This window comes from Hymenobacter sp., from assembly GCF_036387835.1.
GTDB lineage: Bacteria > Bacteroidota > Bacteroidia > Cytophagales > Hymenobacteraceae > Hymenobacter.
Genome location: NZ_DASVSY010000067.1, coordinates 1 through 57671 on the forward strand (window position 1 = coordinate 1; position 57671 = coordinate 57671).

At 56.4% G+C, this 57671-nt stretch carries 47 protein-coding genes (1 of these 47 running past the window's edge); 28 read left to right on the forward strand and 19 right to left on the reverse strand.

Annotation, left to right across the window (positions count from 1 at the left end; genetic code table 11):
- Positions 1-172 precede the first annotated feature (172 nt).
- Positions 173-379 (forward strand): hypothetical protein, encoded by a 207-nt coding sequence (locus tag VF639_RS12480; RefSeq protein ID WP_331146240.1) that lies wholly within the window; start codon positions 173-175, stop codon positions 377-379.
- A gap of 151 nt (positions 380-530) precedes the next feature.
- Here the strand turns inward: VF639_RS12480 and VF639_RS12485 are convergent, their stop codons facing one another.
- Entirely contained in the window at positions 531-1883 is a 1353-nt protein-coding gene (locus VF639_RS12485; protein WP_331146241.1) for a site-specific integrase, read from the reverse strand.
- Positions 1884-2024: 141 nt separating this feature from the next.
- A complete protein-coding gene (murI, locus tag VF639_RS12490; RefSeq protein WP_331146242.1) occupies positions 2025-2840 on the reverse strand; it encodes a glutamate racemase in 816 nt (271 codons plus the stop codon).
- A 171-nt stretch (positions 2841-3011) separates the two neighbouring features.
- Between murI and VF639_RS12495 the strand changes: the two genes are divergently transcribed.
- The 3 genes from VF639_RS12495 (at position 3012) to VF639_RS12505 (ending at position 9293) form a co-directional block, all read left to right on the forward strand.
- Positions 3012-3245 carry a hypothetical protein gene (locus VF639_RS12495; RefSeq protein WP_331146243.1) on the forward strand — a complete coding sequence of 78 codons (234 nt, stop codon included), beginning with the start codon at positions 3012-3014 and terminating at the stop codon, positions 3243-3245.
- A 403-nt stretch (positions 3246-3648) separates the two neighbouring features.
- The gene (locus tag VF639_RS12500) at positions 3649-7080 is read left to right on the forward strand and encodes a PAS domain S-box protein (protein WP_331146244.1); all 3432 of its coding nucleotides are present in this window, start codon (positions 3649-3651) and stop codon (positions 7078-7080) included.
- A gap of 314 nt (positions 7081-7394) precedes the next feature.
- Positions 7395-9293: an ABC-F family ATP-binding cassette domain-containing protein gene (locus tag VF639_RS12505; protein WP_331146245.1), complete on the forward strand. Its 1899-nt coding sequence runs from the start codon at positions 7395-7397 to the stop codon at positions 9291-9293.
- Between the two features lie 205 nt (positions 9294-9498).
- Here VF639_RS12505 and VF639_RS12510 read toward each other — a convergent pair whose 3' ends face one another.
- From VF639_RS12510 to VF639_RS12525, 4 genes are all read right to left on the reverse strand, one after another.
- Positions 9499-10299, reverse strand: coding sequence for a hypothetical protein (locus VF639_RS12510; protein ID WP_331146246.1), 801 nt, complete (start codon positions 10297-10299; stop codon positions 9499-9501).
- Between the two features lie 135 nt (positions 10300-10434).
- The gene (locus VF639_RS12515; protein ID WP_331146247.1) at positions 10435-11145 is read right to left on the reverse strand and encodes a hypothetical protein; all 711 of its coding nucleotides are present in this window, start codon (positions 11143-11145) and stop codon (positions 10435-10437) included.
- 141 nt (positions 11146-11286) lie between these two features.
- Positions 11287-11631, reverse strand: a complete 345-nt coding sequence (locus VF639_RS12520) for a DUF952 domain-containing protein (RefSeq protein ID WP_331146248.1) — start codon at positions 11629-11631, stop codon at positions 11287-11289.
- Positions 11632-11741: 110 nt separating this feature from the next.
- Positions 11742-12131 carry a hypothetical protein gene (locus VF639_RS12525; RefSeq protein WP_331146249.1) on the reverse strand — a complete coding sequence of 130 codons (390 nt, stop codon included), beginning with the start codon at positions 12129-12131 and terminating at the stop codon, positions 11742-11744.
- Between the two features lie 243 nt (positions 12132-12374).
- Here VF639_RS12525 and hppD point away from each other — a divergent pair, with 243 nt between their 5' ends.
- The 11 genes from hppD to VF639_RS12580 all read left to right on the forward strand — a co-directional run bounded on the left by hppD (position 12375) and on the right by VF639_RS12580 (position 31523).
- Complete coding sequence (gene hppD / locus VF639_RS12530; protein WP_331146250.1) at positions 12375-13508, forward strand: 4-hydroxyphenylpyruvate dioxygenase; 1134 nt, start codon at positions 12375-12377, stop codon at positions 13506-13508.
- Positions 13509-13947: 439 nt separating this feature from the next.
- On the forward strand, positions 13948-15684 hold the full coding sequence (locus tag VF639_RS12535; protein WP_331146251.1) for a phospho-sugar mutase: 1737 nt from the start codon (positions 13948-13950) through the stop codon (positions 15682-15684).
- Between the two features lie 868 nt (positions 15685-16552).
- Positions 16553-18409, forward strand: coding sequence for a cellulase family glycosylhydrolase (locus VF639_RS12540; RefSeq protein WP_331146252.1), 1857 nt, complete (start codon positions 16553-16555; stop codon positions 18407-18409).
- 119 nt (positions 18410-18528) lie between these two features.
- A complete protein-coding gene (locus tag VF639_RS12545) occupies positions 18529-20547 on the forward strand; it encodes a 7TM diverse intracellular signaling domain-containing protein (RefSeq protein WP_331146253.1) in 2019 nt (672 codons plus the stop codon).
- A gap of 700 nt (positions 20548-21247) precedes the next feature.
- Complete coding sequence (locus VF639_RS12550; RefSeq protein WP_331146254.1) at positions 21248-24382, forward strand: SusC/RagA family TonB-linked outer membrane protein; 3135 nt, start codon at positions 21248-21250, stop codon at positions 24380-24382.
- Positions 24383-24407: 25 nt separating this feature from the next.
- Positions 24408-25901 carry a RagB/SusD family nutrient uptake outer membrane protein gene (locus VF639_RS12555; protein ID WP_331146255.1) on the forward strand — a complete coding sequence of 498 codons (1494 nt, stop codon included), beginning with the start codon at positions 24408-24410 and terminating at the stop codon, positions 25899-25901.
- A 79-nt stretch (positions 25902-25980) separates the two neighbouring features.
- Positions 25981-27237, forward strand: a complete 1257-nt coding sequence (locus VF639_RS12560; RefSeq protein WP_331146256.1) for a PKD domain-containing protein — start codon at positions 25981-25983, stop codon at positions 27235-27237.
- A gap of 149 nt (positions 27238-27386) precedes the next feature.
- Positions 27387-28262, forward strand: coding sequence for a glycoside hydrolase family 16 protein (locus VF639_RS12565; protein ID WP_331146257.1), 876 nt, complete (start codon positions 27387-27389; stop codon positions 28260-28262).
- A 201-nt stretch (positions 28263-28463) separates the two neighbouring features.
- The gene (locus tag VF639_RS12570) at positions 28464-29327 is read left to right on the forward strand and encodes a glycoside hydrolase family 16 protein (protein WP_331146258.1); all 864 of its coding nucleotides are present in this window, start codon (positions 28464-28466) and stop codon (positions 29325-29327) included.
- A gap of 182 nt (positions 29328-29509) precedes the next feature.
- Positions 29510-30010, forward strand: a complete 501-nt coding sequence (locus VF639_RS12575) for a helix-turn-helix domain-containing protein (protein ID WP_331146259.1) — start codon at positions 29510-29512, stop codon at positions 30008-30010.
- 40 nt (positions 30011-30050) lie between these two features.
- Entirely contained in the window at positions 30051-31523 is a 1473-nt protein-coding gene (locus VF639_RS12580) for a glycoside hydrolase family 30 protein (protein ID WP_331146260.1), read from the forward strand.
- Positions 31524-31633: 110 nt separating this feature from the next.
- Here the strand turns inward: VF639_RS12580 and VF639_RS12585 are convergent, their stop codons facing one another.
- From VF639_RS12585 to VF639_RS12600, 4 genes are all read right to left on the reverse strand, one after another.
- Positions 31634-33322, reverse strand: a complete 1689-nt coding sequence (locus tag VF639_RS12585; protein ID WP_331146261.1) for an ABC1 kinase family protein — start codon at positions 33320-33322, stop codon at positions 31634-31636.
- A 31-nt stretch (positions 33323-33353) separates the two neighbouring features.
- Entirely contained in the window at positions 33354-33632 is a 279-nt protein-coding gene (locus tag VF639_RS12590; RefSeq protein WP_331146262.1) for a hypothetical protein, read from the reverse strand.
- Between the two features lie 72 nt (positions 33633-33704).
- Positions 33705-34253, reverse strand: a complete 549-nt coding sequence (locus VF639_RS12595; protein ID WP_331146263.1) for a phasin family protein — start codon at positions 34251-34253, stop codon at positions 33705-33707.
- A gap of 255 nt (positions 34254-34508) precedes the next feature.
- Positions 34509-35432 (reverse strand): alpha/beta hydrolase, encoded by a 924-nt coding sequence (locus tag VF639_RS12600; protein WP_331146264.1) that lies wholly within the window; start codon positions 35430-35432, stop codon positions 34509-34511.
- A 529-nt stretch (positions 35433-35961) separates the two neighbouring features.
- On the opposite strand from VF639_RS12600, the gene VF639_RS12605 reads away from it, so the two are divergent.
- Positions 35962-37659 (forward strand): glycoside hydrolase family 26 protein, encoded by a 1698-nt coding sequence (locus VF639_RS12605; RefSeq protein ID WP_331146265.1) that lies wholly within the window; start codon positions 35962-35964, stop codon positions 37657-37659.
- A gap of 64 nt (positions 37660-37723) precedes the next feature.
- On the opposite strand, the gene VF639_RS12610 is transcribed toward VF639_RS12605, so the two are convergent.
- The 4 genes from VF639_RS12610 to VF639_RS12625 form a co-directional block, all read right to left on the reverse strand.
- Entirely contained in the window at positions 37724-38878 is a 1155-nt protein-coding gene (locus tag VF639_RS12610) for a hypothetical protein (RefSeq protein ID WP_331146266.1), read from the reverse strand.
- A gap of 188 nt (positions 38879-39066) precedes the next feature.
- The gene (locus VF639_RS12615) at positions 39067-40380 is read right to left on the reverse strand and encodes an aspartyl protease family protein (protein WP_331146267.1); all 1314 of its coding nucleotides are present in this window, start codon (positions 40378-40380) and stop codon (positions 39067-39069) included.
- A gap of 124 nt (positions 40381-40504) precedes the next feature.
- Positions 40505-41587: an o-succinylbenzoate synthase gene (locus VF639_RS12620; RefSeq protein ID WP_331146268.1), complete on the reverse strand. Its 1083-nt coding sequence runs from the start codon at positions 41585-41587 to the stop codon at positions 40505-40507.
- Between the two features lie 187 nt (positions 41588-41774).
- Entirely contained in the window at positions 41775-42029 is a 255-nt protein-coding gene (locus VF639_RS12625; RefSeq protein WP_331146269.1) for a KGG domain-containing protein, read from the reverse strand.
- A 291-nt stretch (positions 42030-42320) separates the two neighbouring features.
- Between VF639_RS12625 and egtB the strand changes: the two genes are divergently transcribed.
- The 6 genes from egtB (at position 42321) to VF639_RS12655 (ending at position 48803) form a co-directional block, all read left to right on the forward strand.
- Positions 42321-43739 carry an ergothioneine biosynthesis protein EgtB gene (egtB, locus tag VF639_RS12630; RefSeq protein WP_331146270.1) on the forward strand — a complete coding sequence of 473 codons (1419 nt, stop codon included), beginning with the start codon at positions 42321-42323 and terminating at the stop codon, positions 43737-43739.
- Between the two features lie 80 nt (positions 43740-43819).
- Positions 43820-44866, forward strand: coding sequence for an L-histidine N(alpha)-methyltransferase (egtD, locus tag VF639_RS12635; protein ID WP_331146271.1), 1047 nt, complete (start codon positions 43820-43822; stop codon positions 44864-44866).
- Positions 44867-45101: 235 nt separating this feature from the next.
- A complete protein-coding gene (locus tag VF639_RS12640) occupies positions 45102-46214 on the forward strand; it encodes a pyridoxal phosphate-dependent aminotransferase (RefSeq protein WP_331146272.1) in 1113 nt (370 codons plus the stop codon).
- Positions 46215-46393: 179 nt separating this feature from the next.
- The gene (locus VF639_RS12645) at positions 46394-47761 is read left to right on the forward strand and encodes an MATE family efflux transporter (protein WP_331146273.1); all 1368 of its coding nucleotides are present in this window, start codon (positions 46394-46396) and stop codon (positions 47759-47761) included.
- A 111-nt stretch (positions 47762-47872) separates the two neighbouring features.
- The gene (locus tag VF639_RS12650; protein WP_331146307.1) at positions 47873-48430 is read left to right on the forward strand and encodes a DUF922 domain-containing protein; all 558 of its coding nucleotides are present in this window, start codon (positions 47873-47875) and stop codon (positions 48428-48430) included.
- Positions 48431-48461: 31 nt separating this feature from the next.
- A complete protein-coding gene (locus VF639_RS12655; RefSeq protein WP_331146274.1) occupies positions 48462-48803 on the forward strand; it encodes a tRNA-binding protein in 342 nt (113 codons plus the stop codon).
- 60 nt (positions 48804-48863) lie between these two features.
- Here the strand turns inward: VF639_RS12655 and VF639_RS12660 are convergent, their stop codons facing one another.
- Positions 48864-49130 (reverse strand): DUF4296 domain-containing protein, encoded by a 267-nt coding sequence (locus VF639_RS12660; protein ID WP_331146275.1) that lies wholly within the window; start codon positions 49128-49130, stop codon positions 48864-48866.
- A gap of 229 nt (positions 49131-49359) precedes the next feature.
- On the opposite strand from VF639_RS12660, the gene VF639_RS12665 reads away from it, so the two are divergent.
- The 5 genes from VF639_RS12665 to VF639_RS12685 all read left to right on the forward strand — a co-directional run bounded on the left by VF639_RS12665 (position 49360) and on the right by VF639_RS12685 (position 53695).
- Positions 49360-50262: a DUF58 domain-containing protein gene (locus VF639_RS12665; protein WP_331146276.1), complete on the forward strand. Its 903-nt coding sequence runs from the start codon at positions 49360-49362 to the stop codon at positions 50260-50262.
- A complete protein-coding gene (locus tag VF639_RS12670) occupies positions 50195-51265 on the forward strand; it encodes a hypothetical protein (RefSeq protein WP_331146277.1) in 1071 nt (356 codons plus the stop codon). The genes VF639_RS12665 and VF639_RS12670 overlap by 68 nt, the downstream gene beginning before the upstream one ends.
- 53 nt (positions 51266-51318) lie before the next feature.
- Positions 51319-52365: a vWA domain-containing protein gene (locus VF639_RS12675; RefSeq protein ID WP_331146278.1), complete on the forward strand. Its 1047-nt coding sequence runs from the start codon at positions 51319-51321 to the stop codon at positions 52363-52365.
- 183 nt (positions 52366-52548) lie between these two features.
- Positions 52549-53211, forward strand: a complete 663-nt coding sequence (locus tag VF639_RS12680; RefSeq protein WP_331146279.1) for a YggS family pyridoxal phosphate-dependent enzyme — start codon at positions 52549-52551, stop codon at positions 53209-53211.
- Between the two features lie 106 nt (positions 53212-53317).
- Complete coding sequence (locus tag VF639_RS12685; protein WP_331146280.1) at positions 53318-53695, forward strand: DUF423 domain-containing protein; 378 nt, start codon at positions 53318-53320, stop codon at positions 53693-53695.
- An 86-nt stretch (positions 53696-53781) separates the two neighbouring features.
- On the opposite strand, the gene VF639_RS12690 is transcribed toward VF639_RS12685, so the two are convergent.
- The 4 genes from VF639_RS12690 to VF639_RS12705 all read right to left on the reverse strand — a co-directional run bounded on the left by VF639_RS12690 (position 53782) and on the right by VF639_RS12705 (position 57000).
- Positions 53782-54303, reverse strand: a complete 522-nt coding sequence (locus VF639_RS12690; protein ID WP_331146281.1) for a DUF1573 domain-containing protein — start codon at positions 54301-54303, stop codon at positions 53782-53784.
- A gap of 228 nt (positions 54304-54531) precedes the next feature.
- Positions 54532-55956 (reverse strand): ATP-dependent DNA helicase, encoded by a 1425-nt coding sequence (locus VF639_RS12695; RefSeq protein ID WP_331146282.1) that lies wholly within the window; start codon positions 55954-55956, stop codon positions 54532-54534.
- Between the two features lie 33 nt (positions 55957-55989).
- A complete protein-coding gene (locus tag VF639_RS12700) occupies positions 55990-56406 on the reverse strand; it encodes a hypothetical protein (RefSeq protein WP_331146283.1) in 417 nt (138 codons plus the stop codon).
- Between the two features lie 156 nt (positions 56407-56562).
- Positions 56563-57000 (reverse strand): PaaI family thioesterase, encoded by a 438-nt coding sequence (locus VF639_RS12705; protein WP_331146284.1) that lies wholly within the window; start codon positions 56998-57000, stop codon positions 56563-56565.
- 103 nt (positions 57001-57103) lie between these two features.
- Here VF639_RS12705 and VF639_RS12710 point away from each other — a divergent pair, with 103 nt between their 5' ends.
- On the forward strand, positions 57104-57671 hold the 5' portion of the coding sequence (locus VF639_RS12710) for a DUF4126 domain-containing protein (RefSeq protein WP_331146285.1). Its footprint extends 17 nt past the window's final position; 568 of the gene's 585 nt are visible here — the first part of the coding sequence; its start codon is at positions 57104-57106; its stop codon lies off the right edge, out of view.

A 57671-nucleotide genomic window follows, 5' to 3' on the forward strand; every position in this document is an offset into this window, starting at 1 on the left:
GGACACCGGCACGTCCACCTCTCCCAGACTGATACAGCCGGACAAAAAGCAACCGAAAACCAAGAGCAGCAGAGTAGGACGGAAAAGCAGAGTAAATAGCATAGGCCAAACCTACGCGGTACCCGTAATTGTATTATCTTGCCTTACCATAACTAACCATATCTAGCCCAAAATGCCCCAGGTGTGCATCTATCCCAAGGAGGCGGCCCAGCTAACTGGCACGAAATACAGCACCGCCAAGGTGCTCTTGCAGCGCATCCGTGCCGAGTTCGGTAAGCCCCCGCGGGCCTACGTGTCGGTGCGCGAATTTTGCCAGTACACCCACCTCTCCGAAGACGAGGTCAGCAAGGCCCTCAACAAAAGCTATAGCATAGCTTGAGTATGGCTTAGGTATGGCTTTCCCGTGTCAGGGGTATGAGCCGCTGCCCCTCGCGGGCGGCGGCAACGCCCAAAATAGTAGTCACGGCCGTTCCCAGCGCCACACTAATACGACCCGCGCTTACCAGAACTTCTACGACAAAGGGCAGGATTCAGGCGGCTTCTGTCTCCACCGCACAAATAATACCCGATAAGGCCGCCGCATTAGCCGTTGCCCGCTGAGCTGGTATGGCCGGACCGTCCCAGGCCGCCCGCATCACGTCGTGCTGCATTTCTTCCACCACATGGGCGTAACGCATGGTCGTTTGAATATGGGCGTGGCCTAGCACCTTCTGCAGTACCACCACCGGCACCCCGCGCATCAGGCTTTGCACCGCGAAGGTGTGCCGGGCCGTGTGCATGGATAGCAGCTCGTACAATGGCACCGCCTGCTTTTCTACCCGCCCGCCCGGCGTGCTCACCACTTCTACCAGCCGGTTGAGCCCTGCCAGCTCCCCTACCCGTTTCAGTGCCCGGTTCATAGCCGTATTCACGCGCACCGGCATCAGTTTGGCGCCAGCCCCTGACCGGGTAGGCCCCGCGTACTTATCGAGCAGCGCCGAAGCCGCCGAGGTCAGGTAAATGCTAATGGCCGTGCGCGTCTTAGTCTGCGTCAACCGCAGCACCCGGCCCCCACGCCCGTCCGCGCCCAGCGCGTGCAGATTACCCCCATGCAGCGCCGCTACGTCCGAGTACCGCAAGCCGGTGTAGCAGCAGAACAGAAACACGTCCCGCACCGGCACCATCCAGGCCGGCAGCATCGCCGAGGCCAGCACCGCCAGGTCGTCAGCGCTCAGATAGATTTTAACCGGGTCCGAGTAGCGCAGCTGTATTTTCGACAAGTCCAGACCCAGCTTTTCGCCCTGCTCACTTTCCAGATGCCGGAAAAACGCCTTCATGTCTTTAATGGTTGAAAACACCGCGTTATTCGCCAGCCCTTGTACTTCCCGCAGGTAGCCCACGAACTGCTGATGATAGGCCATATCCCACTCCGATACCGGCAGCTTCGGCTTTCCTACCGAGTCCAGAAACCGGCTCAGGGTGTTGCGCACTGTGCCATAGTGGTTGAGCGTGTTGGGCGCGTACCCCATTCCCCGCATCGTCACCATGAACTCCTCAAACCGCCCCACCATCGGCGGCTCCGCTTTGGGCGCTGGCTGCTCCGCCGCCACCACCGGCTGCACCACCGCCAACAGCGCTTCTTTGGTCACCGGCACCCCGTCACCACGCAGCTTCCGGTCCAGCTGATTCAGCCGCTCCGACAGTTTTTTCAGGTATTCGTTGGCCTCACTTTTGCCCTCGAACTGACCGCAAAACTTCTGGCTTTTCTGGTTCCAGTTCGCCGGCTTGCACTTCTCCCCGATACCGGCTTTCAGCCGCTTGCCATCGTAATGAATAACTACATGAACCGGCGCAAGTCCGGCAGCGCTCATCTTATCAGCGCGAAGAATGTATGAAACTTTCATGGTTTAGTGGGGCAGCCAGTGGGGCGAAAACGACCCGGTAATTGCAAATACAAAGCAAAAATAAAGTACAGCGTCAGAAGCAAAAAAGGCCTTTATACTGCGTGAGAAGTGTGTTTATTAGCTTGAACATAGTATATAACGTTACTCCCACAGCGGATAATGCTCTAAGTGCACTTCCCGCTCGAAGAAGATGCGGGTGCTTTCCTCGAACGAGCGAGTGAAGTCGGAAACGTAGAAATGATGAGCGGGTGGCGTAGCACCAGGCAAGGCCGCCAACTGGTGTTCCTCTAAGTACTTTTTCACATGGGCCGCCACAACGTCGGAAGCGTCCAGTACTTCCACCCCGCCCTGGTAATAATCAGCAATCTGCCGCTTGATGAGTGGATAGTGAGTGCAAGCCAGCACCAACGCCTCGATATCAGCCAGCGCAGGATTGGTCAGGTACGATCGAATGATGCTGTCGGAAATGGTATTGGCGAAGAACCCTTCCTCTATCATGGGAGCCAGCAACGGCGTAGCCAGGCTTTGGAGCTGCACCCCCGCATCCAGATCGTCGATCTTCTTGCGGTACACATTGCTGTTCACGGTTTGCTTGGTGCCGATGAGGCCTACCGTGCGCCCGGCGTAGGCAGCGCCTACGTGCGCCACAATGGGGTCGATAACATTCAGCACCCGCGCCTTCGAGCCGACGTACTCGCGCACCAACTCGTAGGCCGCTGCTGAAGCCGAGTTGCAAGCAATCAGAATGACTTTGCACTGCTGCTTGAGCAGCAAGTCACAGATTTTAACTGAGTAAGCCTGAATAGCGGCCGTCGACTTATCGCCGTAGGGCAGGTGGGCTGTGTCACCGAAATATACGAGCCGCTCGTGCGGCAGCTCCCGGGCCACGGCGCGCGCCACCGTAAGCCCGCCGATACCGCTGTCGAATACGCCGATGGGCCGAGTGGAAAGGTTCATGGTAAAGGTGACGAGTGAAGGATTAGTAGAGAGCAGCCAATTACGGCGCTACCGTTAAGCTTAGAGAACGATCAACTCTACAAAGTTGTCGTTTTCTAATAACTCATGTTGAATTCACCCTTGTTGCTTGAATATTAATTGTTAATTGCCCACTGAAAAGTCATCGATTCTATGAGCACTATTCTGGCCGAAATCAACCAAGCCTTGGCTGCCTTCGATTCCACCCAGGGCCGCCCGATTGCCATCGAGCTAGGCGAGCGAAAGTACACCCAGCTCATCCTCGACGTGGCACACTTGCACGCCGCCGGCGGTGAGCTAACCCATAACACGGGCCGTCCCTTAGCCTATAAAGGCCTGGAAATCTTGCGCGATGATATACACGTCGATCGGGTGCGCGTGATCTAGGGTTGGCCCCACTGTTTGGTAGAGTATTTAGTGCTAAGCTGCTTGAGAGCTACGGCTTTATTACAAGCAATTGAATTAATACTAACTACAGCAGGTGCAATAATCAAACGCAATCAAACAAAGTTGTTAGAGGATTTACGTTACCGGAAATTTAAATTTCCTTAGCTTAGAGTATAGTATACGTCTCGATTGAACAGTAAATAGTTAAACTTGCACTCTATTCTAAATATGTATAAAGTTGGCTAGCCAGCTTTATACAAAAGAGAAATGTGCAATTCTGCATATGGAACAAGCCGGTGTTCATACATCTTCATCGAATCCGCCGGCGTGGCCGGAGGAACAGGCTGAAGTTTCTTCACCAATCAGTTCTTTACCTAGCCAATTAGAACAGGCGTTATTACTTGTGCAGCACGCCTTCGCAGCGGTAGCAATTCTTGACGCGCAGGGCCGGCTTACTTGGGTGAATGAAGGATTTACCAGGCTACTTGGCCTCAACCCGAGCGATGTAATAGGGCAGGCACTTTGGACGGTGCTACCTCCCGAATCAAGTGTTGGAGGCCGGCCCTTTGCGCCGCCCGCAAGTTTGGCTTCTCGGTCTTCCTGGCAATATGAAGGGCTGGCAAGAGCTGGCGAAAGCCGGGCCCGTTGGGCCCGCGTAAAGCTGCAACCTGCTACCCAACCTACTCCCGAGCATCCGGCGCTGTTTTTCGCGCTGCTAGAAGATATTACCCGTGAAAAAGCTGCCAGGGCTGCTGATATAGCGCTGGAGGCTCAATTGCGGTATCTCAACGAGCAGGTACCAGGTGTGCTGTTTCAATGGCGCGCCAACCACGATGGCACCTCGCGCCTAACGTTTATCAGCACTACTTCGCAGGAAATCTTCGGCTTCTTGCCAACGCATCTAGACGACCTACAGCAGGTTATTCACCCCGATGACCGCAAGGAGTGGGATGAATTTTTGTGTCCCTCCGACGACGCAAAAGACACTTTTCAGTTTGAAGGACGTCTGCTTGTGCCAGGGCAGCCGCAACGCTGGTGCAGCGCCAAATACCAACTATCGGCCTGCGACGCCGACGGCATCTTGTACAGTGGCATCCTCATGGACGATACGCCGCTGAAGACAGCCGAAGAAGCCATTCAAGACAACGAGCAGCGCTGGCTGTTGGCCATCGAGCGTTTCGGCGATGGCGGCTGGGAGTTTAATTATCAAACCGGCGACGATTATTTTTCCAATGCTTATCGGGCAATGCTGGGGTACCCGGACGGAGACTTGCCGGATGGCTTTCAAGCCTGGTACAACCACGTCCATCCCGATGACCAAGCACCTAGCCTCGAAGCCGCCAACGCGTATTTGCGGGGCGATGTACCCATCTATTCGGTGGAGCGCCGCTTGTTGTGCCGCAACGGCGAGTACAAGTGGGTGCTGGCCCGCGGCCTCATAACTAAGTACGATGCCGACGGCAACCCGTTGATTATGACGGGAGTACATACCGATATTTCCGAAATAAAACAGGCCAACCTAGCCATCGAAGCCTCCACTCGGCGCTTGTCAACAACCATCGCCAATTTCCAGGAAGGTATCTTGCTCGAAGACGAAAACCGCCGGGTGGTGCTGGTAAACGAGGCCTTCTGCCGCATGCTCAACCTGGCGGCTACCCCCGATCAGTTAGTTGGAGTTGAGACGATAGGGCTGCTGGCTGCTACCAAGCAAGGCACGAAAACCGAGCCCAACTGGCTGGCTGGCAGCAACGGTCGAACCCTGAAGCAGCAAGCCGTAATCGGCGAGTTACTACCGCGCAAAAACGGCCAAGTGTTTCAGCGCGACTTTATCCCCATCTTCAGCAATGAGTCTTCTTTGGGCTACCTCTGGAAGTTTCAGGACGTAACCGAGCAGAAAGATGCCGAGGAGGCGCTGAAACGGCGGGAAGAGAAGTACCGGGGCATCATCGAGCAAATGAAGCTCGGGTTGATGGAAACCAATCTGACCGACGAGGTAATGTATGTCAATCAGGTTTTCTGCGACACCCTCGGCTATTCCAGCACCGAAATTACCAGCCACGATTTTCTGCAGCCTCTGCTTACGCAGGAGCTTACGCAAGTGGCCCGCGAAGGAGAAGACGCCTACGAGCTGTCGGCGCGCAGCAAGGACGGCAGCCAGAAGTGGCTGCTGGTCAGCCGGGCCCCCGTATACGACGACGACAAGCAGATTATCGGCACGATACGCATCACACTTGATATCACGCACCAGAAAGAGCTGGAAAATAAGCTGCGCAGGGCCAAAGAACACGCCGAGGAATCGTCGAAGGCCAAGGAGCTGTTTTTGGCTAACATGAGCCACGAGATTCGCACGCCCATGAACGCCATTTTGGGTATGAGTCAGCTCCTGGCCAAAACGCCGTTGCGGCCAGACCAGGACGAGTACTTGCAGGCCATTGCCACCTCAGGCGAGAACCTGTTGGTCATCATCAACGATATTCTTGATCTTTCCAAGATCGAAGCAGGGCAGCTGCAAGTCGAGCGGATTGGCTTTAATGCCAACCAATTGATGGCGCAGATCGAAAAAACGCTGCTCTACAAAGCCGAGGAAAAAGGGTTATCCTTCGTATCAGAAGCCGCGCCCGAACTGCCGCAAGTGCTGCTTGGCGACCCGTACCGCCTCACGCAAGTGCTGCTGAACCTAGCCGGCAATGCCATCAAGTTCACAGAGAAAGGCCATGTTGCTATTTCCTGCGAACTGATAGGCCACGCAGCAAACGGCGTGGAAATCAAGTTCACGGTGGCTGATACCGGCATCGGTATTGACCCTGCCTATTTAAACGATATTTTCAAAGAATTTAGCCAGGAGGATTCGTCGGTAACCCGGAAATTTGGAGGCACCGGCCTGGGCTTAAGCATCAGCAAAAGCCTGGTGAACCTGATGGGCGGTGAACTGCAAATCAGCAGCGAGAAAAACAAAGGCACAGCCAGTACCTTCTCCCTGGTACTGGTGGAGGGTTCGGAAGCAGATATGCCCCGCAAGGAAGTAACGGATCATCGATTCCGCGAAAAGCTTCGGGGCAAAGAAGTGTTGCTGGTGGAAGACAACAAGTTCAACCGCCAGATTGCCAAGGCCCTGCTCACCAATGCCCATATTGAAGTAGCAGAAGCCGAGAACGGGGCTCTGGCGGTGGAAATGGCCCGTAATCATCGTTACGACCTGATTTTGATGGATGTACAGATGCCGGTGATGAATGGACTGGAGGCCACTATGGTTTTGCGCCAAGAGCTAGTTCTTCCCACTCCCATCATCGCCTTGACAGCTAACGCCATCAAAGGCGAGCGGGAGAAGTGTCTGGCGGCCGGAATGAACGATTACCTGGCCAAGCCTTTCCAGGAAGACGAGTTACTGAAACTAATTGGCGACTGGGTACTAGGCACGCATCAACTAGACTTAAACACGCCGCTGGCAACACCAGTCGCAGTGGCCACCTCCGTAGCGCCGGCACTCTATAAGCTCGACCTCTTGTACCAAATCGGGCAGGGCGACGAAGGCTTTGTGGTTGTCATGCTCGAATCCTTCATTGAAAGCTGCCAGGAAACTGTGCACGACCTAGACGAGGCACTGCGCACCTTCGATGTTAAGCTCCTACGCGCCGCCACCCACAAGCTCAAACCTAGCCTCGACCACCTGCATATGCACCAACTTCTTCCGCTGGTGGAGTATTTAGACAAGTGGGATAGTGCCTTTGATGCGCAAACATTGACGCCTCTCATTCAAGATGTCATGGAGCAACTTCGGCAAACAATCGAGCAGATGTTAGTTGACCTCTCTAGCAAAGTAGCGAAGAGGCTATAGGACTGTCGGTAGAGAAAAAGTGGTGCTGCTCGTTGGAGCAGCCGTTATGTTACGCTTAGTCGTTGCCTCTAGCGTACTCGTGTGGTTGAACTAGTTGGCCGTCTTAGTTTGAATAGCGGCACGCGAAAGATTTCGCAATTACTTAGGCAAGCTAGATACGGGCCTCCAGCAGGGTGGATAACGCAGCCTTTCCAAGCGCAGGTAAAACCGCAAGCTAGACACACAAAATGCTTGGAGGCCTTATTTTCGGGAACAAACCAGAGGAATTATCCCCTTATACTTCCTGGCTACCTAGCCCTGGCTACCTTTGCACTATGAATCTGCTTTCTGCTGAGAACCTTTCGAAGAATTATGCCGACCGGTGGCTTTTCCGGGAATTGAATTTTGGTTTGCAACAAGGCCAACGCGTAGGCTTGGTGGGCATCAACGGCTCCGGCAAAACCACCTTGCTGCGCATTCTGGCCGGCCTCGAACCACCGGATACGGGCAGCCTGAGCACCCGCAAAGACACCCGCGTGGCTTTCCTGGGTCAGCAGCCGGTGTTCGATGAGACGCTGACGGTGGAGGAAACCATCTTCGCCAGCCAGAACGATACGCTGGCTGCCATCCGCGACTATGAGCACGTAGTAAACGACCCCAACCACAAGCCGGCCGACTTGCAGCGCGTAATGGAGCTGATGGATTCGTACAACGCCTGGGACTACGAGTCGCAGGTGCAGCAGATTCTGGGTAAGCTGGGCATCCTGGGGGAGCTGTTGCAGCGCAACGTGAGCAAGCTTTCGGGCGGGCAGCGCAAGCGCGTGGCGCTGGCCCGGGTGCTGATTGAGGAGCCCGATGTACTGATTCTTGACGAGCCCACCAACCATCTGGACCTGGCCACCATTGAGTGGCTGGAAAACCGGCTGGCCTCCCCTTCCCTGACTTTGCTGATGGTAACCCACGACCGATATTTCCTGGACCGGGTAGCCAATGAAATCGTGGAGCTGGACCAGGGCCGCGTGCACCGCTACCAGGGCAACTACGCCTATTTCGTGGAGAAGAAGGCCGAGCGTGAGCAGATGGAAACCGCCGAAGTGGAAAAGGCCCGCAACCTGCTACGCAAAGAGCTGGAGTGGATGCGGCGTCAACCGCAGGCCCGCGGCACCAAGCAAAAAGCCCGCATCGATGCCTTCTACGAAACGCAGGAAAAGGCCAAGACCAAAATCAAGGGGCCCGAAATGGAGCTGTCGGTGAAAACCACCCGGCAGGGCGGCAAAATCATCGAAGTGCAGCACTTAAGCAAGCGGTTCGGCGACAAAGTGGTGCTCGATAACTTCAGCTACGTGTTCAAGAAGAAGGACCGGATTGGCCTGGTGGGTCCTAACGGCGCGGGCAAAACCACGCTGCTCAACATGCTCACCAAGCAGCTGGCTCCCGACTCGGGCACCGTAGATGCCGGCCAGACCACCGTATTCGGTTACTACACCCAAAGCGAGCTGACCTTCGACCCCACGCAGCGCGTGATTGATATTGTGAAGGAAGTGGCCGAGGTAATAGAAATGGCCGATGGCAGCATTGTTACGGCTTCGCAGTTTTTGCAGCACTTCCAGTTTCCACCGGCGCAGCAGTACACCCTGGTTAACAAGCTGAGCGGGGGCGAAAAACGCCGTTTGCAGCTTTTGCGCGTGCTCATCAAGAACCCCAACTTCCTGATTCTCGACGAGCCAACCAACGACCTCGACATCATCACGCTCAACATTCTGGAAGACTTCCTTCTCCAGTTTGCGGGCTGCCTGATCATTGTGTCGCACGACCGGTACTTTATGGACGCGCTGGTGGAGCAGGTGTTTGCGCTGGAACCCGGCGGCAAAATCCGGCAGTTCCCCGGCAACTACACCGACTACCGCGAGTGGCTGCAAGAGCAACCCGCCAATACTGGCGCCCGCGACGCCGAGAAGGCGCTGAACTCAGTGAACCAAACGGCAACCCCGGCATCCGCACCAGCGGCGGCTTCGGCCAAGCGCAAAGCCAGCTTCGCCGAGAAGAAGGAATATGAAACCTTGGAAAAAGAGCTGGAACAGCTGGAGGCCTCCAAGCAACAGCTCATCGAAAAGCTGAACTCCGGCACCGGCTCCCACACCGAACTAGCCGACTGGGCCGCCCAACTCAAGCGCACCGACGCCGACCTAGACGCCAAAGGCGAAAGGTGGCTGGAACTGGCGGACTTTGTGTAAACGCTTAGTCGTCTGCACTTATTTAGAACGACGCAGGGCCCCGGTGACTACCGGGGCCCTGCGTCGTTTAGAGGGTGACTCGTGTGCTTCTTGGAAATGCGCCGACGCTGGCGCCAATCTTGGAGCTAGAAGCTAGGTCTAGCAGCTTCACTACAGGATGTAAAACCGACGGTCGGCTTGCCTTTGTTGCTTTCACTTTGGAAGTTTATTTGGTAGCAAGGCTACTTGCTTGGCTGTGCTGAACGTTGATTTTTTGCGTGAAGTCAAACGTGCTGGGCTGCTTATTGGGAAACGCCACTACTCGGAGCAGATTGGCCGCGTCGGTGCGGGGGAAGTATACGTAGCCCCGCATACGCTGCCCCGGTTCCAGCGTGCTTTTGCGGAGCAGGCGGTATTCCAAGCCTTGTTTCTGCTCGTAGAGTTTGTCGGCCTGCACGGCGTGTTGTTCGCGCTGCTCGTTGAAATAGGCCTTTTCGGCGCTGTGGCGCTGCTCACGCTTAAATACCTGCTGCTCAGTTTCTTTCTTCTTGAGGCTAGCAGCATCTTCTGCCATGTTGCTTACCAGGGTAAACAACTCCCATAAGCTCACCTTCGTGGCCTTATCGGTTTCTTCGGCCAAGCGGGTAGTCAGTTGCTCTAGCCGCGACTCTGGGTCGATGGCGCCAATACGCGTTGGAAACGCTGAGGCAGGCACCGCCGAAACCACGGGCGTGGTAGATAGGGGCAGGTAATAGAAGGTCTCAGGGGCGACCAGCACATTTCGGCTGGACTGGTTGCGAATATCCGCCTCGAACACCAACTCCTGGTTTTCATAGCGTACAAAACCCAACCGCACTACCACGCTGTCGGCGCGACGGCCTTCGCTGCGAGCATATCCGCTCGACCATAAGCCGCTACGTGCGCTTGGGGCCAGAGTTATAAAGTACGATGGACCACAGGCAGTTAGCAGCAACCCACAAGCCAAACCACCAGCAACTCGGCGGGTTGTTACGATAAATTCAAACATAATCGGAATAATATAATAAATATTTATGAAACCAGCAAAAGTCTAGTGCTAAGCACCTCATTATTAAGCATGAGACAACATCATGCTTTTATTTATTATAAAATAAATTCAATTGTTATTCTCTTGCAAGGGCACTCAACGAGTGGGAATAGCTGTCGCTGTGGCGTTGCTGTAGTAGGGGCCGGCTTGTTGCTTGAAATCGAAGGGAACGGGCTGTGCATCAAAGAATACCACTACGCGCAGCCGCCGAGCCGCGTCGGTGCGAGGGAAATAGACCTGGCCCCGAACATATTCGCCGGGCTTGAGTTCGGTTCTGCGCAGCGCCACCGACTTCCTACTGTGGTGTTGGGCGTAAAGGGCATCGGCTTCCTGGGCGTGCTGCTCGCGCTGATTGTTGAAATAAGCATTGTCGGTTTGGTGGCGCTCCTCTCGTTCGGCCACCTGCTCGTCGGTTTCTTTCTTCTTGATGCTGGATATGTCTTCGGCCACGTGCGAAACGCTGGTTAGTATTTCAAACCAACTCACTTTCTCGGCCTTGGCGGCCTCCTTTTCGAGGCGGGCCGCCAGCAGTTTCATGCGCAATTCCGGGTTGAGGGCCGCTACGCGGGGTTGTAGCGCCGCTGCGGTAGTGGTTGATGCCGTATCGACCGGAGCGTAGAAAAACGTTTCAGGGGTTACCAGTACGGGCCGGCGGGAGTCATTCCCGATTTCCACCTCAAATACTAACTCCGTGGGCTCGTAGCGCACAAAGCTTACTTGCACTTCCACGCTGTCGGGGTGGTAGCTGATGCTGGTGGGGCGGCCATCCATGGCCGGCCCATTGACCAGAGCAGGAGTTATGGACAAGAAGGAGGTAGAGCCGCAGCTCGTTAACCCCAAGAAGCAACTCGCTACTAGTACAAATAGACGCATACTATCTCTGATTAGCTTTTTTCAAGCTAATAGAGCCAACAAGCTCGCCTATGGTTGTATGAGTATATTCTTCTTTTACAGCTCCTCTGGCAAGCGAAACTGGCCCGTAGCATCGGGGGCAAAAACCCAATGGCGGCGAATAGCCGTGAGTGGAACCGGACCGAAAACGTGGGCGAAAAACTCTTGCCGGCTTTCCACCCATTCCCGCTCCACCCGCACGCCAGCGGCAATCAAAGCATCTTCGTCCCACTCCAACAGCACCAGGTCGAGGCGACCGGGGTAGTAGCGACGCGCAGTTTCCAGAATCTGACTGCGTTCAGAGCTATGGATAAATCCTTCGGCCTTTAAATCGGCGCTGGTAAAGAACCCGGTCAACTGGGCGTGCTGCCAGTCTTGTGGTTCAGCTATGCGGTAAAGCATTTTTGGAATTAAAAAACTAAAAAGCATGAAGTAAAAATTGGCCGTCCAACGACCTTGCAGAAAGGGTCGGAACAGCCAATTTTCACTTCATACTTCGTAATTGAAATCAGTTACACCGCTTTCCACAGCTCCTGCTGTACGGCTTTGCCAACGGTTAGCATGATGCGCGTGGGGTTGGGCACGAGGGTGATGCGGGCTTCCTTGCCGGGATATTTTTCCGAGTCAACCCACACGCCTTCTTTGGGTGAGGGCGTGCCTCCGGTGCTGGAAGGCAGGTAGGCCGTGGGCAGCAATACATCGGTATCGGAGCTAAGGTCGGTGTGGACCTTATCGAGGGCAGCTTCCAGGAAAGTGCCGTACTCCTCATTGAAATCGTCTTCTAGGTCGTGCAGCTCTTCTTCTACGTCGTCGTAGCGGGCGTCGTCGTACTTCATGTCGTGTAGCACTTGCTTTTTCTCGATGAGAGTGACGAGGGCGCGGTTTAGCTCTTCTAGATTCATAAGCGTATGGCAATAGGTTAGGCAACAAAGGTGGGGAGCTTTTACTGATTTCCGTGAAGAGCCCCTACCGTGCCACAATTTTACGAAGAATAGTGCAAGGATTACTTGTTGATTGCTGGTTGTTGATTGTTTGTTGTTGGTGTTTACCGCTCACCGCCGCAGTCCGATAATTGGGCATCAACTATCAGCAAGCAACAATCAACTATTTTTACCGCCCTACACCCACCCATTCCCGCCTAGAGTATGCAAACCATGACCTCCCCGGCCGTACAGGCCCACTCCGCCCAGGATTTCCTGCCGCTCAACGGTACCGACTACCTGGAATTCTACGTTGGCAATGCCAAGCAGTCGGCTTATTTCTATCAGGCCGCTTTCGGCTTCGAGCTGGTAGCTTATGCCGGCCCCGAAACCGGGCTGCGCGACCGGGCCAGCTACGTGCTCCAGCAGAATAAAATTCGCTACGTACTCACCACTTCTCTCTTACCCGACTCCGATATTACGCGGCACGTAGCCCAGCACGGCGACGGCGTGAAGGTGATGGCGCTGTGGGTGGACGACGCCCGCCGCTCGTTCGAGGAAACCACCAAGCGCGGCGCTAAAGTCGCCTTCGAGCCGTATACCATCGAGGACGAGCACGGTTCCGTGACGCTGGCTGGCATTTATACCTATGGCGAAACCGTGCACACCTTCGTGGAGCGCAGCAACTACAGCGGCCCGTTCCTGCCCGGCTTTGTGGCCCGTACCAGCGCTATTCCGCAGGGCGCGCCGGTAGGTTTGCAATTTGTCGACCACTGCGTGGGCAACGTGGGCTGGGGCGAGATGAACCAGTGGGTGAAGTTCTACGAAGACGTAATGGGCTTCAAGCTGCTCATCACTTTCGACGACGACGACATCAGCACCGAGTATTCGGCCCTGATGAGCAAGGTGGTAAGCAACGGCAATGGCTTCGTGAAATTTCCCATCAACGAGCCCGCCGAAGGCAAAAAGAAAAGCCAGATCGAGGAGTACCTCGACTTTTACCACTCGCCTGGTGTGCAGCACATGGCCCTCATCACCCACGACATCCGGGCTACCGTCACGGAGTTGCGCCGCCGCGGCGTGGAGTTCCTGACCGTACCGAACTCCTACTACGACGACCTGCTGGACCGCGTCGGCCACATCGACGAGGACCTGGACAGCGTGCGGGACCTGAACCTGCTTGTAGACCGCGACGAGGAAGGCTACCTGCTCCAGATTTTCACCAAGCCCGTGGAGGACCGGCCGACCGTGTTCTTCGAAATTATTCAGCGCAAGGGAGCCAAGAGCTTCGGCAAAGGCAACTTCAAAGCCCTGTTCGAAGCCATTGAGCGGGAACAAGGTTTGCGCGGCAATCTGTAGCCGCGGGTTTCTTTCGAGTTAGCTTCGCCAACCTCCGGTTCACGGATTCTGTGGACGAGACAATACGCAGTGGTGCTACGACTTCAGGGTCGTGACACCACTGCGTTTTAGGTTTAGAGCATGGCTAGGTAAGCTGCAATGCTTACTCCGTAAGCGGCGGGTGTCCTTCCGACGCAAGAGGAATCTGAGGAAAGAGGTTTAACCATTGAACTCAGATTTCTCCTGCGTCGAAAGGACAGCCCCTACGCGGGCACGTACTTACCGGGCAGTACATCTGACGCAGGCACTTTCCAAGATAAATTGCAAATCAATAAACCCCGCGGCAAGAACCGGAGTACTTGCAAACGCCAGATTGGGTAGTAAGTAGCTTGTTCAATTTTAACATAAATCCTCTTTCTTTACCGCCACTCTTGCCCTCTGTTCTCTCAACTTCCCTCTTATGGCCCTTACCGACGCAGTTCAACAGAAAATAAACACTTGGCTTACCGGCAACTACGACGCAGCTACCAAAGACGAGATTCGTCAGTTACAAGCTCAAAATCAGGAGGATTTGCTGTCCGATGCCTTCTACCGGGACCTGGAATTCGGCACGGGCGGACTGCGCGGCATCATGGGGGCGGGCTCTAACCGCATGAACCGCTACACGCTGGGCATGGCCACGCAAGGCCTGTGCAACTACTTATTGCAACAGTTTGCCGGGCAGGAAATCAAGGTGGCCGTGGCCCACGACTCGCGCAATAACAGCAAGGAGTTTGCCCGCATTGCGGCCGATATTTTCTCGGCCAATGGCATTACGGTGTACCTTTTTGAGGCGTTACGGCCCACGCCCGAACTGTCGTTTACCATTCGGGAGTTGGGCTGCCAGAGCGGCTGCGTTGTGACGGCCTCGCACAACCCCAAGGAGTACAACGGCTTTAAAGTGTACTGGAACGACGGTGCCCAAGTGGTAGCGCCTCACGACAAGAACATCATCCGAGAAGTGGAAGCGATTCACTCCGTAGATGAAGTGAAGTTCCAGGCCGACGAGTCCAAGGTGCACATCATTGGCGCCGACCTCGACGCGAAGTACCTGGCTAAGGTGAAGGCGCTTAGCATCAATCCAGACGTCATTCAGCGCCAGCACGACCTGAAAATCGTGTATACGCCCATCCACGGCACAGGTATCACGCTGGTACCGAAGGCGCTGGAGCAGTTGGGGTTCACTAATGTGCAGGTTGTAGAAGGCCAGGCCACGCCCGATGGCAATTTCCCCACGGTACAGTCGCCCAACCCTGAGGAGAAGGTAGCCATGCAAATGGCCCTTGACCAAGCCAAGGCCCTGGATGCCGACATCGTGCTGGCCACTGACCCCGACGCCGACCGGGTGGGCATAGCCGTTAAAAATACGGCCGGCGAATGGGTGCTGGTCAACGGCAACCAAACGGCGGCGCTCCTGACGTACTACCTGCTCTCGGCCCGCAAGCAAGCCGGCAAAATGACCGACCAGGACTTCATTGTGTACACTATTGTAACCAGTGAAGTGCTCGGCGACATTGCCAAAGCTTACGGCGTGAAGTCCTACCAGACCCTGACGGGCTTCAAGTACATTGCCGGTTTGATCCGCGAGCTGGAAGGCAAGGAAACCTACATTGGCGGCGGCGAGGAAAGCTACGGCTTCATGATTGGAGACTTTGTGCGCGACAAAGACGCCGTTTCGGCCTGCGCCATGATAGCCGAAATGGCCGCCGTAGCCAAAGACAATGGCCGCACCCTCTACGAGGAAATGACCGAGATGTACGCCACCTACGGCCTGTACCGTGAGCACCTGATTTCGCTCACCAAGAAAGGGCAGCGCGGCGCCGAAGAAATTCAAGAGATGATGCGCGAGCTGCGCGCCAACCCGCCGGCTACCATTGCCGGCTCGGAAGTGGTGGAGCTACGCGACTACCAGACCGGTGAACTCCGGGATCTGCGCACCGGCCAGTCAACCCCCACGGGCCTCGAAGCCAGCAACGTGCTCCAGTTTATCACCGCCGATGGCAGCAAAATTTCGGCTCGTCCGTCTGGCACCGAACCCAAAATCAAGTTCTACTTCAGCATGAAAGCGCCACTGGCCGCCGCCGCTGATTTCGAGAAAGGCGAACAGCAGCTCAACGAGCGGATTGCCGCCATTATCGAAGACATGCAGCTGAAGTAAGCTTTTCTTTCCGCTATTTTATGCGGCCCGCCCTGATAGTCAGGGCGGGCCGCATTTTTTATACTGCTTTGGTATGGCCACTACCTGAAACACAACGCGTTGTCGTCCGCTTTTTTCTGAATACAACGTTACTATCACCGAAGGCGGCGAAGAGCCCCACAAAAGCGCGGAGTACATATAACAGTTCTGATTTCTGTATTGAACGCCTCACAAGGCTTTGTTCTTTTTCGGCATTCTAACTACCAGGATGCGGTGCCTATTGCCTGTCAGGCAGAAAGCATCTTACAGCTGCAAATGGTTGAATTCAGCCGTTATCAACAGACCAGTATGATACAGGAAGTTGAAGCTTCGAGCTGTAAAGTTGTGTTGGCTGGTGCAAGCTTCTTCTTAAGTTCTATGCTTGTATGCTGCTGCTTTTCCTGCCGTGGGTTGCAAGCACTTTAAGCTACTCCTATCAGAGTGATATAAATTTTCAGTTTATGCGTGTTTGTTAGCTGCCAAGCCCCGCCTAAGTAGGTAGCCTTACCTGTTTCCTTGCGAAGAAAATAGCTCGGATTCGTGTGCAGTAAGCGTACAGCACCCTATAAAAAGCTGTTCTTCAGCAGCTAGAGGCCTATCTTTCGTTTGTATTTCAGGCCTTGCTCTCCTAGATTTGGATGCAGCGGCAACCTGATCAAGCTCCGGAAGCAGCAGGTTTTTACTGGCCTCATCGCAAAAAGCCGCTCTACTATTGGGCGGAAAGCCTACCTTCTAGCACTGCTTGAACCCATAGGTCATCAGACCTTATTACATGCTATTCCAGTAAAAGTGGGTGCAATAGGATGCGGCCTTCGCACGCTGTTTTTCGCTTATACTCTTCTCTTTTTCTATGAGTAAGCAGATGCTTTCCGGCAATGCGCGGCAGCTGTTGCGCGTGTTACTTTTGGTGTGCTGCAGCCTCCGGATTTCTGGTGTAGCGGCGCAGGCGTTGGACATGCTGCGGGCTGATGGGGCCACTATAGTGGATGCAAGCAACCGGCCGGTGGTACTGCGTGGGGTGAACGTGGGCGGCTGGCTGCTTCAGGAAAGCTACATTCTGGAAACCGATTCGCTTAATTCGCAGTGGCGCATTCAGCAAGCCATGTTGCGCACCATGCCGGAGGCTGCGGTGGAAGATTTTTACCGCCAGTACCGCACCAACTTCATCAGTAAGGCTGATATTGATTTCATTGCCAAACAGGGTTTCAACTGCGTGCGTCTGCCTTTTCACTACGACCTGTTTTTGACTGCCGAGCAGCGCCGTGTCCGCACCAAGGCCTTCCAGGGCCCGAAGAACGTGAATGACTACGTGCAAGCCCTCAGTGCATGGTACGACCAGAACCAGCTTTTCACCGACTCCAAAAAGCTGGATGGCTTCCGCCTCATCGATGACGTGCTGAACTGGTGCGCCGCCAACAAGCTCTACGTTATTCTGGACCTGCACGCGGCCCCCGGTGGCCAAGGTGCCGACCGCAACATCAGCGACTGTCTGGTACCGCTGGACCTCTGGAAACGCCGCGACGCCAAAGGCCGCCTGATCTACCAGGACCTGACGGTGCGCTTGTGGGAGAAGCTAGCGGGCCGCTACAAAGCTGATCCGCGAGTGGCGATGTACGATTTCATAAACGAGCCTAATGGTATGACCACCGCCAACGGCCTCACCGGCAACAATTCCGAGCTCAATGCCTTATACAGCCGCTTGATTGATGCCGTACGAGCTCAAGGCGACCAGCACCTGCTGATGCTGGAAGGCAATGGCTACGGCAACGAGTACACCAACCTCACGCCCAACAAGCTGCAAAGCAAAGACAAGCGTAACCTGGTATACAACGCTCACCGCTATTGGTGCCCCAACGACCCGCAAACCAGCGACCCGAATCCACTCCAAATCAACCTGATCCGCAACCTGGCCGCCTTCCGCGACCAGTGGAAAGTACCCGTGTGGGTGGGCGAAACCGGCGAAAACTCCAACGAATGGTTTGCGGCCGCGGTGCAGGAACTGAACGCCCGCAACATCGGCTGGTGCCACTGGACCCTAAAACGGGTAGCCGGCCTCACCAGCCTACTTCGAGTACCGGCCTATGGCAGTGTCCTGACGGCCGCCGGCCGCACAGCGCTGCTGCGCAACAGCCAATTCCGTTACTGCACGGTTAATAAGGATGTAATAGCCGCCCTCACGCAGCCGAATGTGGCGCAGCCGTTCGTGGCGCACACGCTACCGGGCACTATCCAGGCCGCTGACTACGACCTCGGCCGCAACGGCACAGCCTACTTCGATGACTACGCCGCCCGCACCGATTTCGCGAAGCACGACCCGCACAACCAAGGCGGCGCCTACCGCAACGATGGGGTAGATGTGTTAGCGGTGACAGACGCTGCTTCCAGCGGCTTTGCCGTCGGCCACACCACTGCCGGCGAGTGGTTAACCTACACCGTAACCATGCCCAAAGCCGGTACTTTCACTTTACAGGCCCGCGTGATGAACACAGCAAAGTCGGAGGCCAAGCTTGCCCTTAAGCTAGACGGCAAACAGGCCGTTGCGACCATTACGGCACCGCCGGGGGCCGCTTGGCAAACCGTATCAGGGGGCTCGGTGGCCTTGCCCGCCGGCAAGCACACCTTGCAGCTGTATGTGGAGCAGCCGGGGGCAGTTATCAGTTGGCTACGGTTTACTACCGCCGGCACCGCTTTACAGGGCGGTCAATAGCATTTGCTACCTGCTTTTACGCGGTTAGTTTCTGGTTTAGACGGTTTTAGGCAACCACAAACCAAAAGCAATAAACCAACTGCTACTAGTGCGGGACTTTCTTTATCTTGGAATTCCCCATGCTCCTCACCACCAATTCCCCCAAACCTTACTGTCGGCTACGCGCCCGGCAGTGGCTGTGGCTTTTGCTCATGGCCTTTTTTTCCGCCACCTTCAGCGTTGGCGCGCCCCTCATTGGCCCCGAACAGCCTTTGCGGGTAGAGGCCAGCCGAGCCGAGCTCTTCATTGAGCCCTACAACTACAGTGTGCTGGAGGACCCCACCGGGCGCTTAACGCTACAGGATGTGCAGACGCCGCCGCACGCCGCACGCTTTGTGTTAGGCTCGCGCACGGCTACCAACATGGAGCACCCGGGCTCCGCCTACTGGCTCCGCCTGCGCGTGCTGGCCACTGGTTTGCAGCCGCAGCACTGGTACCTGGAGCTGTTTGATTCCCACCTCAACAACGTTGTTTTCTACCCCGATGCCGCTTCCGCGCAAGGGCAGGTGCGCACCGGCGCCGACTGGCCGTTCACGTCGCGGCCTTACAGCTACAAGAACTTCCTGATGCGCTTGCCGCTTGGCACCAACGAGGCGCAAATCTACTATTTGCGGCTTCAGTCTGGCTCCAAGACCAGTTTTCTGTCGCGGCTGCGGACCGAGCAGGGCATTGCCGAACACTTCCAGACCGAATACGGGCTGCTTGGGGGCTTCTATGGCATCCTGCTGATCATGGTGGTGTATAACTTCTGTTTGTTCTTCTTTACCGGCGAGCAAACCTACCTGCGCTACGTGGGGTACGTGCTGAGTTGCAGCCTTGTATTTTTGTCGGAAGACGGCTTGGGCTTTCAGTATTTGTGGCCCGAGTATCCGTGGCTCAACAAGGTGGTGGAAGTAGGGTCGGCGCCGCTGCTGCTGCTTACGTTCGGCTATTATGCCCGCCAGTTCCTGGATACGCCACAGCGTCTGCCGCAGTACGATTTTTGGCTGCGGGCCGTTGTTTTGGTTAGCGTATTGGCGCTGCTAGCCGATGCACTCTGGTTGAAAACAGGTGTTGGCATCGGGCTCTACATCTTGCCCTACGGGATGCTGCTTTATGCGGCGTTGCGGGTATGGCAGCGCGGTTTCGAGCCCGCCCGCTTTATTCTGCTTTCCCACACGCTGGTGGCAGTGAGTGTGCTGTTTCTGCTTTTGCGCAAGCTCGGTATCCATACGTTCACCAACACCTACACCGTGTACAGTATGAATGCGGCTTTCGTGCTGGAAGTGGTAGTGCTCTCGTACGCGCTAGGCAGCAAAATCAAGGCGATTCAGGAGTCTACCCTTAGGGCGCAACACCACCTGGTAAAGCAATTGCGCAAAAAGCACCAGGTGCAGGAGCAGCTAGTGGAGCAACTGCGCCAGAACGAGGAGCTGAAAGATCAGCTGAACTCCGAACTGGAAAACCTGGTAGCCCAACGCACGCAGGAGCTTCAGCAGCAAGGCGAAACCATTGCCACCCAAAACCGGGAGCTGCTGCAAGCCAACGGGTTGCTGGCGCTACAGTCGGCGGCCATCGAGAAGCTGAATGCTGATTTGCAGCTCGACTTGCAAAAGGCCCAAACGGCGCGCGTACTTTCTCAGGAAGTGGACTTCGGCGAGTTCAGCCAGATTTACCCCGACAAAGAGGCGTGCCTGACCTACCTCGCCGACCTGAAATGGGCGCAGGGCTACCACTGCCGCAAGTGCGGCCACGACAACTACTGCGAAGGCCGCGAGCCTCATTCTCGGCGCTGTACCCGCTGCCGCTACGTAGAATCGGCTACGGCCTACACCTTGCTGCAGAAGTGCAAGTTTTCGATTGTAAAGGCATTTTATGCGGTGTTTTTGTTGCACACCCACAAAGGCAACTATTCAACTCAGGAGCTTTCGCGAGTCCTGGATCTGCGCCGCGCTACTTGCTGGAGCTTTAGCCAGAAGGTAGCCGATGCCATCCGCCGCCAGGCCGCCGAACATCCGGAAGAAGAAAACTGGACCCGTTTGCTGCTAGACGACTCCGGCAATGATGCAGAGGAGAGCCCCGACGAAACCACCACCTTGGCGGCGGGTAGCGCCCATTAGTTGCGAGCTCGATGTAATTGAGTTGAAGACAAGAAAAAAAAGTGGATTAAATCTCTATTTTTTTACTTGTTTTTTACCCGTCAGCCTCCCGGCGGCCTGATGTGACATTCTAGAATAATGGCCGTAAAAACAGCTCTTTCTGCGTGTGCTGTAAGCGTACACACCTTTGTACGACTTAAGCGAAAACGCCCTTTGCAAACGTTTGGGGTGGGGTTTTTACTTGACTTTTAAAAATAATGCCGGGTATATTTGAGGCATCCTTTCGCCCTTATGTCTCACTCCACCTCCCCCCGCCAACGTTGTGCCGTGAGTAAGCTCTCACCTCTCGCACAACAGAACCGCCCCCTGCACCTGCCGCGCCCATATTGCACATAGCCGGCAGACCAACCGCAGAACAATACCTGCTCTACTAGCATGCCTCCCCGGGTTGCGGATTTGAATCCGGCCTGCGGTAGCTACTGCTTTGCCCTACTGGTAATTCACTTGGGCGGCGGTGCAGCCTGAGTTGCGAGATGGCAGCAGTCAACTCCCTTTTCAATCCATAGTCGATTGCTGCACCTGCCTGACGGCTTGTTTTCCCTTGGTAGTGGTAAGCGCAGGCCGGCTGCTTTTTACCTCCTCCCTCCTTTTACAACTGGCTTTTGCTTTCAGGGAGGCAAAGCCAGACGCTATTTAATTCCCACACTCTTCTTTTCACCATATGAATCGCACCTATTACTCGTATTTGGGATTCCGGCGCGTAGTGCCACTGGCGGCCTGCGGGTTACTGACGCTAGCCGCACCCCTCGCGGAAGCACGTAGCGCCGCGGCAGCCCCCAACCTGAACTCTGTAACCGATGTACCGGTTTCGGGCCGGGTTACGCAAGAAGACGGCGCACCTCTACCGGGCGTTACCATCATTGTGAAGGGTACCACGCAAGGCATCACCACCAATGCCGATGGTGCCTTTAGTCTCAATGCGCCGGAAGGATCTACGCTGGTATTCAGCTACGTTGGGTTTGCCCGCAAAGAAGTAACCATCTCGGGAGCTACTACCAGCCTGACGGTGAGCTTAGTAGAGGACACCCGCGCCCTCAACGAGGTGGTAGTGGTGGGCTACGGCACGCAGGAACGCACGAGTGTAACGGGGGCCGTATCGTCGGTGTCGGGGCGGGACATTGCGACGCAGCCGGTAGCCGATGCGACGCAGGCGCTGCAGGGCCGGGCCGCGGGCGTAACCGTTACGTCGAATGGGGGGTCGCCGGGGGGCGCGGCGGGTACGTCTATTCGGGTGCGCGGCATCACGTCGGCCGGCAACAACAACCCGCTGTATGTGATAGACGGCTTTCCGCTGCCCGAGGGCGGGGAAAACCAGTTGAACGCCATCAGCCCCAACGACATTGAAACCATTGATATTCTGAAGGATGCCTCGGCTACCGCTATCTACGGCGTGCGAGCCGCCAACGGGGTAGTCATCATTACCACCAAGCGCGGCAAGGCCGGCGTTTCAACCATTAACCTTGATGTTTACCGCGGCGTGCAACAGGTGTGGCGCAAGCTTAACTTGCTGAATGCCGAAGAGTACGCCGTTATCAACAACGAAAACCGCTTGGCGGCCGGGCAACCCATTGTGGTGGACCGGCTGCGCGACCCGCAGGCCCTGGGCGAAGGCACCGACTGGCAGAACGAAGTATTTCGCCGGGCCGTCATCCAGAACTATTCCCTCTCGACCAGCGGGGGCAGCGAGAAAGCCCGGTATGCGGTATCGGGCAGCTATTTTCAGCAGGATGGCACCATTGTCGGGTCGAAGTTCGAGCGCTTCACGTTGCGGGCCAACGGCGACGTGCAGGTCAACAAGATTCTGAAGCTCGGCAACAGTATTTCCCTTACCCACTTAGAAGACCGGCAGATTACGTCCAACGACGGCGAGTACGGCACGGTGCAGCAGACGCTGCGTATTCCGGCCATCATGCCGGTGTACCGGCCCGATGGCTACTACTATGAGCCCCGTGGCCAGCAGGACAACTTCGTAGAAGAAAACCCACTGGCGGCGGCTACGCTCAACAACCAGAAGTTCTCACGCAACCGGGCCCTGACCACGCTGTTTGCCGAGTTGGAGGCCGTGAAAGGCCTGCGGCTCCGCACCAACGTGGGGGCCGACTTCATCTTCGACAACTTCAACTCGTTCCGGCCTTCGGTGCCCGAACTGCGCGTGGGCAACGAGGTGTACAACACCCGCTACAACCTGGCGGGCGCCTCGGCCACTTCGTCGTATGCGCCGAGCTACCTGATTGAAAACACCATCACCTACGACCACCTGTTTGCCGACAAGCACCAGGTAACCTTTCTGGTTGGTCAGTCGGCGCAGGCCTTCGACTACAGCAATGTGGAAGCCTACCGCACCGGCTACCTGCGCAACGACTTGCAGGTAATCAACACGGGGCCGCTGAACACGTCGTTAGCCAATGCGGGCATTATTCGGCCTACGTCGCACCTGGCCAGCTATTTCAGCCGCCTCAACTACGAGTTTGCCGGCAAATACCTGTTCTCGGCCATTGCCCGCTACGATGGCTCCGGCAACTTCCCTCCCGGCGAGCAGTTCGGCTTCTTCCCGGGCATATCGGCGGGCTGGCGCATCTCGGAGGAAGACTTTATGAAAGACAACCGGGTGCTGAGCAACCTGAAGCTGCGCGCGGGCTACGGGAAGGTGGGCAACCCCAACAATGCGGGCCGCTTTGCTTACTTGTTCTCGGTTAACTCGGCCATTCAGTACCCCTTCGGGCCTAGCGGCACCTTGCAAACCGGCGCTGCGCCTACGCGCCTGGCCAACCCCGATCTGCGGTGGGAAACCAACAACCAAACCAACATCGGCCTGGACTTGGGCTTCCTGGAAAACCGCCTCGAAGCCACCATCGACGTGTACGACCGTACATCGCCGAACCTGATTGCCCCGGTGCCGGTGTCGTTGGTATCGGGCACGTTCGAGAGTGTGAACCGCAACGCGGCTTCGGCCTACAACCGGGGCATCGACTTCTCGTTTACGTCGCGCAATGTGCAGGGCACGGGGCAGAGCCTGAACTGGACGACCACGCTGAACCTGTCGGCCTACAAAACGCAACTGGAGTCGTTGGGTGTGGGGCAGCCGTATAATGGTTTGAGTGCGTTGAGCGGCGTAATTGTGCGCTACGATGAAGGCCAGCCCTTCGGCTCGTTTTACGGCTACGTGGCCGACGGCTTGTTTCAGACGCAGGAAGACGTGCGGAACCACGCCACGCAGAACAACGGTACAGCGCCCGGTGATATTCGCTTCAAGGACCTGAACGGCGACAACATCATCAACGCCGACGACCGCACGTTTATCGGCAACCCGAACCCGGACTTCACCTACGGCGTGAACAACACGCTGAGCTACATGGGCTTTGACTTGAACGTGTTTATCCAGGGCTCGCAGGGCAACCAGATCTACAACCAGAACCGTTACCTGCTGGAAGGCACCTTGTTTGGCAACAGCAGCGGCAGTGCCCGCGTGCTGGACCGCTGGACCGGCCCCGGTACCAGCAACGAAGTGCCCCGCGCTATTGCCGGCGACCCGAACACCAACCTGCGTGTTTCGACCTACTTCTTGGAAGACGGCTCTTATATGCGCATCAAGACCCTGACGCTGGGCTACACCCTGCCCAAGAGCGTACTGGACCGGCTTTCCGCCAAACAGCTGCGCGTGTACGTGAGTGGCCAAAACCTGCTGACGGTAACCAAATACACGGGCTTCGACCCCGAGGTGGGCTCCCGCGGCGTGGACCTGGGCGTCTATCCGCAGGCGCGTGTATTCCTGGCCGGCCTCAACATCGGCTTCTAATCTTCCCCTTTACTCTTTCAGACAAATGTCGACTTTCAATAAATACACTTGCGGCGCTTGGCTACTGACGCTGGGCCTGCTGACAGGGTGCGGAGAGAAATTTCTGGACGAAGCCCCCACCGACCAAGTAACCGACGCCAACTTCTACAAAACAACTACCGATGCTATTCAAGCCACCAACGCGGTTTACAGCGAGCTGGCCACGCTGGGCCAGTATAATTCGGCCTTATGGGGCATCGGCGACATTGGCTCCGACCTTTCGAACACCGGGGGCGGTGGGGGCGGCGACGGTATCGAGCAGCAGCAGCTCGACAACTTCAACATTCCGGCTACCAACCCGCTGACTAGCCGCTTGTGGGGCAGCTGCTACGTGGCCGTCGGCCGCGCCAACGTGGTGCTGCAGAAAGTACCAGCCATGTCGATCGATCCGGCTATTCAGCAGCGCTGCATTGGCGAAGCTGAATTCCTGCGGGCCAAGTACTACTTCGATCTGGTACGGGCTTTCGGGGATGTGCCCTTGCTGACTACGCCGCCGCTCACGCTGGCGGAAGTGAATGTGCCGCGCACCCCGGCCGACCAGGTGTATGCCCAAATTGTAACCGACCTCACCGACGCCATCACCAAACTCCCTGCCTCCTACAGCGGCGACGAGATTGGGCGGGCCACCAAATGGGCCGCTACGGGTTTGCTGGCTAAGGTGTATCTCACGCAGGGCAACACGGCCGGGGCCGCCCAACGAGCCCGCGAAGTGCTAGCCCCGAGCAGCGGCAAAGCCTTGTGGGACAATTACGCCGACAACTTTAAGGTAGCCAACGAGAACGGCAAGGAGTCGCTGTTTGAAGTGCAGTTTGTGGCGGGCCGCAACCAGTACACCCAAGACGGTCCGGGCTGGAGCGGCAACGAGTTTATGGGCCCGCGGGGGCAGGGCATCGTACCGCAGGGCGGCTACGGCTTCAACATTCCGGAGCCCGACTTTGTGGCGGGCTACGAGGCCGGCGACCTGCGCCGCGACGTAACCATCTGGAAGCCCGGCGACTTGTATCCTGATGGCCGCAAGCAGCCTAATTCCTTACCTGGCTCACCCAACGGCTACGGCGTGAAAAAGTGGTTTGTGGGCAAAGTGAACACCAACATCTGGGATTCGGAGCTCAATATTGCGGTGTTGCGCCTGGCCGAGACGTACCTGATTTTGGCCGAGGCCGTTGGGCCAACGCCCGAAGGGCTGGAGGCCATCAACAAGGTGCGCCGCCGCGCCTTCGGGTTGCCAATCAACACACCGAGCGCCCGCGACATTGCGGCGGGTATCAGCGCTACGGCCTTCAAAGAAGTTGTTTGGCGCGAGCGGAAGTACGAGCTGGCGTTTGAGATGGACCGGTGGTTTGATATGAAGCGCACCGGTGAGCTGCTCACCTCGCCGCAGCTGCGCGCCAAGGGCGTGAAGCCTTTCAACGTGCTGCTGCCCATTCCGCAGTCGGAGCGTGACGTGAATCCGGCCCTTACGCAAAATCCTGGCTACTAACCGCCTGCCCACCAGCCTGGGGCTAGGCCTTGGGCTGGTGGGTTGAGGTGCTTCCCACTTTACCTTCTTTTGAATTCCCATGAAAAATATAGTACGCTTGGCAGTATGGGGGCTTGCATCGGCCCCGCTGCTTTTCTCCTCCTGCGAGAAAGAAGGCGACGACAACGAGCTGGAAGGGCCAGTACCGCAGTCGAGCTTCACGTTCCAAGTCAATCAAACTGAATTCCCGACGGTGGTGGCCTTCACTAGCACCAGCCAGGACGGTTTCCTCTACCAGTGGAGCTTCGGCGACAACGCCATTGCATCCGGCAACACGGTGCAGCACACTTACCCGCGGGCCGGTGCTTACCAGGTGGAGCTGGTGACGGCCGGCCGCGGCGGCACGGGCATTTCGGCCAAGCAAGCCGTAACCGTTCCGGACGCTTGCAGCAGTGCGGCCTTCAGCAAGCTCGTAGACTGCGTCGGCAGTGGCACCCGCGTGTGGGCCTTCGCCAATACGCCCGGCGCCATCGTGCGCGAATCGGCGACGGGCACGGTGCTTTCCACCTCTACCACCCTGCCCGCCTGCCAGCTCGACGACCAGTTTTCGTTTAGCAATGGCTTTACGCTCAACTACGAAAGCGGCGGTGAAACCTATCAGAACGGCGCCTGCAGCACTTCCCGCAACAACTCCGGGGCCTTCAGCTTTCGGCCCAACAGCAGCGGCAACCCGCAGCTTGTGCTAAAGGGCAAGGGGGCCTTCATCGGCCTGCCCGATTCGGTGGTCAACAAAACCTACGACATTCTGGAAGCCACCGATACCCGCCTGCGCCTGCGCGGCACCAACCCCGACGGCACCCGCACCACCGTAACGCTGGCCATCTACGACGCTACCGCCCCCATCAAGTTGTTGCTGACGGGCGGCTCGTCGAGAACCTGGAAACTAGACAACGCCACCGACGCCCCCATCACGGTGGGCACCGAAGCAAATCCGCTCGAGTATTTCGCGGGCGTGATGCCGGGGCAATTGCCCGCCTGCCAGTCCGACGACGAGTACACATTCTCGACGGCCAACGTCTTCACCTACAATGCCCTGGCCGAAACCTTCTCCGCCAACGGCTATTCTTGTCAGGCACCGCAGTCGGGCACTTCGCCCATGGTATTTGGGCCCGCCGCCGGCGCAGGGTTAGCGCAGTTTACGCTTTCACGGGCCGGGGCCTTCATTGCCGCCACCGATGCTTCTCCTACGGAGCGGGTTTACCGCATCTTATCCATCGACAACCAGAAGATGACGCTGCGCGCGGGTAGCGGGCAAAACGGCGGCACGGTGTTCACCGTCAAGATGGTGGTGAAATAAGTGACGAGACACAAGGGCTGAGTGGTAAGTAGCGGCTTGAGGGTTCGACAAACAACCTATCCTGAATCGGCTTTCTATTAAGCACTTGTGTTTTATTAGGTAAAGGGCAGCTGCATTTCGCCGCTGCCGAACAAGCAACATCAGCGGAAATGAAAATCTTGTCCATCAGCAAAGGGCAGACTTATCGACTCGGGGTTGGCCTGTTGCTGGCCCTGAGCTTAGGGTCCTGCACCGAAGAGAAAAAGAAGAACGTTCCCACCCCGAACCCCACGCCCACCACGCCGGTGGTCAACGAGGAAGCGCGCGACTACAACCAGTATACTACGCTGGCCTGGGGCGACGAATTCGACGCGGGCGCCCTCGACCAAACCAAATGGGTGTACGAGCAAGGCGGCAGCGGCTGGGGCAACAACGAGCTGCAGAATTACACCAACTCGCCCGACAACGCGTTTCTGACGGGCGGCAACCTCGTGATTCAGGCCCGCCGCCAGCAGTCGGGCAGCAATGCGTACACCTCGGCGCGGCTCATCACCAAGGGCAAGCAAAGCTTCCAATACGGACGCCTCGATGTGCGGGCCAAAGTACCCAAAGGCAAAGGCGTGTGGCCCGCTATCTGGATGCTAGGCGCTGATATCGACCAGAACAACTGGCCTCGTTGCGGCGAAATCGATATTATGGAGCTGCGCGGCAGCCGCCCCAAGGAGCTGCTCTCGACGATGCACTTCGGCAACAGCACCACCGACCACCGCTATAAGGGTACGACGCAGGTGCAAGCCAACGACCTTTCCGACGATTTCCACATCTTTTCAGTGGTGCGTAGCAAAGACCAGCTCCGCTTTTTCCTCGACGGCCAGCAGTACTACACTTTCACGGGCAGCGACGCCAGCCCGTTTCCGTTCAACAACCCGTTCTTCGTGATTCTGAACGTGGCCATCGGCGGCGACTTCGACGGCAACCCTGACGCCTCCACCGTGCTGCCTCAGCAGATGCAGGTGGACTACGTGCGTTACTACCAGTATAAATAGGCGGCCCTCTTCCGTGTCGGCTAGGGGCTATGCTGCTTTAGTAGCCTGATTTGCTGATTTAGACCGTCCGGAAACAGTAGCGCACGTCTGCACTTAGTGCCTTGTTGCACGACCGAAACCGCCCCGTTGCAATTGTCTGTTGTTCAACGAAGCGCAGGCTCGCGCTACTGCCTTTGCCCATCAGAACTTTTCCCTCCAACAATGAAGCTCTTTTCAAACCAGGCTATTCTTTCGGCTACTGCGGGTCTGTTGCTGCTGATTTGTGCTTCCGGAACAACTGGATTCAGCCCTCCGGAACGCAGCAAGTTGCCCAAGTACTCCTTCAAGGAACTGCTGTGGAGCGACGAGTTCAACTACACCGGCTTGCCCGATTCCGTGAAATGGACCTACGATGTGGGCGGCAGTGGCTGGGGCAACAAGGAAGCGCAGTTCTACACCAAAGCCCGCCGCGAAAACGCCCGCGTCGAGAATGGCCACCTGATTATTGAGGCCCGGCGCGAGGCGTTGAATCCACCAAATCCGTACACTTCCACGCGGCTGGTATCACGGGTTAAAGGTGGGGGCAGCCTCACCTACGGCCGCGTAGAAGTGCGGGCCCAACTTCCGGCGGCCCGTGGCACCTGGCCCGCCATCTGGATGCTGCCCGACGACTGGAAATACGGCGACAAAAGCTGGCCCGCCAACGGCGAAATCGACATTATGGAGTACGTGGGCTACCGGCCGGCCATCGTGCAGGCTTCCACACACTGCAAGAAATACTACTTCCGCACCAACAACCAGAAAACCGATTCTATTAGCGTGCCTACCGCCACCACCGCCTACCACGTGTACGCCATGGAGTGGACGCCCGAAACAATTACGGCTTTAGTGGACGGCAAATCCTATTTCACTAGCCGCAACGAGCACTCCGGCTGGGAGGCCTGGCCCTGGGACCATCCGTTTCACTTGCTCCTCAACGTGGCGGTGGGCGGCGAATGGGGTGGCAAGAAGGGCATAGCCGAAACTGCTTTTCCGCAGCAGATGCTCGTGGACTACGTGCGCTTTTACAAGCTCAAGCAGCAGTAGCTAGTCTGCTGCCAGGGCACTGCCCGCCAACATTTCCTATGAGTAGCCAAAGCAGTACAAGCAGCTAAAAACACGCGCTTGGCGAAGTTCGACTGCTGGTACTTCTGATCTTGCTAGGCACCTACTGCAACGGCCCTGCAAAGAGTCCGGCTTCCTTTTCATGCACTTTTTATACGTTGTATATGGGCCGTCAAAAGCAATTTTTTCGGTTGTCGGCGGCCGAGCACCAGGAGGTGCAGCACTACCTGCAACAAGAGCAGTTGGTACGCCGGCAAATCAATAGGGCGCAAGCGCTACTGGACTGGCACGCCGGTTACTCGGCCGCCGAAACCGCGCAGCGCCTTACCATGACCGAGGGCCGGGTGTATGCCCTGCGCCGGGCCTTTCAGCGCCAGGGGCTTACCTCCTATTTGAATACGCATCCGCAGGGCGGGGCGCCCACCAAGCTGACGCCCACCGTGGAAGCGGCCCTTCTGGCCCTACTTTCGCGCCGCACCGCCGACTCGACCCGCCATTGGACGCTCCGTCAGTTAGCCAGCTACCTCGTCGACAAAGGCCACGCGAAATCCATTTGCCCGGTTACGGTGAGCAAGGCCTTGCAAAGGCTCCAGACACTACTCGCCTCCTCTTCCGATGCCGGCAATGAAGCCATGCAGGCTTCTTGCTCAGCTGGCCATAACTAAAGTGCCACGGCTTGACCTCTCCTGCTTCTCTTTAAACCACATGATGCTTTTTTCAAAAACTGCTTTGCTCACGTTGCTGGCTGGTATTCTTGCCACTTCTGCGCAGGCGCAGAAAGGTGCTACAACCAGCCAGGCCTACCCGGTAGCGGGTAAGCAGGTGCAGGTGTACACCACGGCCAGCAATACGGCGCTGCACCTGACGGCCACCGATAAGCTTCCATTCAAAGAAGTGGGTCAGCCGCTGGAAACGCAGCCGACCGTCTTCGTGGACCCCACGCACACGTTTCAGACCATGCTCGGCATTGGGGGCGCCCTCACTGATGCCGCCGCCGAAACCTTCGCCAAGCTGCCCAAGGCCACGCAACAAGAATTTCTGCGAGCCTACTACAGCCCCACGGCCGGCATCGGCTACACTTTGGCCCGCACCAGCATCCACAGCACCGACTTTTCCAGCGGCAGCTACACCTACGTAGCCGACAACGATAAGACCCTGCAAAGCTTCAGCGTCCGCCACGACGAGCAGTACCGCATCCCCTTCCTTAAGCAGGCACAGGCCGCGGCCGGAGGCAAGCTAACCACGTACGTGAGCCCGTGGAGCCCACCGGCCTGGATGAAAGACAACCAAAGTATGCTGCAAGGCGGCAAGCTACTCCCCGAATACCGCCAAGCCTGGGCCGACTACTTTGTTAGGTTCATTCAGGCGTACGAAAAGGCCGGCATTCCCATCTGGGGCCTGAGCGTGCAGAACGAGCCCATGGCCAAGCAGAAGTGGGAGTCTTGCCTGTTCACGGCCGAGGAAGAGCGCGACTTCGTGAAGGGCTACCTCGGTCCGACCCTCAAGAAAGCGGGCTTCAGCAATAAAAAGCTCATCGGCTGGGACCATAACCGCGACTTGATCTACCAGCGCGCCAGCACCCTCTTCGACGACCCCGAAGCCAGCCAGTACTACTGGGGCCTGGGGTTCCACTGGTACGAAACCTGGACCGGTAGCGCCATGCAGTTCGATAACCTGCGCCGCGTGCACGAAACCTACCCCGACAAAAACCTGATCTTCACCGAGGGCTGCGTGGAGAACTTCAAGTTCGACAAGCTAAACGACTGGACCCTGGGCGAGCGGTACGGCCACTCGATGATCAACGACTTCAACGCCGGCACCGTGGCCTGGACCGACTGGAATGTGCTGCTCGACGAAACCGGTGGCCCCAACCACGTCGGCAACTTCTGCTACGCGCCCCTCATCGGCGATACGCGCAACGGCAAGCTTCTCTACACCAACAGCTACTACTACATCGGCCACTTCTCTAAGTTCATCCGCCCTGGCGCCAAGCGCATTGCCACCGCCGCCAGCCGCGACGTGCTGCAAACCACCGCCTTCCTCAACCCCGACGGCAAAGTAGCCGTGGTAGTCATGAACAGCACCGATCAGGAGCAACCGTTTCAGCTTTGGATTAAAGGCCAGGGTGCCGCCGCCACCAGCCGCGCCCATTCCATCATGACGATGGTCGTTAACTAGGTTTGTAGCATTACCAGCCACAGCCTGGCTTCACAAGGACTAGTGCCGCTTCTATATGTTTGAATTCCAAGCACCCCTGAGACCTTGCGGTTCGCAGCGAGGCCGTTTTTCTACTCCTGACGCTCCTTCTTGGTGCCGAGAATAAACAGAATCAGCAGCAGGAACGACGCGATGCCCAAACTGTACCACGTCACGATGGGTAGGCCGCGGTAGTAGGGCATCTGGCCCGCTGGATAGGTTCCTAGCAAGCTCAGGCCCGCAAACAAGATCATAGCCACCGACACCGCCGCCAGGATAGCGCGACTCACCAGTTGGTCGGCTTTGCGCAGCAGCAGCAGGTAGCCGCTCAGCTCGACGCGCACCCGTAGGTCGCCGCGCGAAATTTTGCGCACGATCTGCCGAATGTCGGCGGGTAGGGTTTGGATGAGGGCCAGTAGTTGCGTGCCGGTGTATTCGGCTTCGCTGAGGATGTTCTCGGCCGAGTATTGCTCGGCCACGATGCGCGCGCCGTAGGGCCGCACAAACTCGAACGTGTTGAAGCGCGGGTGCAGCACTTTTCCTATGCCCTCGAGAATCACGAGCGCCCGCAGAATCAGGAACACCGCGCCGGGTACTTGCAGCTTGTAGGTGTAAATGACGCCCTGCAGCGCCTCCGCCAAATCCGACATGCTCATGTCTTTGACGTCGAGGCTAGCAAAGTCTTCTATCAGCTCTCCCAGAGAAGCCTCGAAAGCCCGCATGTCCTGGATGTCGGAGGTAATGGCCAGGCGCCGGAAGCTCAACGCCATACCACGCGCGTCTTGGCGGGCCATACCAATGAACACGCCCGCAAAAGCGTACTTCTGCTGCTTGCTCATTTTGCCCACCATCCCGAAGTCGATGAGCACCAGCGTGCCGTCGGGGCGGACCAGCACGTTGCCGGGGTGCGGGTCGGCGTGGAACATGCCGAACTCGAATATCTGCGTCAGGTAGATATCCATGCCCGTTTCAGCCACTTTTTCCGGACTCAGGCCCCACGCCAGCAGTTGCGGCTTGTCGGTAATTTTGCAGCCGCTCACAAACTCAATTATTAGTATCCGGGACGTGCTGATTTCGCGGTAGGGCTTGGGAATGTAGAAGGTTTCGTAGTTGGCGTAGAGCGAGCGAAACTGCTCCATACTCCGGGCCTCGGAGGTGTAGTCCAGCTCTTTGGTCATGCTCCGCTCAAAGGCATCGACTACGTCTTGTGGATTGCTCAGGCCTTGCTTGCGCAGGAAATTACCCGTCAGCCGAACCAACTCGTGGAGCAAAGCCAGGTCGGAGCGCACTTTTTCCTGCACGCCGGGCCGCTGCACCTTCACCACCACCTCCTCGCCCGACAGCAGCCGCGCCCGGTGCACCTGCCCGATGCTGGCGGAACCTAGCGGCACGTCATCAAACTCGGCAAACACCTCATCGAGCGGCTGGCCCATCTCCCGCTCGATAATGGCCTTGGCTACCTGCACATCAAAAGGCGGCACGTTGCTTTGCAGCTTCTCGAACTCGTCGATCAGGGGCTGGGGCAGCAGGTCGGCGCGGTTGCTCATGGCTTGCGCCAACTTGATGAAGGTGGGACCAAGCTCCTCGATAATCATCCGGATGCGCTGCCAACGCGTGGTTTCAAACACGGCCTGCTCGCCCTCCTGCCACGAAATACGCCGGCTTTGGGGCACCAGCCGCCGCAGAGGCGTACTGGTAACAGCATCCTCGAAGCCGTAGCGGATGAGTACCTCCGCTACCTGCCGGATGCGAGTCAGGTTGGAAATCGTGTTTTTAAACATCAAGTATCAGATAAACCGGCCACTAACGACCTCAACTATTTCGACAAGCGGCGATTTGCCGCTCGTAGTACGCTGCGGAGGTTTGCAGTTCCATAATCTTAGCGCAAGCTAGCAGCAAGCTCCAAAAACGCACTGGCATTTTATAAGATTCCCCTAAACCTTCGAGCTGCTCCATTGCCAGTTCAAATTCGTTGTATTCCAGAAACTCCACGAATGCTGTCTTGGTACAAACATTCTCTGCTACGGCCGGCGCTGCAGTTGGCAGCATACTTCCGGCCTCACGCAACATAGCTCGCAGCGTATAGCTCATCTTATCAGTTGGAATATAGAAAACCCCGTTCGGGTAGCCCGAACGGGGTTTTTCAGCTTCAAAAGCAACAGTTTACGACAGCGTGCTACCAGTGCTCGACGTGTTGTCGTTAGGCGAAATGGCTTTTTTAGCGGCCGTTTTGTTGGCTTTTTCTTCTTTGCTGTCGCTGGCGTTGGTGTTCTTCACTTTACCCACCGTGCTGGTAGCAGGCGTAGTGACGGTTTTCTGGGCAGCCGCCGCTCTACCGGCCGAGCTACTTACGTTGGTGGTTCCTACCAGCGAGTTAACCGTAGGCTTACCCACCTTTGGCGCGGCAGCTTTTGGTGCTGCGGCAGCTGCCTTACTGCCACCTTTCACAGTGCGTTTCAGTTCTTCCACATCGGAGTTAGGAGCTACGCCTACGGTTTTCATCACGCGCGAAGCAATGCTCTGCACCTGCTTTTCCAGCTCCTTGCGCTTGGTTTCGCCGTTTTGCTTCAGCTCATCCATGATTTTAGCTCCCTCCTGCTCCGACAGCTTGCTTTCCTGTACCAGCGCATCAATGGTTTTTTGCACCCGATCGGTAGTAAGGGAAACGAAGCCAACGCCTGCGTTGATGAACTTCTTAAACAAATCTTCCATAAAGCTGAGTGATTAAAAGAGAGTGAGAGAAGTAGAAAATGGGCCTGCGGACTCGCTGGCCAAGAAAAGTAGTATGCAAGCCTACTATATGTTACAAACCTACAAAACGGCCGCTATATAGTTGATGCTGAAGACAAAATATTCATCGGCAATTGGCTTTCAAGGGCAAATTTGTTTTGCAGCAGTTTCACAATCCGGTCTGAGGCATCCTCTTTTTCTTGCTATATGACCAGCGGCCTTGCTAGCTATCCTATTTTACCGCTCGGCAGGCAACTGAGTTGCCCAAATGCTGCGGGTAAATTCACCTACCTGATTGAGTGCCTGCCGAGCCTCAGGCACAAAACGCCAGAATAAGTGCCACCAATGCACCAGGCCATTGAATACCTGCAACGTAATGGGCACCCCCGTCAAGCGAGCTTTCCGGCAGAAGCCCACCACATCATCGTGCAGTACTTCGGCATCGGAAATCTGAACCAGCAGCGGTGGCAAGCCGTGCAATTTGCCTTTCACGGGCGAAAGCAAGGGGTGCGTATGCGGAGTATCGGCAGCGTAGAAGCTACCCCAATTCTGCATTTCGAGGGCTTCTAACACCCGGGCTTCTTCGTAGCAGGCTTGCCGTTCTACCCCTTTGGGCATGGCCAAGTCGATCCAGGGGGAGAGGCCGATAGCGGCAGCGGGTAGCGGCACTTTGGCGTCGCGCAGATGCAGGAGCAGGGCCAGCGCAAGGCCGCCCCCGGCCGAATCGCCCGCTACCATAATATCGTGGGCTTGGTAGCCTTGGTTGAGTAGCCAGTCGTAGGCCAGTCGGGCATCTTCGAGTGCGGCGGGGAAGGGGTATTCGGGGGCCTTGCGGTAGTTGATGGCCAGGGTGTTGAGCTGGCAGCTTTCAGCCAGAGCACCCACTAGCGCCCGGTGAGTGTTCAGGGAGCCAATTACGTACCCACCACCATGTAAGTACAGCAGCACCCGTTTAGGATGCGCACCAACAGGACGAAGCCACTCGGCGGCCATGCCTTCCACGTCAGTATCTTCCAGAAATACATTCCAGGGCACAAAATGAAAGAGCGCGGCCACTTCTACGGCCAGCCTTATGGCAGGTAGTTGGGGCCGGCGGCGGGCCAAAGGGCCCGTCGCGGCAGTAAGAAACTGCTTGAGCAGCAAATGCTGAGAAGACGGCATTGGGAAAGCAAACGTGGGAACTTAGGCAGGGAGCAGGACGGCAACAACGGCGCAAGGCCGCAAATACAATGCGCTGCATGCTGAATACGCAGAGCAGCAATGGTAAGATACTGATTTCAGTGAGGTTTGCTTGAAAAATACCAATTGCAACCCGTCCGCTGGCACCTAGCTGCTCCGTAGCGTGATGGTTTTATTAGAGGCTAGAATAGCCCTGCCTAGACTTACTAAATACTTCGCTTTAGACCGCTAATTCAGAAAGGCCCAGCAAATGGCAACCGCCATAGTTGTTGCTTGCGTTTAAGAGCAATTACAGTAAAATACCAAGATTTAATATAAATTGAATGCGAGTTACACGGTTAGCATCAACTCGACTGCTTGCCAGATTAGGTTCGTCACGAGTAATTAGTTCGCTGTCATTCAATTACTGAAACCATACCTAAGAACTCTGTCACAGAGTTTACATCCTCCGCCCTCCCCACCTTCAGCTTGCATCCTTCTTATGGTGTTCAAGCTGTTAAACACCGTCCGCATGAATAACAAAACCGTTTTCTATGTTTTAATTATATTCTTTGTTGCCTTCTCAGCCTTAGTTGGATCCAGCTATTTCAAGTCATCTTCAGAAAAATCCTTATCGAAGTCTACAACTACAAACAATTTTGCAGAACCTATCATTGGGCTGTATAATCGAAAAAATAAAATCACTGAAATAGAGAAACTTGATTTTCAGCATTTCATAATTAATCTATTTGAGAACACTGACGACAAGGAAATTCAGCAAGCGCTTACCAACCTAGCGCATAATAAACCAAATCTGGTTACTATCAAAACGCTTAATTTCAATAAAGAAAATGTTCTGCAAAGATTTGTTGCTGGTAATTTCGACGCCAAGATCAAAATTATCTGTAGTTCGCTAGCGGGAACTGAACAACCTGTTTACTTGCGGTGGAATCCGGAGATGGAAGTACCGGTAACTATTTATCCTTGGCAATACCAATCCTCCGCTCTTTACGCCGAAGCGTTTCGTCGCTTTTCGAAACTAGCTAAACAGTTTTCACCCAAGGCTAAAATTGTTTGGGGAGCAGCCGGTTATCCGGGAGCAGAAGAATATTGGCCGGGTAATGATGCCGTTGATTTAATAAGCGTAACAATAGATAGCAGGTCCGAGCTTGAAGCGAAAGGGTATCCACGCAGCAAGGACATTGCGGTTTCACTCAAGCGAAAAATTCATAGAATGAGATTTATGGATAAGCCAATCTTGATACTCGGAGCGGCAGACACAAGCACGAATACTCTTGCTCGCAAATCGCTACCAACTGTTTTCAAAGAGTTTGAGCGTGAGCAAACAACTATCTACTCCACAACAATTTCTGAATCGCCTCTCGCAAAGCCATTTATTAATAGAACAACCAAGCCAATTATAGGCGTTTACGATCCCAAGAGACTGTTACTGACGGCTAAGCCTGTAAAATTAGAACATTTATTTATTGACTTAGGAAATATTGAAAATGGTTATCTATTAAAAGAATTCACTGCTATGACAGCGCGTAAGCATGATGTTATTTTAACCGTCGAGCCTTGGAGAGACAAGAATTACACTGAAGATGACAACGTGTTGTTGAATACAAGTCGCGGCAAGTATGACGATGTATTTAAAAAACTTTATTCTATTTTGGGCACTACCAACCAAACAGTATACCTTCGGTTCGCGCATGAAATGGAAATTCCGATTGAACGCTACGCCTGGCAAAGCCAGGACCCGATAGCCTATATCAAAGCTTTCCGCCATTTCATGCAGCTTATTCCAAATAACCTGCATAATATAAAGCGAATATGGGGACCAGCCGGAGACCGTGGGGCTGTTGAATGGTGGCCTGGTGGCGATGTAGTAGATTATGTGAGTATGGCTATTTACGGCTTACCCGATAAAAATATCACTGATCCAACCAAGCAAGAATCTTTCAGTACAATTTACGCACGCAAGCATCACCGACTATATTTCACACACAAGCCTATTTTCATAACTGAATTTGGTGTGAAAGGCCCCGAGGATTTGCAGATGAAGTGGCTGGATGATGCGGCAAACGTAATTAACAAGCACCAAGAAATAGTAGGAGCTTGCTATTTCAACCTGGCTGATAATCCTAAGGCCTGGGGTAAAATACCAGCCCCTGATTGGAGCATAAACAAGAGCACCTTTATCTCGTTCACCGAGAAACTATTGCCCTAAAGAATAATTAACGCAAGTGGCGGAGTAGCTTAAGCATTAATGCCAGAGTACAGATTTAATTGGGTTACTGCTTTCCGCCTATATTGTGGCCTTTGTAGCCTCGAATGGCAATAGGAATCCAGCCGAGAATAGGAATGAAAAAGGTGATGGTAAAGGGGTTGCGCCAAACCATACGCAGCCACGCGCCGGGCTTATCAAGCTGCATCTTAAAGTCGCGGTGGCCTTCGCTGACGTAGAGGCGCTCGAACTCGCGGAACAGGGCTGGCCAAGCAACCGGCAGGAAGAACGGAAAGTAGCGCCAGTTTTCTTTCATGCGCTGCCATAGCTCGCGCCAGCGGTAGGGCTGCTGGCCATGTTTAGCCACAGCCGCCTCCATTTCGGTTTGCATCAGTTGCCGGACCTTTTCGGAAAGCGCCGTGTAGTCTTCGCGGGTGAGGTCAGCAGGGTCTTTGTCGATCATTTCGTAGGGCCGGATGCGCGTACCGAGCACGAACGAGAGCTGGGCCGGATAGGCCATGTAAAACGACCAGGGCTGGAGCAGCACCAGCAGCACAATGGGCCCGAGCGGAACAAACGGAATACCAACCTTCTTGCTCAGGTTGTTGAGCCACTCCCAGCTGTAAGCGTAAGGATTGAGGTACTCGCCGTTGATGGTGTAAAACGGCATCACGTCGGTGCGGTGGGCAATACTGTGGCGCACCATGCTGCTGGCCAGCCGCTGCAGCTCGTACTTCTTGTTGAACCCTTTGCCGATGCCCGGCACGCCTTCCGGATACAGCATCAGGTTCATGTCCTGATAGTACATCATCGTCTCGAAGTTGAGTGTGGTGGCATCCACGCAGCCACACTTCTTCCAGAAATTCTTGACCTGAAAGGGGTTCATGAGCGTGGACTGCGAGAGCAACGGCGCCGACAAGGGTCGGGGCAGGCCGCGCTGCCCCGGCAAAATGCGCCACATATGGGCTAGCGCCACAATGGCATCCCAGGGGAAGGCCATGCCCGAGTGATTGGAGGCGAAGATGAGCGGGCGTGCGGGGTTGTTGCGCTCCGGAAAATTCTCGAACCCGATCAAGCGCGAACGAAACCACACCCGGTCAAGCAGCTGCAGAACGTTACGGTCGAGCGTCTCAACAAAATCTCGTCGAAAATAATCGGTGTAGATGTGCTGGTTGGCCTGGATAGCGGGGGGCGGCGACGGCAGCACGGGGGGCGTGGGCATTGGGGTGGATTGGGCAGAGAAAAGCGTGGGAAAAGTAGCGCCGCTAGGACCAGCTTCTAATGTAGGAATTTTAGCTGTATGGGAATGGCAACCTGTAGGGCAGCAAGCTTAGCGCGCAACGCTGCAAGTTCTATTAACAGAACAACAAGCATGTGTTCTCACTGCGTCGTCATTTCACTATAGCATCCTTAAATCTGGCGCTTCAAACGCACGAAAGCAGCCACCGACTGGCCGTTACGCTCTATTATCAGGAAAAGTGTTTTGCCGTCGCCGGAGTGAAAAATGCGACTGATTTGCGTGAGACTCATGCTCTTAACCGGAATCAGGTTGATGGATACCAACTCGTCGTCGGGTTGCAGGCCAGCGGCGGCCGCAGGTGAGTTTGGCTCTAGGCGCAACACGAAGTAGCGGCGGTATTCGGGCCCGGACGCCAGCAGTTCCAGGCCGCACATGTCGTGTTCAAATGGGTCCCGAAACAAAGCATTTGGGCGCAGCCAAAGCGAGTTGTGGGTGTAGTCGATTATCACTTCAAACCGCTTCAGCAGCTCAAATCCGATGTTGCCGTTGCGCGGTACCTCCACGCGCATGGCCCCGTTGTCGGCATCGGGGAAGGATGTAAGGGGAGAGTTAAGCTTGTACCGGCCTAGCTGCATGCTGCGCACCCGCCCCAGATACCCGTTGATGGCGCCGCTGAGGCCGCGGCCCAGTTGTGCCCGCAGGCGCTCAGTGGGCACTCGCATACGCTTATCGGAAGAAGTTTCCAACGAAAGGGCGTGCCCGGCCCCCGTGTCGAGCACGAGCTTGAGGGGCAAGGTCAATGAATCGGTGATGCTCACGGCCGTGTTGAGGTAGGACTTACGGCCTTCGATATCGAGGAGCATCTTGGTCCAGCGGCGGCCCTTTGGCGCCTCAAACGAATTCGGGGCGTGAAACCAAAGCTGCGCTGCCGTGGGCTCTACCTGCACCACAAAGCTGTTGAAAACATCGTAGCCGAGGATGCCGTGGATGGGTATGCCCACGTAGCCCGAGAGGTTGAGCACATCGGCGGAGAGCACCAAAAACGGCAGCGTAGGCGCTATTACGCCGGGCATTTTCACTTGTACGCTGTCGGAGAAGAAGGCCTCTAACGGCTTTTCCTGGCCGGCACCCATCACGTTGTAGTTGGCGCCCCGCCGCAGCTTCAGGGGCTCAATCAAGGTGGGGTCGGTGATAAGCGAAATGCCCACGCCCGAGTCGAGTAGAAAATTATAAGGTCCCTGGCCGTTGAGGTGAGCCTGCACAATGATGAGGTTGCGCTGAAACTCGAACGGTATCCGAACTTTGCGCTGCCCAGGCCTCACGAAGCGAAATGCCAGCTGCTCTTTAGTTGATTGGGGCTGAAATTGCGCTTCCGCAACCAGTGGCAGCAGCCCTAAAATCAGCACCGACAGCCTGTACCACTGCCGCCCCAGCCGCCAGCGGCCGGGCAACAAAGCAAGCGCAGGGAACCAGTGGGCAGGCATATGGGAGCAGGGCGGGATGGGAAATATAGCCAAAAGCCATCTGTTTCGCCATTCTTGCAAGAGCAATACCGGCCCCACGACCAAACCTCGGCTTCTACCTTCTCTGTTCTACGCCATACCTGCCTCAGGCGTCAGGGGTTGGCAGCTCCCATTCGCCCTGAGGATTGTAATGCAGCTGGCCCGCCTCAATGCGTAGGGGCGACTGCAAGTTGTTGTGGTAGAGTTGGCCGGTCCCTAGGCCCTGCGGAAAGTTCGGGAGGGCATACTCGCCGGCTAATTGGCTGATGGCGTTCAATCCTATGTTTGATTCCAGGGCCGATGTCAGCCACCAGCTAATGCCCCACTCCTCGGCCAGCTGCCACCATGCCGCCGCCGCCGCCATGCCGCCCACCAGCGTGGGCTTAAGAATGATGTACGCGGGCTGCACCTCCTCTAGCAGCGCTTCTTGCAGGGCGGGGTTTGTAACGCCGATTAGTTCTTCGTCCAGGGCCACGGGCACCGGCGAATGACGGCACACTTCGGCCATGGCGGCCCATTGCCCGGCTGCTAAGGGCTGCTCGATGGAGTGCAGTTGAAACCGCGCCAGCTGCTCTAGCTTTGCCAGGGCCTCGGTGGGCGCAAAGGCCCCGTTGGCATCCACGCGCAACGTAAGCTCGGTGGGGCCGGCTTCCGCCCTGATTTCGGCCAGCAATTGTAACTCAGTGGCAAAATCGAGGCTCCCAATTTTAAGTTTCAGGCAGGAATATCCTTCGGTGAGCTTCTTCCGGATTTGCTCGCGCATAAACGCCGCATCGCCCATCCAAACCAACCCGTTGATGGGCACTCCGGCCTCGCCGCGGCTGAACGGGTTATCGAAGAGCTGGCGACGGCCGCCGTGGTGCAGGTCGAGCAGGGCAGTTTCGAGGCCGAAGCGTAAGGCGGGCCATTCGGGCTCAATCAGCGCCAGCACTTCTTCCGGTGCGGCCTCGGCACTGAACTTGGCGTTGTTGAACTCAGTGCACAGGCGAGCCAACCGGGCTTCAAAATCCGCCCGGTAATCGGGGCTGAGGCCGGCTAGCGGGGCCGCTTCGCCCAAACCCGTGGCTCCCGGCTGCTGCGCATCGGTGAGGTGCAGATACCAGGCCACGTGCTCGGTGAGGGCGCCACGGGAGGTACGGGCCGGAAAGTTGAAGCGCAAAACGCGCTGTGAATAGCGAAGCTGAAGCATGGCCCTTTTGGGAAAGGTGAAATTGTTAAAAGTGAAGTTGTGCGCAAAATACCTTTCCTCATCTCACCACTTCACCTTTTCCAATTTCGCCCTTCCCAAATGGCCATAAAAAAAGCCGCTTCCGGAACGGATCCGGAAGCGGCTTTTCAAAGGCCATAGTTGGAAGTAGGCCTTCGATGGGTACAACTTACGCTTTGGCCGATGAGGTTTTGCGGGTTGCTTGGCCGCCTTTACGGCCGGCAGCGCGGGCCTCTTCGGCCGTGAAGCGGTGGCCACGGCCACTTTCGTGCGAAGCCCGTCCGCCTTCGCTGGCAATGCGACGCTGCTGCTCTGGATCCATGGCAGCAAAGCCCCGTGGACGCTTCGGCTTGGAATCGGTGGCAGCTGCTTTTGATTTAGCAGCCGGACGTGATGCTGGCGTGGGTTGAGAGTTGTTTTGCATAGTCGTATGGGTTGTGGAAAAGGAATGTCTGAAGTTGAATGTTGAAGTGGTCGGTATCTGTAAGCAAGAAACGCAGCTACCGAACTCAGGGCTAACTAAAACCGGGAAGAAATGGACCGAAGGCTATAAAATACCGCTTTCTACGGAGGAGCTTCCGCGATATACACGGCTGTGCTTGCGGCAAATACGGAGGAGCTTGCGGCCTCAACCACGGCTTGCTCCAAGCTCAGGCAAAACCTGAACTGCAGAAATGCAGTTACTTGCCAAGCCTCTTCTTTCTCTTTTGCTGCTATGTCAACGTCCCCTCTCTCCTTTGCCCCACCGGTGACTGCCGGACCTTCTTTAGCTCAACGCTTCCGGGAGGTGCGCCAACGTACGGAGCTGCTGTGTGCTCCACTCCTACCCGAAGACACGGTGGTGCAGCCCATGCTCGACGTGAGTCCGCCGAAGTGGCATCTGGCCCACGTTACGTGGTTTTGGGAGACATTCCTGCTGAAAGAACACCTACCCGGCTACTCCGTATTTCACCCCGACTACGCGTTCCTGTTCAACTCGTATTACAACTCGCTTGGCTCGCGCGTAAACCGGGCCGACCGGGGCACCATCTCGCGCCCTGCTTTAACTGATGTGTACGCCTACCGCGCCCACATCGACCAGCACATGCCGCAGCTACTGGCCCTGGCCGACACATTGCCTTCAGCTTTCCACGAAGTATTCGAGCTCGGCTTGCAGCACGAACAGCAGCACCAAGAGCTGCTAGCCACCGACATCAAGTACATCCTCAGCACCAGCCCCCTGGCCCCGGCCTATTTTACTAATTCTGAATTAGGAATTCGGAATTCTGAATCGAGGAAGACGAAGAAGCTGGAATTGGGCAACTCAGAATCTGAAATTCAGAATTCAGAATTGAGAAAGACCGTGGAGCCGGAGTTGAACGATTCGGAACCGCTAATTCAGAATTACCCCCCGTCGAAGGCGACTTGGCTGCCGGTGCCGGGCGGTATTTCGCGCATTGGGTACGAGGGCAGCGGGTTTTGCTTCGACAATGAGTTGAACCCACATGAGGTGCTGACTGCTGATTTTGAAATTCAAAACCGCTTGGTAACCAACGGAGAATACCTAGCGTTTGTGGCGGCGGGCGGCTACCACGATTTCCGGCATTGGCTCGGCGAAGGCTGGGACTTGGTGCAGAGTCAGGGCTGGGAGGCCCCGCTGTACTGGGTGTTGAAAGACAAGCAGTGGCACCGCTTCACGCACCGCGGCTTGCAGCCGGTAAACCCAACCGCTCCGGTTACGCACATCAGCTTCTACGAGGCCCAGGCCTACGCCACCTGGGTTGGTGCGCGCCTGCTCACCGAGCAGGAGTGGGAAGTAGCCGCCTGCCACTTTCAGGCCACGCCCGAGGGGGGCACTTTCCTGGAAAGCAACCTCCTCGACCCCCAGCCTCTGCCACCCAATGCCGACCCGACCCGCTGTCACCAGTTGCTCGGCGACGCCTGGGAATGGACCTACTCGCCGTACCACCCCTACCCCGGCTACAACCGGGCCCCAGGGGCGCTAGGCGAGTACAATGGCAAGTTCATGATCAACCAACTGGTGCTGCGCGGCGGCTCCTGCGCCACGCCCGTCAGCCATATTCGCCTCTCCTACCGCAACTTCTTCCACGCCGACAAGCGCTGGCAGTTCACGGGTATCCGCCTGGCCAGGTGAGTTGCTGGTTTTTAGTTGGTTGTTTTTGTAACCTAAGCTTGGCTTGCGGTTTCAGTTTTTCGGTTGTTTTCGTGTTGTCTATGTCTTCTTCTTCTGCCTCGGAACGTTCTGCTTCTGCTCTTGATGTTGCCGCCTTACCCTGGTCTTCTGAACAACTAGAAACTAGCAACCCGGAGCTAGAAACCTTGAAGCGCCACGTAGCCGAGGGGTTGCGCCGCCCGCAGAAGACCTTGTCGTCGATGTACTTCTACGATGATGAGGGAAGCCGGCTGTTTCAGTTGATCATGGCGCTGCCCGAGTACTACCCAACGCGCACCGAGTTCAAGCTTTTCACGCAGCACCAGTCGGCATTGGCTACCGCCTTGCGCCCAGCCGTTGCGCAAGAGCCGTTTTTTCTGCTGGAACTAGGGGCCGGCGACGGTTTGAAAACCAAGATTCTGCTGCGTCATTTGCTGGACACAGAAGCCGATTTCACCTACGTGCCCGTCGATATTTCCGGCGCCGCCCTCGATGGTTTGGCGGCTAGCCTACGGGACGAGCTACCCGCGCTGCGGGTTGAACCCATTGTAGCCGACTATTCGGAAGCCCTGCGCCTGATGGCGGCCCGGCCGGGCCGCAAAGTGGTGCTGTTTCTGGGCTCCAACATCGGCAACTTTCTGCCCGCCGACCGCCTCACGTTCCTGCGTAACCTGGCCGCTCCCCTTAGCCTCAACGACCGGCTCCTCATTGGCTTCGACCTGCAAAAAGACCCGCGCATCATCCGGGCCGCCTACGACGATGCGCAGGGCGTAACCGCGGCCTTCAACCTCAACCTGCTCAAGCGCCTCAACCGGGACCTTGGTGCCGACTTCGACCTCGCCCACTGGCAGCATTACACCGACTACGACCCCTTAGCCGGCACGGTACGCTCTTTTCTGGTGAGCTCCCGCGCGCAAGCCGTGCACGTTACGGCCCTCAACCAAACCTTTCCGTTTGCTGCCTGGGAAACCATTCACACCGAAAACTCCTATAAGTTCACCGGCCCGCAAATCAAAGCATTAGCGGCCGAAGCCGAATTAAGCGTCACGGAGTTCTTTACCGACGAACAAGATTACTTTGCCGATGTGGTGCTCCGGCCTTTGCAGTAAGGCAACAACTCTTCGGATGCATTAGCGCTACGCTTCGGCCGCAGAAGGCTTAGCTGAGCTCCAGTAAGCAGGTGGAGTGGAAGCCTAACCTTGCGCACTGATGGCCTCAAAGAACCGTCGCAGTAAGTTGCTCTCAACTATTTTCGAGAGGCAAACACTACAGTTGACTTGAGGCTTGCACGGGCCAGTCTAGTTTACCTACCTTATTGGCGACTGTTCTTACCGGCTTATTCTCATGTCCCCTATCAGCCTCGCCTCTGGTTACGGCAATTTTTTACCTCCCTCCGAAGTCACTGCCCGCGTAATAGACCTGCTGCGTGTGGGCCGCTTGCCCGGTAGTCCGGTAGAAGGGCTGCTCGCGTTGCGCGAGGCACTGGCCGCCGGTTATCATCGGCAAGAAGGCCCGCCGGTAACGCCCCTCAACATTGTCGTTACCCCCGGCACCAAAGCCGCTCTGTTTGCTTTGCTGCGGGCAGTGCTGCGCCCCGGCGACGAAGTATTGCTACCCACCCCCAATTGGTTTGGGTTTTGGGAATTGGTTGAACGGGCAGGAGGCGTAATGCGCGAATTGCCCTTGTCTGTAGCCGACAACTACGTGTTGTCGCCGGAGGTGTTGCGGGCGGCCATTACGCCGAACACACGGGTGATAATTTTCACCAACCCAAACAATCCAGCGGGTCGTATCTACCAGCGCGCCGAAATAGAGGCGCTGTTAACTGTCACGCGCCAGCATCCCCAGCTTTTTGTGTTGGCCGATGAAATTTATGATGGTATTTGCTTTGAATCGGAGCCGGCACACTCGCTGCTCTCCTTTCCCGATCCGCACGGGCAGCACCTGGTAGTAAACGGGTTTTCCAAATCACTGGCGCTAATGGGTTGGAACGTTGGGTACCTGGTGGCGCCGCACACAGTGGTCCGGGCCTGTGCTTTGCAGCAATTTGCTACCGGCGGTGCCGTGGCCGTAGCCAGCCAGTTTGCAGCCCTGTCCGCTACCGAAGCCAAGCCTACCATCACGGCCGCCCTCCGCCAGCAGCTACTCCCCAACCGCCAGCGCCTGCTCGATTTTCTGGCTACTTTACCGGGCTCTTTGCCGCATCGCCCGGGCGGCACCTACTATACCTTCCCCGACCTGCGCGCCTTTCTCGCGTCTGGGGTTGCGCCCGCCGAGGCTTCAGCCCAACTAGTAGCGAAACTCAAAGCTTCCGGCGTAGTGGTAGTGGATGGCGCAACCTGCGGAGCCCCCGGTTTTGCGCGGCTGTCGTACGCGGTGCCGGCGGCGGAACTGGCGGAGGCAATTTGGAGGCTTTCGGTTGTTTTACAATTTGATGTTACGCACCGCAGCGGCTGATTGCTTGAAAATCGCCTTTTCTAAAGAAGCAAGAGCCCCTTGCTAGTGTTCCTGCTAATTCGGTGTGTAACATCAGTTACAATAATTCCAGGCACGAAAGCTAGGCGGCAAGTTCAGGGCTGAAGTCGGTTGCTGGCGGCAACTGAGCTACCTTTGCAAACTTCTTTTGTTTTGCCCTCATGCCGCTCGCTGCCCTTCGCCCCCACCTCAAACCCATTTTTCTGCTGGCTTATCCCGTCGTGTTTAGCCAGCTAGGCCACGTGCTGGTCAACGTCTGCGACTCGGTGGTAGTAGGGCAAACGGGCAAGGTGCCACTGGCCGCCATCGGGGTCGGAGTAAGCGTGAGCACCGTGGTCATGATTTTAGGCCTGGGGCTGTCGATGGGCATCACGCCGCTGGTAGCCGCCGCCAACGGACAGCGCGACGTGCCACAACTCGGCCGGTTGCTGGTGGCTGGCGTGTGGCTGAGTACGCTGGCCGGTGTTCTACTCGCCGTTGCCGGCATCGGGGTGGCGCCGCTTCTAGGGTACCTTGGCCAAACCGCCGAGGTAGTGGCGCTGGCCGCTCCCTGGGTACGAATCATGTTCCTGTCTTTCCTGCCGCTCATGATATTCCAGGGCTTCAAGCAATTTGCTGAGGGTTTGGGACTCACGCGGCAGGCCATGTACTTGTCGGTCCTGGCCAATATCGTCAATGCCGGCTTGTGCTATGTGTTGGTGTTTGGCAAACTAGGTTTTCCCGCCCTCGGCATGATTGGGTCGGCCTGGGCCACGCTGCTTGCCCGCATCTTGATGGCCCTGCTGATGGGCGCGTACATGTTGCGGGCCGCACGCTTGCGCCCTTACCGGGCAGGGGCATCCTCCTGGCGCCGGCCCGATGGTGCCACGCTACGCCGCTTGGTAGCCATTGGCTCACCCATTGGCTTGCAGATGATGTTTGAAATGGGGGCTTTCAGCTTTTCCAATATTATGATTGGCTGGCTGGGGGTTACGCCGCAGGCGGCTCATCAAATTGCCATCAATGTGGCGTCGGTTACGTATATGGCCGCCAGTGGTATTGCGGCGGCGGCTACTATTCGGGTGGGTAATTTGCGCGGTGTGGGCGATGCGTACGGCGCCCGACAAGCGGGGATGGCCGCCTATCTGCTGACTTTTTTGTTTATGGCTTCTATGGGGTTGCTGCTGGTAGCAGGCCGCCATTACGTGCCGCATTTCTACAACCACGACCCCGCCGTGGTAGCGCAGGCAGCCAACCTGTTGCTCATTGCCGCCGCCTTCCAGGTCTCCGATGGCTTGCAGGTGGTAGGCCTGGGCGCCTTGCGGGGGTTAGAAGACGTTAAAATACCTTCCTTGGTAGCCTTGCTCGCCTACTGGGTTATTGCCTTGCCAACCGGCTACGGGCTGGGCTTTGGATTGAATATGGGGAATATTGGCGTGTGGCTAGGGCTGCTAACGGGCCTGACGCTGGTAGCCGGGGTGCTGCTTTGGCGTTTCCGGCAGCATAGTGCCGTGCCTCTGCGGCCTTCCGCCGTGCTGGCCGGCCGCTAGACTGCTTGTTAGGGTCGTATGTTGAGCCGGGGGAACGAGACGTTATAAATTTGATGTACCAGGAAAAGCAGTTGGTCTTCATGGCCGGCTCTTCATCGTTTATCTTTGAAAATGACTTTTTTCTCGTTTCTCCTACTTCTGCTTTCTCAGACCCAGCCGGCCCCTGCTCAAACGCCTACGCAAGCCGCCCCTACCAAAGAAAGCATTCCTTGGTCAACACAGCGGCCCCTCACCTGGTCGGATTTCAAGAGTAAGCCCACGCCCGCCGACCGGCTGGCCGCTCTTACCTCCGGCAATATCGATGTGCAGGTAGGCTGCACCGACTTCGTGTTTAGCTCTAGCGTGAAAGCCGTGTTCCTGCCCAAGGAATCGTGGGTGCGCGATGCCAGTAAAGCTTCTCCTGAGCTACTACGCCACGAGCAGCTCCACTTCGACATCACCGAGTTGCACGCCCGCATGTTGCGCCAGAAACTGACCTTGGTAAAGCTGAATTGCCAGCACCTTAATCCGGCCTTCAGCAACCTGACGAAGGCTGCTTTTTCTGCCTGGCAGCGCGAAGAAGCCCGCTACGACCAGGAAACCAACCATGGCCTCAATGCTGAAAAACAGAAGTTCTGGGAAGCCCAGGTGCAGGTGCGCCTCGCCCAACTCGTGGCTTTTGCGCAGTAAGCCGGCATTTTAAATTCACTTTGGGCCGATTATGTCTTCTACTATTTCTTGGGCTGATTTCCAACGAGTTGACTTGCGGGTCGGCACCATTCTCGAAGCGCACGAATTTCCGGCAGCGCGGCGCCCAGCTTATCAGCTGCTCATCGACTTAGGTCCCGAAACAGGCCTGAAACGGTCGAGTGCTCAGATTACCCACCATTATCAGTGTTCCGACCTAATAGGGCGCCAGGTGCTGTGTGTCGTCAATTTCCCACCCAAGCAAATCGGCAAGTTTATGTCGGAAGTGCTGGTGACTGGCGCCCCCGACGCACAAGGTGATATTATACTAGCCACCCTTGCCGCCCCAGTTCCCAATGGCAGCCGGCTGCTATGAGGTGAGTTGGCAATTTTTAACGTTTAGCTTGTCTTTCCTGCGCCGCTTGAAGGTCAAAACTCACTTTTTCTGGCCTAGTTTCGTTTGGCGCATGGCCAAGGTATCGAGGACGACGCCGTAGATGTCGTCGAGGTCTTTGCCGTGACTGGCGTAGTAGCGGTAGCTTCGCTGAAACAAGGAATCGGTTACTTCGCGGCGCCAGAAGATGTTTTTCTGCTGCTGCAAATAAAGAGCCCGGGCCGAATCAGGGGAAAGGTGGGAATATTCCACCCGCGCTTCGAGCATATGCAAATCGGCTAATACGTTTACGAGCTGCTCACGGGACATAATAGGTTCCGGCGGCGGCGCATCGTCAAGGTGTTTACAGCCGAACAGCATGCCAGCTAACAATAAACTAAACCTGAACCAATAAGCACGTAATAGCAAGTTTTTCACGGCGCAAAAATACAATTTCCTGATGGCTTCCCGGTTGATGCGTACAGATTCCTGTGGCATCTCGTGGTTTTCCTTTCTTTACGAGTGCCAACACTAACTCGATTCACGTAGTTTAGCTGCCATGAACGTTCCCACTCCTACGCCATTTCAGTTGCTCGTGCGTAAGCTTCGGCAGGTGGAAATCCGGATGCTCAAAGCAGTGGATGCGCAGTTGCAAGGCAATTTTCATTCCGTCTTTAAGGGCACCGGTCTCGAATTCGATGACGTCCGGCTCTACCAATACGGCGACGAGGTACGGGCTATCGACTGGGCCGTATCCAGTAAAGGTCACGGCACTTTTATCAAAACCTACAAGGAAGAACGGGAACAACAGGTGCTGCTGCTTTTCGACGTGAGCGGCTCGCAACAGGTAGGGGCCGCCAACCGCCGCAAGCTGGATGTGGGCCGCGAAATCTGCGGGATTCTGGCCCTCGCCGCCGCCCGGCAAGACGCACAACTTGGGATTCTGGCCTTTTCCGACCAAAAAGAGCTGTACATGCCGCCCGGCAAGGGCGTGCGGCACGCCTACGCTCTTATCAAGCAGCTATTCAACCTGGAGCCCAAATCCAGGCAGACCGCAGTGGGAGCCGGCATCAAGCAGGCCCTGGGGCTACTGAAACGACGCAGCATCATACTCCTGATTTCCGACTTCATCGATACTGCCTACGAACGGGAGCTAACTATGCTGGCCCGTAAGCACGACTTGGTGGTAGTACAATTGCTCGACAAGCGCGAACAGGAGTTTCCGCCCTTGGGCATTGTGCCGCTTTACGATCAAGAGTCTGGCCGCACAGTTTGGACCAACACGTCGTCGGCGGGCTTTCGGGCCCGCTACCGCGCCACCTACGAACAGAACCGTTCTCAGATCGGGCAAATCTGTCGTCGTCACCGCACCGAGTATCTTTCCATCGCCACCGATGCCGACTACGTACCGCAGCTTATTCGGCTGTTTCGGCGGCGCAACTTGCGGGCTGGTCGTGGGTAAGGGAGTACAGATTATGTGGGGTACGTTGCTTCGCCAGGCGGTTGCCGGCTTGTTGTTGGTGCGAAATAAGGTTTCTGCTTTTCAGCTAAGTCGCCCTTTGTGCTATGCTGCGGGGTTGCTGCTGCTTTTTCTGGCTGTTGCAGCCAGCGCGCAGGTCCCTGCTGATCCGCCGCGCGGTCGGTTTCTGCAGCCCTCCGTCCGGGTTGGCGAACTTGTCGACTATGAGCTTAGCTACAGCCACGCGCCGGGGCTGAACGTTATTTTCCCTGATTCCACCGCCACCTACGCCCCCTTCGAGTTCGTAGGCAAAACCTACCGCCCCACCCGCACCCGCCAGGGCCGCAGCCTCGACGAAACGGTATACCACCTGCGCACCTTCGCCCTCGATTCGGTGCAGCGGCTGGCGTTGCCCGTTACGATCCTGCGCGGCCACGATACGCTAACGGTACCAACTACCGTAGCCGCCGTGCAACTGCAACGGGTAGTGCCACCCGTTGCAGCGGGAGCGGCACCCGTACTACGCCAAAATACCACGCTGCTGCCCGTCGAGCCGGCTTTCAACTATCCCTATTGGCTGGCTGGCCTGGGCATGTTCGTGCTGGTGCTCGGTGGCGTCACGCTTGGCTTCGGACGGCGGTGGCGGCAGCGATATCAATTGTATAAGCTGCGCAAAAACCACATTTATTTCCTTGCTCAATACGCCCGCCACGTCGAGCGTTTCAAGCTTAGCCGCTCGCTCACCAACATGGAACGGGCCATCACCCTCTGGAAAAACTACCTTACCACCCTCGAAGACAACGTCATCAACAGCCTCACCACCCGCGAAATTGTGGCCCACTACGATAATGATACCGACGTAAGTCTCGCCTTACGCCTCGCCGACCGCGTTATCTATGGCAATCAGTTCACGGAAGACGAAACCGAAACCGACTTGGCTTTCGACCTCCTCCGCGACTTCGCCCAACGACGGTTCGAACTCGAACGAACCCGGGCGAACCAATGAGGAATAAGATCGATAAGCAATTGATAAACAGGGCATAATTCACAATTCATACAATGCAGCTTTGGCAACAGTTTCTTGGCCCGATGGTGGATAGCCTGCGCTATTCCACGCTGGCCAGCTATGCCTGGGAAATGCCGCGGCTGCTGTTTCTAATTGCGGGTATTCCCCTGCTATTTGCGGCGCGTTGGCTGCTAGCGTATCGCCGGCGCAGTAAACTGGGTGTAGCGTTCGTGCAGGGCCAAGTCCGCCGCGACTGGAGTGCTGTACTGCGCTTTATTCCCGACATCGTGCTAGCGTTGAGTTTGGCGTTTGGCATTGTAGCACTGGCCCGGCCACAGCGCACCGACGAGCGGGTGGTGCAGTCGGGCGAGGGTATTGATATTGTGCTGGTGCTAGACGTGTCAGGGTCGATGGAGCTAGGCGACTTGCGCCCCAACCGCCTGGAGGCCGCTAAGCGCATGGCGCACGAGTTTGTAGATGGCCGCACCGGCGACCGGCTTGGGCTGGTGGTTTTCGCTGGTGATGCCTATTCCCTGGCTCCCTTAACCACCGATTACGAGCTGCTGCGCGAAAGCATCGACGGCTTGAAACTGGGCATGATTGCCAACGACGGCACGGCCATTGGCACGGCGCTAGGCGTGGCCACCAACCGCCTACGCGACTCCCACAGCCGCAGCCGGGTGTGCATTCTCCTCTCCGACGGCGAAAACACCGCCGGCAGCCTCGACCCACTCACGGCCGCCCAACTAGCCCATGCCTACGGGTTGAAAATTTACACCATCGGGCTGGGGCAAGACGGCGTGGTACCCTTTGGCACCGATGGCCTCGGCCGGACCAACTACGTGAACACCCGCCTCGACGAAACCACCATGCGCCAAATTGCCGGAGCAGCTGAAGGTCAGTTCTTCCGCGCCACCGACAACGCCGCGCTCCGCCAGGTTTTCCAGCGCATCAACCGCTACGAGAAATCAGAAATCAAGCAGACTCGCTTCCGCAACACCCGGGACTATTACCGCATTTACTTGTTTTGGTGCGTAGGCCTGTGGCTGCTCTGGTTAGGCCTGAAAAACACGTTCCTGACCAACGCCCTGGAAGACTGAATCACGGATTTTTCGGATTGAACGGATTGATCGGATTTTGTAGACCAGCATGTTCCTGCTTTGCCTTTCGCTTCGTCCCCTTCCCCATACCATAGCTATGTGTAACAGCAGCTGATACAACGTATGCTTCCTGTTTTTCGAGGATCTACAAAATCCGCCCCATCCGTCTAATCCGAAAAATCCGTGATTTCTGAAAATATCCGCTTCTTTGAAAGCCAACTGGAAGGCACCAACTGCCGCTTGGTCACTGTCACGAAAACGCACTCCGTAGAGCGCTTACAAGAAGCTTACGACGCTGGTGCTCGGCTTTTTGGGGAAAACAAAGTGCAGGAAATGGCCGCCAAACAGCCTAAGTTGCCCGCTGATATTGAGTGGCACCTGATTGGGCATCTGCAAACCAACAAGGTCAAATACATTGCGCCTTTCGTGCACACCATTCAGAGCGTGGACAGTTTGAAGCTGCTGCTGGAAATGGAAAAGCAAGCGGCCAAGCACAACCGCATCATCAATGGGCTGCTGCAGTTTCATATTGCTGCCGAGGAAACCAAAACCGGCCTCACGCTCGCGGAAGCAGAAGAAATCTTCCAGTCTGATGTTTATCAGGCTTTGCAGCACGTGCACCTAACCGGCGTGATGGCCATTGCTACCAATACACCAGATGAGACGCAGCTGCGCCGGGAGTTTGGGGAGCTACGCGGCTACTTCGAGCTTCTTAAAGCTAAGTACTTCACTGGTAACGAGACCTTTCGCGAGATTTCCATGGGCATGAGCTCCGACTACCGGCTGGCTATTGCCGAAGGCAGCACGCTCATCCGGGTGGGCAGCGCTATTTTTGGGGCAAGGTAACTTCGTTTCGGTTGTTGGGTTTTCGACGGTTGTTTTTATCAAACGGGTCGCACACTCCTCCAACTTTTATAGACGCAAAACAAAACCAACAACAGAAAACCAACACATGACCGCACGAATCATTCTGCAACTTGCCGCTTTGCTCGGCGCATTAGGCGTAGGTATTGGCGCTTTCGGGGCACACGGCCTGCGCCCGATGCTAGAAGCCTCCGGCCGCTTCGACACCTTTGAAACCGCCGTGCGCTACCAATTTTACCATGCCTTGGGGTTGCTGGCAGTTGGCATTTTGCTGCACGTCCGGCCCGAGTTGCGGTTGCTGAGTACTACCGCTTGGCTGTGGCTGGGTGGGGTGGTGGTGTTCAGCGGCTCACTCTACCTGCTCTGCTTCACGGGCATCACCAAGCTAGGCGCGGTAGCGCCTATCGGCGGCCTGCTGCTCATCGCCGGCTGGATTACGCTGTTACTTGCAGCCCGGCAGGTATAAGTGGGTTGTCATACTCCTTGCCAGAAAAAAGAGCGGCCCGCTGTATGCGGGCCGCTCTTTTTTCTGGCAAGGAAGAGCAAAGAGGCTTACGACTTCTTTTTTGCCTTCATTTTGCCGTCGTCAACCTTCAGCTTGGTCTTTTCGCCAGCGGCGGCAGACTCAGTCTTTTCCATTGACATGGTAGGCGCAGCGTTTTCTTTTACTTCGCCAACCACTGATACCATAGCGTTGCCAGCGGCCGAGTTCGACTCCACTGTCAGCACTTTGTTTTGCATGCCCACTTTGCCGGCCGTGTTGAAGTTGGCGGTGATAGTGCCGGTTTTGCCGGGCATTACGGGGTCCTTAGTCCACTCAGGCGTGGTGCAGCCGCAGCTTACCTGAATGTTGGAAATTACAAGCGGCTGAGTGCCGGTGTTCTTGAACTTGAAGACGTGCGTTACCACTTCACCTTGCTTGGCGGTACCGAAATCGTACTTCATTTCTTCGAACTGAATCTGTGGGCCAGCGGGCTTCACCTGGGCATTGGCAGGCTTAACGGCGGCCGTCTGGGCCTGGGCAGCGAAGCCAGCGCAAGCCAGCGACAGGGCAAGTACGAATGCTTTTTTCATGAGGTGGTACTGCGTTATGAGTTGAGATAAACAAAAATACGGGTTTCAACGGGCGTGGCAAGTTGAGTGCCAGCTTTGTTATACAGCAGGTGCACGCAACACGAAGATAGACATATAGCCTGTATGGATTGTTCCTGACACAGCACCTAAAACAAAACAGGACAGGTGAATACCTCTTCCAAAAGCTATTTAAGCTATTTAAAAAGGTGCCCGGCCTTGCTGAAGAAACTAATCCTCCGGTTTTTCTGCTAACAACTTCCGATTGAAATTCAACAGAAACAGCTTCTCCGAAGCTCGGGTAACGGCCGTGTACAGCCAACGCGCAAACTCGGAGTTTATCGTGTCTTCCTTTAGAAAACCATGGTCCACGAACACAGCTTGCCACTGCCCACCCTGCGCTTTGTGGCAGGTAAGGGCGTAGGCAAACTTCACTTGCAGCGCATTGAGAAACGGGTCTTTGCGCAAGGCCGCACTTTTGTCGCGCTTGGTGGTGAGGTGGTCATAGTCCTTACCAACGGCCTCGTATAGCTCTTTGCTACGGTCGACGGGCAGGGCCGGGCTTTCGGTGTGCAGGGTGTCGAGCAGCAGCTTGATTTCCATATCCGGCTCGTCGGGGTAGTCCACGAGCCGTACGCGGGCATCGGCAAAGCGGAACCCGAACTCCTCGGTGCGCCGAATGATTTTCACTACCTGCACAAAGTCGCCGTTGGCTAGAAAGCCCATTTCCGAGTCTTTGGGCAGCCAGAAGTAGTTGTTGCGCACCACCATCAAGTAGTCGCCCGACTCGATTTCGTCTTCCGCTTCAAACAGCACCCGCCGAATCATTTGGTTGTACTGGTTGGCGTTCTTGTTGGAGCGGCAGATGATGGTGGTATTCTCGTGGCCGAAGTTCTTGTAGGCCCAGCGCAAGCCGTCTTCCAGCTTGTCGCCGCCCATCTGGAACAGGTCGGGGTAGCCGCGCGTCACGAACTGGATATTGGGCTGCTCTTGCCGCAGTTCCTCGCGCAGCACGGTGGCGTTCATCAGGATGCCCGACTGCTCGGCCTGGCGCATCACCTGGCGCAGTTCCACCCCGTCTACGGTGGCCCGGAAACGGTGGCGCAGCAGTTCGGGGTCGAGGGCGGGGCTCAGCAACTGGCCCACCGGGGGCAGCTGGGCTGTATCGCCGATGAGCAGCAGGCGGTTCGAGGGCTTCTCGAACACGTAATTCATTAAATCATCGAGCAGGCCATTTTCTCCGAAAGCTTTTTCATCGGAAATCATCGAGGCCTCATCCACGATGAAGAGCGTGTCCTGCGCGCGGTTGGGCTGGCGCTGAAACGAAAGCCCCTGGGACGGCGTGCCGCTGGTTTGGCGGTAAATTTTCTTGTGAATCGTGCTGGCCGACACGCCGGCGTAGGCGCTCATCACCTTGGCTGCCCGGCCAGTGGGCGCCATCAGCACGTACTTGCGCCCCAACTTGTGCAGCCACTGCACTAAGGCACTGACTACGGTGGTTTTGCCGGTACCAGCGTAGCCGCGCAGCACAAACGCTTTGCGACCGGGCAAGTCATCTTTCAGAAACCCATCCAGCTTCTGAAATAGCGTGGACTGGTCCTGCGTAGGTTCGTAGGGAAAATGGTCGCGGACGGAAGGGGTTCTGACGGAAAGCATGAGTAGGTAAAAAGAAGCAGGCCGCAGGGCCTTTTAATCAAGCAAGGCTGGATTGACCTCACTAATAAACTGCTGCAAGAACAGCATTTCGCGCCTAGAAAGTCCCGCACGGTGGCCACTATCCAAGGCCATTTGCCGGAAGTTAGCCAAAGCCTGAACCCAATTTTCTTCTGTGGACATATTGGCGCTGATTCCCTGGACAACCGCTTGGCGCAGGCAGGCTTTGGGGTGTCGCTCCAGGTAGCGCAGCGTCAGCATGGACTGCTGCGCCCAAATAGCGGCGGCGGCCTCGTTGATGCCATCCGTAAGATACCCATCACTCTGGCAATAGATGGAATCCAGGAATTGCAAGGCCCCTACCGACCTTTCAACTGCTACCTGCTGCTGAAGCTGATAAATCCCCGCTAGCACTAGGCTATCGTCGGGCGGAGGCGGCGGGGCCAGCAACATGGAAGAGGATGCAGCAGTAGGCGGATTTTGGCTGGATACCGTTTGCTCTGATTGACACCCTGCAAGGGCTAAGATGAATAACGCTGAAAGAATAATCTTCATAGCTGCTCAGGCTTTTCCCTACCCAAATTACTCATATTCCTATTTCCCTAATTGTTACTGCGGCTCTACTACGGCCATGGTAGCCGTAGCCTTGGCAATCAGCAGGTCATCACACCAGACTTCGGCCTCGCAGAAATGCAGGCGGCGGCCGGCTTTCAGCACCCAACCGACGGCTCGTAGCTTCTGGCCCACGCCGGGGTGCAGGTAGCTGGTTTTCAGCTCCACCGTTACCACGCCGGTATTGTCGGGCACGAGCGTAACGGCGGCAAAGCCGGCTGCCAGGTCGGCCATGGTAGCGGTGAGGCCACCGTGCACGAAGCCGCGCTGCTGCTGGTGCTGCTCTTGGAGCATTAGTTCGGCCTCCACCCGGCCGGGCTCAATGCGGGTGAGGTCGGCGCCAATCAGGTGCATGAAATGCTGGCGGGTGAGTTTGCGGCGGATGCGGGCTTCGAGCGAATCGTAGGCGGGCTGGGGCGTAGTCGGTGTAGTCATGGAAGCCAAAGGTCGTTATTCGTTTTTGGTTGTTTGTTTTTCGATATTCAGGATACCCAAGGCGACCTGCCGAACAATCAATAATGAACAACCAATACCAACCATGGACTATCTTTTGACTGGGGCGCTGGGCCTGGCGCTGGCAGCGTGCAGTGGCTTTCGGGTATTTGTGCCGTTGCTAGCGGCCAGCCTTGCGTATCATACGGGGCTGCTGCATCCGTCGTCAGGATTTGCGTGGCTAGGAAGCTGGGTGGCGGTGAGTGCCCTGGGTACGGCCACGGTGCTGGAAATTCTGGGCTACTATTTCCCGGTGGTTGACAACGTGCTGGACACGATAACGACGCCTGCTTCGTTTATAGCCGGCACCGTGCTCATGACCGCCTCCCTTCCCGACCTCGACCCTGTCGTGCGCTGGGGTTTGGGCGTGCTGGTCGGTGGCAGCACGGCGGGTATCATCCAAACGGGCACTACGCTGCTGCGCGCCGGCTCAACGGTGGGCACGGCTGGTCTTGGCAATCCGGTGCTGGCTACCGTCGAAAACACGCTGGCTGTGCTCGGTACTGTGCTGGCCCTGCTGCTGCCCCTGCTGGCGGCTGGTTTGGGGCTGATACTAGTGCTGTATATTGCCACCCGGTTGCGGCGGTGGCGGCAGCGCCTCAGGGGCCGTAAAC

Excerpts from the sequence above, each read along its gene's own strand:
- VF639_RS12480 (WP_331146240.1), top strand. The coding sequence starts at position 173 with ATGCCCCAGGTGTGCATCTATCCCAAGGAGGCGGCCCAGCTAACTGGC.
- VF639_RS12535 (WP_331146251.1), top strand. The coding sequence starts at position 13,948 with ATGGCCCTTACCGACGCAGTTCAACAGAAAATAAACACTTGGCTTACC.
- VF639_RS12700 (WP_331146283.1), bottom strand. The coding sequence starts at position 56,406 with ATGTTGCTGGCCCCGCCGCCTCCGCCCGACGATAGCCTAGTGCTAGCG.
- VF639_RS12525 (WP_331146249.1), bottom strand. The coding sequence starts at position 12,131 with ATGAATCTAGAAGAGCTAAACCGCGCCCTCGTCACTCTCATCGAGAAA.
- VF639_RS12550 (WP_331146254.1), top strand. The coding sequence starts at position 21,248 with ATGAATCGCACCTATTACTCGTATTTGGGATTCCGGCGCGTAGTGCCA.
- VF639_RS12665 (WP_331146276.1), top strand. The coding sequence starts at position 49,360 with ATGAACGTTCCCACTCCTACGCCATTTCAGTTGCTCGTGCGTAAGCTT.
- VF639_RS12540 (WP_331146252.1), top strand. The coding sequence starts at position 16,553 with ATGAGTAAGCAGATGCTTTCCGGCAATGCGCGGCAGCTGTTGCGCGTG.
- VF639_RS12495 (WP_331146243.1), top strand. The coding sequence starts at position 3,012 with ATGAGCACTATTCTGGCCGAAATCAACCAAGCCTTGGCTGCCTTCGAT.
- VF639_RS12520 (WP_331146248.1), bottom strand. The coding sequence starts at position 11,631 with ATGCTTTACCGCATAGCTGAACCACAAGACTGGCAGCACGCCCAGTTG.
- VF639_RS12625 (WP_331146269.1), bottom strand. The coding sequence starts at position 42,029 with ATGCAAAACAACTCTCAACCCACGCCAGCATCACGTCCGGCTGCTAAA.
- VF639_RS12600 (WP_331146264.1), bottom strand. The coding sequence starts at position 35,432 with ATGCCGTCTTCTCAGCATTTGCTGCTCAAGCAGTTTCTTACTGCCGCG.
- VF639_RS12650 (WP_331146307.1), top strand. The coding sequence starts at position 47,873 with ATGACTTTTTTCTCGTTTCTCCTACTTCTGCTTTCTCAGACCCAGCCG.
- VF639_RS12570 (WP_331146258.1), top strand. The coding sequence starts at position 28,464 with ATGAAGCTCTTTTCAAACCAGGCTATTCTTTCGGCTACTGCGGGTCTG.
- VF639_RS12675 (WP_331146278.1), top strand. The coding sequence starts at position 51,319 with ATGCAGCTTTGGCAACAGTTTCTTGGCCCGATGGTGGATAGCCTGCGC.
- VF639_RS12615 (WP_331146267.1), bottom strand. The coding sequence starts at position 40,380 with ATGCCTGCCCACTGGTTCCCTGCGCTTGCTTTGTTGCCCGGCCGCTGG.
- VF639_RS12505 (WP_331146245.1), top strand. The coding sequence starts at position 7,395 with ATGAATCTGCTTTCTGCTGAGAACCTTTCGAAGAATTATGCCGACCGG.
- VF639_RS12585 (WP_331146261.1), bottom strand. The coding sequence starts at position 33,322 with ATGTTTAAAAACACGATTTCCAACCTGACTCGCATCCGGCAGGTAGCG.
- VF639_RS12555 (WP_331146255.1), top strand. The coding sequence starts at position 24,408 with ATGTCGACTTTCAATAAATACACTTGCGGCGCTTGGCTACTGACGCTG.
- VF639_RS12610 (WP_331146266.1), bottom strand. The coding sequence starts at position 38,878 with ATGCCCACGCCCCCCGTGCTGCCGTCGCCGCCCCCCGCTATCCAGGCC.
- VF639_RS12645 (WP_331146273.1), top strand. The coding sequence starts at position 46,394 with ATGCCGCTCGCTGCCCTTCGCCCCCACCTCAAACCCATTTTTCTGCTG.
- murI (WP_331146242.1), bottom strand. The coding sequence starts at position 2,840 with ATGAACCTTTCCACTCGGCCCATCGGCGTATTCGACAGCGGTATCGGC.
- VF639_RS12510 (WP_331146246.1), bottom strand. The coding sequence starts at position 10,299 with ATGTTTGAATTTATCGTAACAACCCGCCGAGTTGCTGGTGGTTTGGCT.
- VF639_RS12605 (WP_331146265.1), top strand. The coding sequence starts at position 35,962 with ATGAATAACAAAACCGTTTTCTATGTTTTAATTATATTCTTTGTTGCC.
- egtB (WP_331146270.1), top strand. The coding sequence starts at position 42,321 with ATGTCAACGTCCCCTCTCTCCTTTGCCCCACCGGTGACTGCCGGACCT.
- VF639_RS12590 (WP_331146262.1), bottom strand. The coding sequence starts at position 33,632 with ATGAGCTATACGCTGCGAGCTATGTTGCGTGAGGCCGGAAGTATGCTG.
- VF639_RS12620 (WP_331146268.1), bottom strand. The coding sequence starts at position 41,587 with ATGCTTCAGCTTCGCTATTCACAGCGCGTTTTGCGCTTCAACTTTCCG.
- VF639_RS12485 (WP_331146241.1), bottom strand. The coding sequence starts at position 1,883 with ATGAAAGTTTCATACATTCTTCGCGCTGATAAGATGAGCGCTGCCGGA.
- egtD (WP_331146271.1), top strand. The coding sequence starts at position 43,820 with ATGTCTTCTTCTTCTGCCTCGGAACGTTCTGCTTCTGCTCTTGATGTT.
- VF639_RS12580 (WP_331146260.1), top strand. The coding sequence starts at position 30,051 with ATGATGCTTTTTTCAAAAACTGCTTTGCTCACGTTGCTGGCTGGTATT.
- VF639_RS12560 (WP_331146256.1), top strand. The coding sequence starts at position 25,981 with ATGAAAAATATAGTACGCTTGGCAGTATGGGGGCTTGCATCGGCCCCG.
- VF639_RS12655 (WP_331146274.1), top strand. The coding sequence starts at position 48,462 with ATGTCTTCTACTATTTCTTGGGCTGATTTCCAACGAGTTGACTTGCGG.
- VF639_RS12565 (WP_331146257.1), top strand. The coding sequence starts at position 27,387 with ATGAAAATCTTGTCCATCAGCAAAGGGCAGACTTATCGACTCGGGGTT.
- VF639_RS12685 (WP_331146280.1), top strand. The coding sequence starts at position 53,318 with ATGACCGCACGAATCATTCTGCAACTTGCCGCTTTGCTCGGCGCATTA.
- VF639_RS12545 (WP_331146253.1), top strand. The coding sequence starts at position 18,529 with ATGCTCCTCACCACCAATTCCCCCAAACCTTACTGTCGGCTACGCGCC.
- VF639_RS12705 (WP_331146284.1), bottom strand. The coding sequence starts at position 57,000 with ATGACTACACCGACTACGCCCCAGCCCGCCTACGATTCGCTCGAAGCC.
- VF639_RS12640 (WP_331146272.1), top strand. The coding sequence starts at position 45,102 with ATGTCCCCTATCAGCCTCGCCTCTGGTTACGGCAATTTTTTACCTCCC.
- VF639_RS12690 (WP_331146281.1), bottom strand. The coding sequence starts at position 54,303 with ATGAAAAAAGCATTCGTACTTGCCCTGTCGCTGGCTTGCGCTGGCTTC.
- hppD (WP_331146250.1), top strand. The coding sequence starts at position 12,375 with ATGCAAACCATGACCTCCCCGGCCGTACAGGCCCACTCCGCCCAGGAT.
- VF639_RS12660 (WP_331146275.1), bottom strand. The coding sequence starts at position 49,130 with ATGTCCCGTGAGCAGCTCGTAAACGTATTAGCCGATTTGCATATGCTC.
- VF639_RS12670 (WP_331146277.1), top strand. The coding sequence starts at position 50,195 with ATGCCGACTACGTACCGCAGCTTATTCGGCTGTTTCGGCGGCGCAACT.
- VF639_RS12595 (WP_331146263.1), bottom strand. The coding sequence starts at position 34,253 with ATGGAAGATTTGTTTAAGAAGTTCATCAACGCAGGCGTTGGCTTCGTT.
- VF639_RS12695 (WP_331146282.1), bottom strand. The coding sequence starts at position 55,956 with ATGCTTTCCGTCAGAACCCCTTCCGTCCGCGACCATTTTCCCTACGAA.
- VF639_RS12575 (WP_331146259.1), top strand. The coding sequence starts at position 29,510 with ATGGGCCGTCAAAAGCAATTTTTTCGGTTGTCGGCGGCCGAGCACCAG.